The organism is Pseudomonas sp. Sample_11, from assembly GCF_004307505.1.
In the GTDB taxonomy this organism is placed as follows: domain Bacteria; phylum Pseudomonadota; class Gammaproteobacteria; order Pseudomonadales; family Pseudomonadaceae; genus Aquipseudomonas; species Aquipseudomonas atacamensis.
Genome location: NZ_RCOD01000048.1, coordinates 57672 through 114516 on the forward strand (window position 1 = coordinate 57672; position 56845 = coordinate 114516).

55 protein-coding genes, 1 other RNA gene and 2 pseudogenes (2 of these 58 only partly in view) are annotated in these 56845 nt (G+C 60.1%); 24 read left to right on the plus strand and 34 right to left on the minus strand.

The genetic code is table 11. The features are described 5' to 3' along the window. From D8U60_RS11915 to D8U60_RS11925, 3 genes and pseudogenes are all read right to left on the minus strand, one after another. Positions 1–308, minus strand: the 5' portion of a protein-coding gene (locus D8U60_RS11915; RefSeq protein ID WP_122507813.1) for a hypothetical protein. Its footprint begins 49 nt before the window's first position; the window shows 308 of its 357 coding nt (coding positions 1–308); its start codon is at positions 306–308; its stop codon lies off the left edge, out of view. Positions 309–375: 67 nt separating this feature from the next. Next, positions 376–495 (minus strand): annotated as a pseudogene (locus D8U60_RS11920) (PAAR domain-containing protein); the annotation flags it as partial. A 200-nt stretch (positions 496–695) separates the two neighbouring features. Beyond that, entirely contained in the window at positions 696–914 is a 219-nt protein-coding gene (locus D8U60_RS11925; RefSeq protein ID WP_241663538.1) for a DUF6429 family protein, read from the minus strand. A 221-nt stretch (positions 915–1135) separates the two neighbouring features. Between D8U60_RS11925 and D8U60_RS11930 the strand changes: the two genes are divergently transcribed. Beyond that, positions 1136–1465: a hypothetical protein gene (locus tag D8U60_RS11930; RefSeq protein ID WP_024014223.1), complete on the plus strand. Its 330-nt coding sequence runs from the start codon at positions 1136–1138 to the stop codon at positions 1463–1465. Positions 1466–1500: 35 nt separating this feature from the next. Here D8U60_RS11930 and D8U60_RS11935 read toward each other — a convergent pair whose 3' ends face one another. Then, positions 1501–2250 carry a hypothetical protein gene (locus D8U60_RS11935; protein ID WP_130900184.1) on the minus strand — a complete coding sequence of 250 codons (750 nt, stop codon included), beginning with the start codon at positions 2248–2250 and terminating at the stop codon, positions 1501–1503. 115 nt (positions 2251–2365) lie between these two features. Here D8U60_RS11935 and D8U60_RS11940 point away from each other — a divergent pair, with 115 nt between their 5' ends. The 5 genes from D8U60_RS11940 to D8U60_RS11960 all read left to right on the plus strand — a co-directional run bounded on the left by D8U60_RS11940 (position 2366) and on the right by D8U60_RS11960 (position 6294). Beyond that, positions 2366–2731: a hypothetical protein gene (locus D8U60_RS11940; RefSeq protein WP_130900185.1), complete on the plus strand. Its 366-nt coding sequence runs from the start codon at positions 2366–2368 to the stop codon at positions 2729–2731. Positions 2732–2831: 100 nt separating this feature from the next. Next, the gene (locus D8U60_RS11945) at positions 2832–3566 is read left to right on the plus strand and encodes a hypothetical protein (protein ID WP_130900186.1); all 735 of its coding nucleotides are present in this window, start codon (positions 2832–2834) and stop codon (positions 3564–3566) included. Positions 3567–3637: 71 nt separating this feature from the next. Continuing rightward, positions 3638–5557, plus strand: a complete 1920-nt coding sequence (locus D8U60_RS11950) for an alkaline phosphatase D family protein (RefSeq protein ID WP_130900187.1) — start codon at positions 3638–3640, stop codon at positions 5555–5557. A 231-nt stretch (positions 5558–5788) separates the two neighbouring features. Next, on the plus strand, positions 5789–6043 hold the full coding sequence (locus tag D8U60_RS11955) for a type II toxin-antitoxin system prevent-host-death family antitoxin (protein ID WP_042608352.1): 255 nt from the start codon (positions 5789–5791) through the stop codon (positions 6041–6043). Continuing rightward, positions 6040–6294, plus strand: a complete 255-nt coding sequence (locus D8U60_RS11960) for a Txe/YoeB family addiction module toxin (RefSeq protein WP_042608353.1) — start codon at positions 6040–6042, stop codon at positions 6292–6294. Before D8U60_RS11955 ends, D8U60_RS11960 begins: the two co-directional genes overlap by 4 nt. Here D8U60_RS11960 and D8U60_RS11965 read toward each other — a convergent pair. Beyond that, positions 6288–7475: an aspartate aminotransferase family protein gene (locus D8U60_RS11965; protein WP_130900188.1), complete on the minus strand. Its 1188-nt coding sequence runs from the start codon at positions 7473–7475 to the stop codon at positions 6288–6290. The genes D8U60_RS11960 and D8U60_RS11965 overlap by 7 nt on opposite strands. Positions 7476–7577: 102 nt before the next feature. Here D8U60_RS11965 and D8U60_RS11970 point away from each other — a divergent pair, with 102 nt between their 5' ends. The 3 genes from D8U60_RS11970 (at position 7578) to D8U60_RS11980 (ending at position 9776) form a co-directional block, all read left to right on the plus strand. Then, positions 7578–8498 carry a LysR family transcriptional regulator gene (locus D8U60_RS11970; protein WP_110646188.1) on the plus strand — a complete coding sequence of 307 codons (921 nt, stop codon included), beginning with the start codon at positions 7578–7580 and terminating at the stop codon, positions 8496–8498. Between the two features lie 38 nt (positions 8499–8536). Next, a complete protein-coding gene (locus D8U60_RS11975; RefSeq protein WP_130900189.1) occupies positions 8537–8941 on the plus strand; it encodes a GNAT family N-acetyltransferase in 405 nt (134 codons plus the stop codon). Positions 8942–9074: 133 nt separating this feature from the next. After that, positions 9075–9776: a hypothetical protein gene (locus tag D8U60_RS11980; RefSeq protein WP_122880693.1), complete on the plus strand. Its 702-nt coding sequence runs from the start codon at positions 9075–9077 to the stop codon at positions 9774–9776. 73 nt (positions 9777–9849) lie between these two features. On the opposite strand, the pseudogene D8U60_RS11985 reads toward D8U60_RS11980, so the two are convergent. The 8 genes and pseudogenes from D8U60_RS11985 to hmpA form a co-directional block, all read right to left on the minus strand. Continuing rightward, positions 9850–10339, minus strand: a pseudogene (locus tag D8U60_RS11985) (RidA family protein). A 236-nt stretch (positions 10340–10575) separates the two neighbouring features. Continuing rightward, on the minus strand, positions 10576–11463 hold the full coding sequence (gene cyoE / locus D8U60_RS11990; RefSeq protein WP_007916939.1) for a heme o synthase: 888 nt from the start codon (positions 11461–11463) through the stop codon (positions 10576–10578). Positions 11464–11473: 10 nt separating this feature from the next. After that, positions 11474–11809: a cytochrome o ubiquinol oxidase subunit IV gene (gene cyoD, locus D8U60_RS11995; protein WP_011335842.1), complete on the minus strand. Its 336-nt coding sequence runs from the start codon at positions 11807–11809 to the stop codon at positions 11474–11476. After that, positions 11809–12432 (minus strand): cytochrome o ubiquinol oxidase subunit III, encoded by a 624-nt coding sequence (cyoC, locus tag D8U60_RS12000; RefSeq protein WP_024014230.1) that lies wholly within the window; start codon positions 12430–12432, stop codon positions 11809–11811. The genes cyoD and cyoC overlap by 1 nt, the downstream gene beginning before the upstream one ends. Before the next feature lie 3 nt (positions 12433–12435). After that, positions 12436–14466 carry a cytochrome o ubiquinol oxidase subunit I gene (cyoB, locus tag D8U60_RS12005; RefSeq protein ID WP_016773302.1) on the minus strand — a complete coding sequence of 677 codons (2031 nt, stop codon included), beginning with the start codon at positions 14464–14466 and terminating at the stop codon, positions 12436–12438. Between the two features lie 3 nt (positions 14467–14469). After that, a complete protein-coding gene (gene cyoA / locus D8U60_RS12010) occupies positions 14470–15411 on the minus strand; it encodes a ubiquinol oxidase subunit II (RefSeq protein WP_024014231.1) in 942 nt (313 codons plus the stop codon). 827 nt (positions 15412–16238) lie between these two features. After that, complete coding sequence (locus D8U60_RS12020) at positions 16239–16748, minus strand: disulfide bond formation protein B (RefSeq protein ID WP_122507825.1); 510 nt, start codon at positions 16746–16748, stop codon at positions 16239–16241. A gap of 223 nt (positions 16749–16971) precedes the next feature. Beyond that, complete coding sequence (hmpA, locus tag D8U60_RS12025) at positions 16972–18153, minus strand: NO-inducible flavohemoprotein (protein WP_130900190.1); 1182 nt, start codon at positions 18151–18153, stop codon at positions 16972–16974. 163 nt (positions 18154–18316) lie between these two features. Between hmpA and norR the strand changes: the two genes are divergently transcribed. The 5 genes from norR to D8U60_RS12050 all read left to right on the plus strand — a co-directional run bounded on the left by norR (position 18317) and on the right by D8U60_RS12050 (position 22808). Continuing rightward, the gene (norR, locus tag D8U60_RS12030) at positions 18317–19876 is read left to right on the plus strand and encodes a nitric oxide reductase transcriptional regulator NorR (RefSeq protein ID WP_130900191.1); all 1560 of its coding nucleotides are present in this window, start codon (positions 18317–18319) and stop codon (positions 19874–19876) included. Between the two features lie 229 nt (positions 19877–20105). Next, the gene (locus D8U60_RS12035; RefSeq protein WP_130900192.1) at positions 20106–21008 is read left to right on the plus strand and encodes a chemotaxis protein; all 903 of its coding nucleotides are present in this window, start codon (positions 20106–20108) and stop codon (positions 21006–21008) included. Between the two features lie 3 nt (positions 21009–21011). Continuing rightward, the gene (locus D8U60_RS12040) at positions 21012–21494 is read left to right on the plus strand and encodes a GNAT family N-acetyltransferase (protein ID WP_130900193.1); all 483 of its coding nucleotides are present in this window, start codon (positions 21012–21014) and stop codon (positions 21492–21494) included. A 154-nt stretch (positions 21495–21648) separates the two neighbouring features. Continuing rightward, the gene (locus D8U60_RS12045) at positions 21649–21975 is read left to right on the plus strand and encodes a hypothetical protein (RefSeq protein ID WP_122699545.1); all 327 of its coding nucleotides are present in this window, start codon (positions 21649–21651) and stop codon (positions 21973–21975) included. 83 nt (positions 21976–22058) lie between these two features. Next, on the plus strand, positions 22059–22808 hold the full coding sequence (locus D8U60_RS12050; RefSeq protein WP_130900194.1) for a YkgJ family cysteine cluster protein: 750 nt from the start codon (positions 22059–22061) through the stop codon (positions 22806–22808). Between the two features lie 135 nt (positions 22809–22943). Here D8U60_RS12050 and D8U60_RS12055 read toward each other — a convergent pair whose 3' ends face one another. From D8U60_RS12055 to D8U60_RS12065, 3 genes are all read right to left on the minus strand, one after another. Beyond that, positions 22944–23183: a hypothetical protein gene (locus D8U60_RS12055; RefSeq protein WP_039761398.1), complete on the minus strand. Its 240-nt coding sequence runs from the start codon at positions 23181–23183 to the stop codon at positions 22944–22946. A 139-nt stretch (positions 23184–23322) separates the two neighbouring features. Next, complete coding sequence (locus D8U60_RS12060; protein WP_122880686.1) at positions 23323–23742, minus strand: hypothetical protein; 420 nt, start codon at positions 23740–23742, stop codon at positions 23323–23325. Continuing rightward, positions 23705–24334 carry a nucleotidyltransferase domain-containing protein gene (locus D8U60_RS12065; protein ID WP_110646179.1) on the minus strand — a complete coding sequence of 210 codons (630 nt, stop codon included), beginning with the start codon at positions 24332–24334 and terminating at the stop codon, positions 23705–23707. Before D8U60_RS12065 ends, D8U60_RS12060 begins: the two co-directional genes overlap by 38 nt. A 190-nt stretch (positions 24335–24524) precedes the next feature. Between D8U60_RS12065 and D8U60_RS12070 the strand changes: the two genes are divergently transcribed. The 7 genes from D8U60_RS12070 to D8U60_RS12105 all read left to right on the plus strand — a co-directional run bounded on the left by D8U60_RS12070 (position 24525) and on the right by D8U60_RS12105 (position 34462). Next, positions 24525–25685, plus strand: coding sequence for an efflux RND transporter periplasmic adaptor subunit (locus D8U60_RS12070; protein ID WP_130900195.1), 1161 nt, complete (start codon positions 24525–24527; stop codon positions 25683–25685). Continuing rightward, complete coding sequence (locus D8U60_RS12075) at positions 25682–28795, plus strand: multidrug efflux RND transporter permease subunit (protein WP_130900196.1); 3114 nt, start codon at positions 25682–25684, stop codon at positions 28793–28795. The genes D8U60_RS12070 and D8U60_RS12075 overlap by 4 nt, the downstream gene beginning before the upstream one ends. A gap of 7 nt (positions 28796–28802) precedes the next feature. Then, positions 28803–29480, plus strand: a complete 678-nt coding sequence (locus tag D8U60_RS12080; protein WP_110646176.1) for a heavy metal response regulator transcription factor — start codon at positions 28803–28805, stop codon at positions 29478–29480. Then, on the plus strand, positions 29470–30834 hold the full coding sequence (locus tag D8U60_RS12085) for a heavy metal sensor histidine kinase (RefSeq protein WP_130900197.1): 1365 nt from the start codon (positions 29470–29472) through the stop codon (positions 30832–30834). The genes D8U60_RS12080 and D8U60_RS12085 overlap by 11 nt, the downstream gene beginning before the upstream one ends. Positions 30835–31024: 190 nt before the next feature. Then, positions 31025–31246 carry a hypothetical protein gene (locus D8U60_RS12090; RefSeq protein WP_016773285.1) on the plus strand — a complete coding sequence of 74 codons (222 nt, stop codon included), beginning with the start codon at positions 31025–31027 and terminating at the stop codon, positions 31244–31246. A 194-nt stretch (positions 31247–31440) separates the two neighbouring features. Continuing rightward, positions 31441–32757, plus strand: coding sequence for an OprD family porin (locus D8U60_RS12095; protein WP_130900198.1), 1317 nt, complete (start codon positions 31441–31443; stop codon positions 32755–32757). A gap of 181 nt (positions 32758–32938) precedes the next feature. Continuing rightward, positions 32939–34462, plus strand: coding sequence for a sensor domain-containing diguanylate cyclase (locus D8U60_RS12105; RefSeq protein WP_130900199.1), 1524 nt, complete (start codon positions 32939–32941; stop codon positions 34460–34462). A gap of 146 nt (positions 34463–34608) precedes the next feature. On the opposite strand, the gene lpxC is transcribed toward D8U60_RS12105, so the two are convergent. The 18 genes from lpxC to rsmI all read right to left on the minus strand — a co-directional run bounded on the left by lpxC (position 34609) and on the right by rsmI (position 54199). Beyond that, a complete protein-coding gene (gene lpxC, locus D8U60_RS12110) occupies positions 34609–35520 on the minus strand; it encodes a UDP-3-O-acyl-N-acetylglucosamine deacetylase (RefSeq protein ID WP_007916984.1) in 912 nt (303 codons plus the stop codon). Between the two features lie 112 nt (positions 35521–35632). Continuing rightward, complete coding sequence (ftsZ, locus tag D8U60_RS12115; protein ID WP_016773283.1) at positions 35633–36829, minus strand: cell division protein FtsZ; 1197 nt, start codon at positions 36827–36829, stop codon at positions 35633–35635. A gap of 105 nt (positions 36830–36934) precedes the next feature. Then, positions 36935–38194 carry a cell division protein FtsA gene (ftsA, locus tag D8U60_RS12120; RefSeq protein WP_016773282.1) on the minus strand — a complete coding sequence of 420 codons (1260 nt, stop codon included), beginning with the start codon at positions 38192–38194 and terminating at the stop codon, positions 36935–36937. A gap of 15 nt (positions 38195–38209) precedes the next feature. After that, positions 38210–39076, minus strand: coding sequence for a cell division protein FtsQ/DivIB (locus D8U60_RS12125; RefSeq protein ID WP_016773281.1), 867 nt, complete (start codon positions 39074–39076; stop codon positions 38210–38212). A 4-nt stretch (positions 39077–39080) separates the two neighbouring features. Beyond that, the gene (locus D8U60_RS12130) at positions 39081–40055 is read right to left on the minus strand and encodes a D-alanine--D-alanine ligase (protein WP_122880681.1); all 975 of its coding nucleotides are present in this window, start codon (positions 40053–40055) and stop codon (positions 39081–39083) included. Then, positions 40052–41512, minus strand: a complete 1461-nt coding sequence (gene murC / locus D8U60_RS12135) for a UDP-N-acetylmuramate--L-alanine ligase (RefSeq protein WP_024014243.1) — start codon at positions 41510–41512, stop codon at positions 40052–40054. Before murC ends, D8U60_RS12130 begins: the two co-directional genes overlap by 4 nt. Continuing rightward, positions 41505–42575 carry an undecaprenyldiphospho-muramoylpentapeptide beta-N-acetylglucosaminyltransferase gene (gene murG, locus D8U60_RS12140; RefSeq protein WP_122611820.1) on the minus strand — a complete coding sequence of 357 codons (1071 nt, stop codon included), beginning with the start codon at positions 42573–42575 and terminating at the stop codon, positions 41505–41507. Before murG ends, murC begins: the two co-directional genes overlap by 8 nt. Then, complete coding sequence (gene ftsW, locus D8U60_RS12145) at positions 42565–43776, minus strand: putative lipid II flippase FtsW (RefSeq protein ID WP_172667897.1); 1212 nt, start codon at positions 43774–43776, stop codon at positions 42565–42567. Before ftsW ends, murG begins: the two co-directional genes overlap by 11 nt. A gap of 2 nt (positions 43777–43778) precedes the next feature. After that, on the minus strand, positions 43779–45125 hold the full coding sequence (gene murD / locus D8U60_RS12150) for a UDP-N-acetylmuramoyl-L-alanine--D-glutamate ligase (protein ID WP_130900200.1): 1347 nt from the start codon (positions 45123–45125) through the stop codon (positions 43779–43781). Between the two features lie 5 nt (positions 45126–45130). After that, positions 45131–46213: a phospho-N-acetylmuramoyl-pentapeptide-transferase gene (gene mraY, locus D8U60_RS12155; RefSeq protein ID WP_016773275.1), complete on the minus strand. Its 1083-nt coding sequence runs from the start codon at positions 46211–46213 to the stop codon at positions 45131–45133. Continuing rightward, complete coding sequence (murF, locus tag D8U60_RS12160; protein ID WP_122611817.1) at positions 46213–47580, minus strand: UDP-N-acetylmuramoyl-tripeptide--D-alanyl-D-alanine ligase; 1368 nt, start codon at positions 47578–47580, stop codon at positions 46213–46215. Before murF ends, mraY begins: the two co-directional genes overlap by 1 nt. Then, positions 47573–49036, minus strand: a complete 1464-nt coding sequence (locus tag D8U60_RS12165; RefSeq protein WP_016773271.1) for a UDP-N-acetylmuramoyl-L-alanyl-D-glutamate--2,6-diaminopimelate ligase — start codon at positions 49034–49036, stop codon at positions 47573–47575. Before D8U60_RS12165 ends, murF begins: the two co-directional genes overlap by 8 nt. Continuing rightward, complete coding sequence (locus D8U60_RS12170; protein ID WP_174823877.1) at positions 49036–50775, minus strand: penicillin-binding protein 2; 1740 nt, start codon at positions 50773–50775, stop codon at positions 49036–49038. The genes D8U60_RS12165 and D8U60_RS12170 overlap by 1 nt, the downstream gene beginning before the upstream one ends. After that, complete coding sequence (gene ftsL / locus D8U60_RS12175; protein WP_016773269.1) at positions 50775–51068, minus strand: cell division protein FtsL; 294 nt, start codon at positions 51066–51068, stop codon at positions 50775–50777. Before ftsL ends, D8U60_RS12170 begins: the two co-directional genes overlap by 1 nt. Continuing rightward, positions 51065–52006 carry a 16S rRNA (cytosine(1402)-N(4))-methyltransferase RsmH gene (gene rsmH / locus D8U60_RS12180; RefSeq protein ID WP_110603100.1) on the minus strand — a complete coding sequence of 314 codons (942 nt, stop codon included), beginning with the start codon at positions 52004–52006 and terminating at the stop codon, positions 51065–51067. The genes ftsL and rsmH overlap by 4 nt, the downstream gene beginning before the upstream one ends. A gap of 2 nt (positions 52007–52008) precedes the next feature. Further along, positions 52009–52464 carry a division/cell wall cluster transcriptional repressor MraZ gene (gene mraZ / locus D8U60_RS12185; RefSeq protein WP_007917012.1) on the minus strand — a complete coding sequence of 152 codons (456 nt, stop codon included), beginning with the start codon at positions 52462–52464 and terminating at the stop codon, positions 52009–52011. A gap of 402 nt (positions 52465–52866) precedes the next feature. Continuing rightward, positions 52867–53220: RNase P RNA component class A (gene rnpB / locus D8U60_RS12190), an RNA gene on the minus strand. 73 nt (positions 53221–53293) lie between these two features. Next, on the minus strand, positions 53294–54199 hold the full coding sequence (gene rsmI / locus D8U60_RS12195; RefSeq protein ID WP_016773267.1) for a 16S rRNA (cytidine(1402)-2'-O)-methyltransferase: 906 nt from the start codon (positions 54197–54199) through the stop codon (positions 53294–53296). A 177-nt stretch (positions 54200–54376) separates the two neighbouring features. On the opposite strand from rsmI, the gene D8U60_RS12200 reads away from it, so the two are divergent. The 3 genes from D8U60_RS12200 to D8U60_RS12210 form a co-directional block, all read left to right on the plus strand. Beyond that, on the plus strand, positions 54377–56188 hold the full coding sequence (locus D8U60_RS12200) for a penicillin-binding protein activator (protein WP_073473468.1): 1812 nt from the start codon (positions 54377–54379) through the stop codon (positions 56186–56188). After that, positions 56188–56550: a YraN family protein gene (locus tag D8U60_RS12205; RefSeq protein ID WP_016773265.1), complete on the plus strand. Its 363-nt coding sequence runs from the start codon at positions 56188–56190 to the stop codon at positions 56548–56550. The genes D8U60_RS12200 and D8U60_RS12205 overlap by 1 nt, the downstream gene beginning before the upstream one ends. Positions 56551–56651: 101 nt before the next feature. Continuing rightward, a protein-coding gene (locus D8U60_RS12210; protein WP_008082788.1) for a phosphoheptose isomerase crosses the window boundary here: on the plus strand, positions 56652–56845 show its 5' end (the start). Its footprint extends 400 nt past the window's final position; 194 of the gene's 594 nt are visible here — the first part of the coding sequence; the start codon lies at positions 56652–56654; its stop codon lies beyond the right edge, outside the window.

A 56845-nucleotide genomic window follows, 5' to 3' on the forward strand; every position in this document is an offset into this window, starting at 1 on the left:
AACCAACGAACCAGCACTTTATCGAACTGGCGACGAAACCAGTTTCGCTCCCTAGCTTCCAGCCTTTCCTCAATCGACTCTCTCAGTATGTCGGGGTCGAAACCCGTCCATATCGGAGGCACAGGTGCAACGAGATTGGTAAAGCACACCGGCGCGACCTCTGAATAAAGAATTGAGTAAAGGATTTCAGGGTCGACACCTCTCACCTTATTCGCCAAATAATCATATTCCACGGGAAAATCATTGAATGGCTCGGAAAGAGCGGCTCTAACTTTTGTCAGTTGTGGCTCGGTCAGAAGATGTCCCAATGTGTGAGCTCCTCTAACTCTTCATCCAGTGAACTCGCTACCGCTTCGCCTGCAATACCACCGGCAGGCGAGCTGCGGGCAAACCATCGAAAAAAACGTCAGGCGAACCTGTCGCGATTGGGTTCGTTCCGTGCCCTGGAACAGGACAGCTGGAGGGATCGCTTTTACGAGCGGCTGGGTTAGCCATGGATGACTCCTGTCAAAAAAATCCTTTTCGAGAGGTAAACCTATCACGAAATTCAGCCTGGACGGCCGCATCCGATCATTCAAAAAAGTGCTCGATCACCAGACCGCGCTACCTGTTGCTTCGGTTAACGCGGTTGGTACTTCGCTGGCGTTTTCTACCTTGCCGTCAACTCAGGTTTCAGAATGGGACGCGGCTCCTCCCTACTCCTTGACTGCAAACATCCGATCAGCAATCTCCCGCCCCCGCTCCAACCCTTCCTTCGTCAACCATATCGACTTGTTCCTGTTCACCGGATTACTGATCAAACCCTGTTCGTGCAAGCGGTTCATGATTTCGAAGTCATAGCCCTTCCACGCATTGCCGTCGTCGGAGCTATAGGCAGCCAGGAGAGCAAGGACGGCGTCGTCGATCAGTTTCATGTCGTATTCCATGATGGTCACTCCGCTGATGTTCAGTGTTTGTAATCAAAGCGTCGTATCAAAGTGGATGTCAATGCTGCGCGAGCTTGTAGGTTTTAGATGCCCGATTGCTGGTTGCCTCGACTGCGATCCCCGCCCGTATAATCACGCCCGCACGGCAAACCTCCTCTGGCGTTTCGCGCATTGGTTTCAAACCTTCCACTTCACTGACAGACATCCCCATGGAAACCTCACTGGAAACCGTCGCCCTCTTCTCCCTCAAACTTGCCTACGAAGAAGAGGGCCTGAGCCCGATCCTGCGCGATGACATGGTCATGGGCGATTACCAGAAAGACGTCTTCGAGCTACTGGTGAAACGCGGCGATGTCGAGGCCATTCAGTTCAAGATGAACGAATGCCTGAACCTGGCGCTGGATGCTTTGGGCGGGGTCGAGAAGCCGTTGGGGCGGGAGTTGCGCAAGTTGTCGTCGGAGTTGGCTCAGGCGCGGTCGGTGGAGCAGCTGGGTCAGCCGCTGCTCGCGCTGAAGGGGTATCTGCGCGACATTCTTTGAGTGGCGCGCTACAGCCATGCCGCTATCTCGTCCGATCAGCGACGAGCTTTCAGTACTCGAATATCCGTTGGAAAGCCGTCAGCGCCAACCAGTTGTTTCCAGCCCATGTATTGAAATTCGCCATTGCGATCGATGTAGTCGCCCTTCTCTGGTTGCCCTCCGCCAACTATCGCGACACGCTTCACTTCGCCACAGCCGCCATCCGACGGGCGAACGGTGTAGATCACATACGGCTTCACGTATTGCGTGGCGCGGAAGTATTGGCCGCAGATTTCGTCGACGGTGATCAGCATGGTTTTCAGCCGGGCTTCGCCGTCGGTGTCTTCGTGCAGTTTCAGGAAGGAGATGTCGCCGACGTCGCTGTAGCCGAGAGAACGGGCGCGTTGGTAGGCGGGGGAGTTCTGGTGTGCAATTCTGCCTTCCTCCACACCCCGTTGCATTTGCGCGGCGAACTCGGCTTTGCCTTGGGCCAGGGTTGCCTCGGCGTGGGCGGCGACGTTTTCGCAGTGGGCGTACTCGCTGGAGTCGAGGTGTTGCGGTAGCAGGTTGAGGCGGCGCTCGTTCATGGAGGCGAGGCTGTCTTGCAGGCCCGACGTGGCTGCATAGGCAGCGGAGACGCGACCGCTCTGGGCGTCGGAGATTGTCTCCTGCATCCGCTGGCAATTGGCGAGATAGTAATTCCAGCTGGCTTGCGGGTGTTCTTTTGCGAAGCAGAAGGCTGGGGTAATGGAGACGGCAAGGGTGAGAGCGCCGAGCAGTTGCAGCAAACGGGTTGTGGAAAACATGGGTAGTCCATTACAGAGAAGGCATGGCGGGACGCTACTATTTTGCTATCGTGCCGTCCACTCTCTACAGGCGAGCAAGTTGCCGCCTCTGTCTCGTAGCCAGGAAAGAAATCCGATGGATGCTGTGTTGTGTTTGGTAGTCATGGCTGCAATGTGGTTCTGGGTGGTGCGACAGCGCGGGCATTGGAATCTGTTGTTGGCAAACCTTGCCGGAGCGGGCAGCGCTGTGGTCGCGGGCATTGTCTTCACGCTGCTTTACGACGGGCTGTTCGGCACCACCATGACAGCGCCGGGACTGCATAATAGCCTGGTGGTGTTTATGACCAGCGCGGGCGTTTTGGCGGGTGTGTGGTTGTGGATCGCCAAGCGTCGTCAGCCGGCGCATCCGGTTGCACGTCAACTGCTCGCGGGCGCCTGTGGCGTTGCCGCAGGCATGGTCACGTTGATTTTTCTGGCGGCGAATTATTTTCCGCAACCGTAGCCGGACGGCGCGTCTATTTTGCTATCTTGCCGCGCATCGTCGGGGCTTGCTGATCGTCTCGCGCCGCGCTTGGATTGTTGAAAGGTAAGGAAAGGATCAAATGGAGTTTTTGCGTTTTCTGGCGTTCGTCGCTGTCTGGGGTTTCATGTGGCGCTGGGTGGTGAAGAACCGCGGCAGCTGGAATATTTTCTACGGCAACATCGTTGGCGCGGCGGGTGGGTTCATTGTCGGGCTGGTGATGTTGTCGATCACCTTTTCGCTGTTTCCTTCGTCGTTCGATCACGAGGCGCAGGCGCAAAACACGCCAGTCGTCGAGTCGACCTCTGTGTTGCCTGAAGCCGAGGCAGTCACGCCCGTCACCGAGCTGAAAGATGCGCCGGTTTTAACTGCCATCGAAGCGGATGACAAGCCTTCCCCCCCGGACTCCGCACTGTTGCCGAATAACGTCAGCCGAGCGCCGAAATCAATGGCGGTACAAACGGTGCTGAATCAGAGCGACTACGAGGGTCGCATGGCCCTGGCCGCGCTGAACAAGAAGTTGCGCGGCGACGCACAGGCCGACAAGTCGATGATCGCGTATGTCATGTGCAGCCCGTTTGTCACCAGCACCCTGCGTTATCCCGCTTCGGCGCGTTTTGCCGACAGCAAAGCGCTGGTCAGCCATCGCTTCAAGGATCAGGTCTACAGCTTCAGCAACAGCGTCACTGCGCGCAACATGAATGGCGACGATGTCACCTACCGTTTCGATTGCTCCGTGCAGGAATTGCCACGGGTTGATGCGACGGCTGGGGAGTGGCGTTTGCTGGCGCTGAAACTGCAAAAAGCCGACTCTTAAGGCTGATTTAAGGGATCAAGGCGCCGGCTGCGCTATCATCGCCGGCCTGTGCGCCTTGAACTTTATCCTCAATGTTTCCAACACCCGATAACCTGATCTCACTGCCTCCTGTACTGGCCGGCCCGCTGCTGCGGCGGCTGGAGCCGACGCGCGTGGTGCTGTGGCTGGTGGGCTCGCGTGAACTGACGCTGACCTTGCGCCTGCAAGGTGTAGGAGATATTCCGCTCGACTCAGAGAAATGCACGGTCATTGCCGTAGGCCGTCATGCGTTCGTGCATCTGATAGACGTTCAACTTGAATGCGCCCTGCCCTGCGACACGTTTATCGATTACGACCTGCTGATCGATGACGCCATCGGTATGGCTGAGTGGGCGCCTCACCTGCTTTACCCCGGCGCTACCTGCGCGAACCTCGTCGTGCGTTCGCGGATCGACCAATTGCTCCACGGCTCCTGCCGCAAGCCGCATCATCCGGCAACCGATGGCTTGCTCTGCGTCGATCAATTGCTGGCCGACGAAACCGATGCGCAACGACGTCCGGCGTTGCTGATGATGAGCGGTGATCAGGTCTATGCCGACGACGTCGCCGGGCCGATGCTGCGGGCGATTCATGCCTTGATCGAGCGTCTCGGTCTGTTCGATGAGCACCTTGACGGTGCCGTGGTCAGCGACAGTGCCAAGCTCTATGAGCACCCGGCCAGCTACTACCACCGTGCGGATTTGTTACCGGCGCTAGAGAGCAACGAGACCTTGCGCGAGCGATTTTTCGGTGGCGCGCGTAAGCCGATTTTCACCAGCAGCAGCGCCGACAATCACCTGGTGACGTTCGCCGAAGTCATGGCCATGTACATGCTGGTGTGGTCGCCGACGCCGTGGTCGCTGATCAATCCGAGCGCGCCGACGCTGACGCCGGAACGCCGCCAGCGCTACAACCTCGAGCAGACGCGCATCGATGCCTTCAAGGCGGGCCTGGGCAACGTCGCGCGGGCGCTGGCGCATCTGCCGAGCCTGATGATTTTCGATGATCACGACATCACCGATGACTGGAATCTTTCTGCGCAGTGGGAGGAAACCGCCTACGGCCATCCGTTCTCCAAACGCATCATCGGCAACGCGCTGATTGCTTATCTGTTGTGTCAGGGCTGGGGCAACAATCCGGATGCCTTCAAAGGAATGCTGGAGCAGACCACGCAACTGAGCGCCAGTGGCGACGACGGCTATCTGGACATGCCGGTGCAGGACGATCTGATTGATCAGTTGCTGCGTTTTCAACAGTGGCATTTCGTGCTGCCGAGCAGTCCGGCACTGGTGGTGATCGACACGCGTACGCGGCGCTGGCGTAGCGAGATGGCCCTCAAGCAGCCGTCGGGCCTGCTCGACTGGGAAGCCTTGAGCGAACTGCAACAGGAACTGCTCGATCACCCTTCGGCAATCATCGTGTCGCCGGCACCGATCTTCGGTGTGAAGCTGATTGAAACCGTGCAGAAAGTGTTCAGCTGGTGCGGTTATCCGCTGCTGGTCGACGCGGAAAACTGGATGGCCCATCGCGGCGCGGCGCAGGTGATCCTGAACATTTTCCGACACTCGCGCACACCGGGGAACTACGTGGTGCTGTCCGGCGATGTGCATTATTCCTTCGTCTACGAAGTCCTGATCCGCCACCGCAAGGCCGGCCCACGGATCTGGCAGATCACCAGCAGCGGCATCAAGAACGAATTCCCACCGATCCTGCTGGAATGGTTCGACCGCCTCAACCGCTGGCTCTACTCACCGCGCTCGCCATTGAACTGGTTCACCAAACGCCGCTTGATGCGCATCGTCCCGTATACGCCGGAACATGCCGAGGCCGGGGAACGGCTGTGGAATTCGGCGGGGATCGGACAGGTGTTTTTCAATGAACAGGGGCAGCCGAGCGAGATTGTTCAGCACAACTCGAATGGGGCGGAGAAGACGAGGATGCTGGCGCCGGAGTTTAAAGATCTGCCGGATTGAAGCAGTAACCAATTCCTACATCGGCTAGGTCATGGGATGACGAGAAAAGGGCTCCGCGACACTGAACAGGAGGGAAGAGGATTACAACCCTCTCAGAAACGTCTCGAATATTACTGAGCGATACTGATTGAAGTCGCAGTCAGCCCTGCTGCGACACAACCACTGGTAGGTGTCGCCTTGTCATCCTGTACTCATTTCTGTACGTTCTCTGCATCCAGCGAGGACTTCAATATGCAAACCATCAACTACACCACCGCCCGTGCGCATTTGGCCGAGACGATGGACCGTGTCAATGAAGATCGTGCGCCGCTATTGGTCACTCGGCAGAAAGGTGAACCCGTAGTGATGATGTCTTTGGCCGAATACAACGCATTGGAAGAAACAGCCTACTTGCTTCGCTCCCCCGCCAACGCCGAACGGCTGATGAAATCCATCGGTGAGTTGCGCGCCGGCAAAGCCAAAGTCAGGCAATTGATCGAAGAATGAAAATCGAGTTCACGCCAACAGGCTGGGAAGACTATTTGTGGTTTCAGCAAAACGACAAGGCTGGGCTCAAGCGTATCAATCTTCTGATCAAAGCAATCAAGCGCGAACCGTTTGAGGGTGTCGGTAAACCAGAGGCGCTCAAGCATAATATGAGCGGCCTCTGGTCACGCCGAGTAACGGCCGAACATCGTCTGGTGTACAGGGTTGAGGACGGCGAAATCTGCGTTATCAGTTGCCGGTATCACTATTGAACCTGAGCTGAATCAGTCATCAGAGCCCGCCCAACCCCCCTGACAATCATCCCCACCTCGCGCTCATCAATCGTCAGCGGCGGGAGCAACCTGATGGTCTTGCCACGAGTCACGTTGATCAACAAGCCGTGATCCCGTGCGGCGATCAGCGTCAGGTCGCGCACCGGTTGTTTCAGCTCGATGCCGATCATCAGGCCCTGCCCCCGGATTGCCAGCACGTTCGGGTTGTCTGCCAATTCGGCGCGCAAGCGTTCCAGCAGCCGTGCGCCCTGCACCCGCGCATTCTCCAGCAAATCTTGTTCTTCGATGATGCCCAGCACCGTGCAGCCGACCCGGCAGGCCAGTGGATTGCCGCCGAAGGTGCTGCCGTGGCTGCCCGGGGTGAACAAATCCGCCGCGCGGCCACGGGCCAGGCAGGCGCCGATCGGCACGCCATTGCCAAGGCCTTTGGCCAAAGTCATGACGTCGGGCACGATGCCTTCGTGTTGACAGGCGAACCACTGCCCGGTGCGGCCGATGCCGGTCTGGATTTCATCGAGCATCAGCAGCCACGCGTGGCGATTGCATAGGTGGCGCAGGGCCTTGAGATAACCCGGCGGTGCGACTTGTACGCCGCTTTCGCCCTGGATCGGTTCGACCAGAATCGCCACGATGCGCGCGCCGTGTTTGCGCTGTATTTGCTCCAGCGCCGGGAGATCGCCGAACGGCACTTTGACGAAATCCCCCGGCAGTTCGTTGAAGCCCAGGCGCACCGCCGGGCCATCGCTGGCAGACAGCGTGCCGAGGGTGCGGCCATGAAACGCGTTGGCCATGACCACCACCAGCGGCTGCTCGATGCCTTTGCGCCAGCCGTACAGGCGCGCCAGTTTCAGTGCCGTCTCGTTCGCTTCGGCGCCGGAGTTGTTGAAAAACGCGCGCTCCATCCCCGACAACACAGTCAGCCGCTTGGCCAGTTGTTGTTGCCAATCGATGCTGTACAGGTTGGAGGTGTGCAGCAGCAATCCCGCCTGCTCGCTGATCGCCGAGACAATGCGCGGATGCGAGTGGCCGACATTGGTCACTGCCACACCGGCAACGGCATCCAGATATTCGCGCCCCGCCTGATCCCACAGGCGCGTGCCCAGGCCCTTGGTGAAACTCAGGGCCAGGGGTTGGTAGGTGTTCATCAGGGCGGCGGTCATGACGTGAAACTCCATTGCAGGTCGGTGTTTTTGCAGTATGGTTAGCCACCTGAGCTGGATAAACCCGGAAAAACTTCAATCATTTAAAAGCCGAGCTTGATAATGGATTTGTTTCAGTCGATGGGCGTCTACGTCAAAGTGGTCGAAACCGGGAGCATGACGGCCGCCGCTGCGAAGTGCGAAATGTCGACGACGATGGTAGGCAATCATCTGCGCGCGCTGGAGCAACGGCTCGGCGTGCAACTGCTGCAACGCACCACGCGCCGCCAGCGCCTGACCGAATTCGGCAGCGTCTATTATCAGCGCTGCCTGGAAGTGCTGGGCCTGGTGGCCGACTCCGAACGCCTTGCCGAACAAGCGTCGGACGAGCCGCGCGGCTTGCTGCGTATCACTGCGCCACTGACCTTCGGCGTCGAACGACTGACCCCGGCCCTCAGCGAATACTCCCTGCTCTATCCGCAAGTGAAGCTCGACGTGGTGCTGACCAACAGCCGTCCGGATCTGCTGGAGAACGGCCTCGATGTCGCATTCCGTCTGGGCAATTTCGACCAATCCAACCTGATCGCCCGGCCCTTGATCGACTACACCCTGACCGTCTGCGCTTCCCCTGAATACATCGCGCGGCGCGGCATGCCGCACACGCCACAGGATTTGCAGCAACACGATTGCCTGTCCTTCGCCTACCCTGCTGGGGATGACTGGCAATCGGTGGAAAAACGCTGGCGTCTGAGCGGCCCGGAAGGTGAAGTCCTCGTCGACGTCAGCGGGCCGATGCTGATCAACAGCTCCGCCGGTTTGCACCAGGCGGCGCGTAACGGCATGGGCATCATGATGCTGCCCGACGCGCTGGTGGAGCAGGATCTGCGCGACGGCAAACTGGTCAGGGTAATGACGGACTACCAACCGCCGAGCAGGCCGATGCATCTGTTGTATGCGCAGGATCGCTATCGACTGCCGAAGCTGAGACGGTTTGTTGAGTTTGCGATGCGTACGTGGGGGAAACCTGACGTCGGCCGGCCGTAATCAATCACGATGGAAATTGATAAGGACTTGAATATCCCATGAACGACAGCCTTACCGTGCGCGACTTGCATCCCGGCGAAACAGAATCGGCGAGGCTGTTTCTCAGCCAGCATGGCTGGGGCCATCGCATTGGCGATGCCGAATCTTTTGCTCGCTTGATTCACAATTCGCAGCGTACAGCTGTTGCGCTCTTAGGCGAGCAAATTGTCGGTTTCGCTCGAGCAATTACCGATGAGGTCTCCAACGGCTATCTCTCTATGGTGGTGGTCGATGACCAGCAACGGCGCAAAGGAATCGGGCAGGCACTGGTGGAGTACGTCATGGGTGACAACCCGGACATCACCTGGGTGCTGCGCGCTGGACGCGAAGGCGCTGAAGCTTTTTTCGCCGGCCTGGGCTTCGAGAAGTCCGTGATTGCCATGGAACGTCAGCGCCGCAAATAGCGCACGGTGGAAAAATCCCGACCACCAGACCGTTGCTCCGTGACAACGCCGCCCCGCTCCCCTAAATTAGTCGGCCTGAAAAAGACCTCGTGCTTTCTCGCCTCAACTCAAGTTAAAAAGTAGTGAAATTTCAATGTCCGATTTCAACACCGCTCAATCCGTAGTCACCCAGTCGTCAAAAGCGGAATACGAAAACTCCATCAATCTTTCACAACACCTGCCACAAGCCAAAATCATCAGCGAGATGGTCCTCGACGCGTTCCAGTCGACCCGCGAAAGCGACCAGATCCGCGAATTGCGTGCGGCGATCCGTCAGGCGCATGACAGCTTTGATGACGACAAGGCGTACGAGCTGATGGGCGAACTCAAGCGCCTGAAAGATGCCGAGGCAGCGGACATCGCCGCGCTGGAAGACCTGAGCAGCAAGTTCTCGATCGGGCGCATTCTGTCCAGCTTCAAGGACGATCCGGCGTTTCAGGAAATCGTTTATGGTCTGGCGCTGAAAGTGCTGAATCAGACCCATCAGGCGATCAGCAATCCGAGCGGCGGCAAGAGCAAAGCTGCGAAGAAGAAAGAAGTGGAAATCTTCACCATCAGCAAGGACGGCGCCAGCGTGACTCTGCCAATGCGCACGCCGCGTTCGCGCCTGAATGTTGATCGTGAGGCACTGGAATTCCTCGGTTTCACCTTCGTCGGTGAAGGCGATGAAGCCGAGCTGGAGAGCGAAACCTTCGTCGATAACGCCGGCACGGAACAGGCGGTGAACCGCAAGAACATCATCACCGCGCTGCAGCAGCAGACGGCGTTTGACGGGTATAGCATCGCGGCGCAGTAATCTGCCAAGCGCTTGCCAAAAAGCCCCGCGCTGAGTGATCAGGCGGAGCTTTTTGTTTGAGGCGGGGATAACCTCAAGCCGAAGGATGCAACGCCGCAATCATGTCCACTTCAATCGCCGCATTCTTCGGCAACTGATAGACGCCGATGGTCGTGCGCGTATGCCGTCCGGCATCGCCCAGCACATGGCTGAACACATCCGAAGCGCCGTTAGCCACTTCGCTCAGGTCGACAAAGTCAGCAGTCGACTTCACATACACCGTGACCCGCAACAACGCGCGAATCTTGTCCAGCGAACCGACCGCATCGACGATCAGCGCCAGGCAACGCATGGCGCTGATGCTCGCCGCTGCTTGTGCATCCTTGAGGTTCAGTTCCAGCCCCACGCGACCGGGATAGAGAATCTTGCCATTGACCCGCGGCACCATCGCGCTGATGTACAGCTCGTCGTGATGACGGATCAGCGGCGCGTAATTGCCACCGGCGGTGTTCTCGCCATAGATGTCGTAGTTGAGTTCTTCGGCCAGGGCGATAAAGCTCATCGCAGGTCATCCGTTCGGTCATTGCGCCCAGCCTTTTGATCAATGCACGGGTTAGGACAGTCGAGCACCGGTGGATGGCTTGGAGCTACTACTGTCGAGGTTGGATCCGAATCTAGGTCTTTTACCGAATGGCCGCAACCGCAAACTGTGGGAGCGAGCCTGCTCGCGAATGGCAGCACCCCGAACGAGCATATTTCAGCCAACAAAAAACCCCGCACATCTCTCAACGTGCGGGGTTTTTTCTGAAGCTTGCAAACCTTACGGCGCGTACGTCAGCAACAGCTCTGCCGGCACCTTGAAGTCCAGGGACATCATGACGCTCAACGCAGTGATGGTGAAGATCGAGAACACGAACAGCTTGCGTGCCCAGACGGTGTCATCGACTGCCTTGTAGCCGGTCCAGGCCATGTACAGCCAGTACATGCCCATGGCGGCGGCGACGGCGAGGTAGCTCATGCCGGCGTAGCCGCTGAAGGTCAGCATCAAGGTCGCCACGAGGAACGCCAGGATGTAAAGCAGGATGTGCTTCTTCGCCACTTGAATGCCGCGTTTCACTGGCAGCACCGGAATCGATGCGGCCAGGTAATCATTGAAACGGAAAATCGCGATGGCGTAGGAATGCGGCATCTGCCACAGGCTGAACATCACCAGCAGGGTCAGTGCGGCCATGTCGAAGCTGTTGGTCACGGCAACGTAACCGATCACTGGCGGCATGGCCCCCGACAGACTGCCCACCAGCGTGCCGTGAACCGACTTGCGCTTGAGGTACAGGCTGTAGAAGCCGACGTAGATGATGAAGCCGATTACTGCGAACAAGGCAGCCAACGGGTTGGCCACCTTGTACAACAAGGCAACGCCGAGAACACCCAGAATGGTCGCGTAAACCAGGGCCAGTTTCAGGGAGATGAGGCCCTGGACCAGCACACGGTTCTTGGTGCGTTCCATCTTCAGGTCGATGTCGCGGTCGATGCAGTTGTTGAACACGCAACCGGAGGCCACGACCAGGGAAGTACCGATCATGGCGGCCAGAAACACCGCCAGATCGACATGCCCTTTCGAGGCCAGGAAGAACCCGCCTGCCACAGAAAGCACGTTACCGAAAATGATCCCCGGTTTGGTGATTTGGATAAAGTGCTTGAGCGACATCGGGTCTACCTCACTTCGCCATCATGTACGTGTGGATGCTGAACATGATCCACAGCGACAGGCCAACCAGCAGCACGATCACGATCGCCGTGAAGACGAACGCGATCACGTTGTTACGCTGTGCAATGGAACGGTCCAGATGCAGGAAGTAATACAGGTGAACGATCACCTGGATCACTGCGAACAGCAGAACGATTGCCAGCGTCGTCGACTTCGGCAGGGTCGGGTACATCACCAGACCGAACGGAATGACGGTCAGGATTACCGACAGGATGAAGCCGATGGCGTACGACTTGACGCTGCCGTGGCCAGCATCGTGGCTGTCATGGGAGTGTGCGTTAGCCATTACAGAGTCCCCATCAGGTAAACAACGGTGAAGACGCAGATCCAGACCACGTCCAGGAAGTGCCAGAACAGGCTCAGGCAGCTCAGACGGGTCTTGTTGGTCGACGTCAGGCCATGCTTGTTGACCTGATACATCATGATGCCCATCCAGATCAGACCGGCCGAAACGTGCAGACCGTGGGTACCGACCAGGGTGAAGAACGCCGACAGGAAGCCCGAACGGCTAGGACCGAAGCCCTCGGAGATCAGCAGGTGGAACTCGTTGATCTCCATGGCGATGAAGCCCGCGCCGAGCAGGAAGGTCATGAACAACCAGCCCAGGACCGCCTGCTTCTTGCCCTTGTACAACGCCAGCATGGCGAAGCCGTAGGTGATCGAACTGAACAACAGCAGAGCGGTTTCGCCCAGCACGTAAGGCAGTTCGAAGATCTCGTGGCCCGACGGGCCACCGGCAACGTTGTTTACCAGTACTGCGTACACCGCGAAGATCGACGCAAACAGAATGCAGTCGGTCATCAGGTAGAGCCAGAAACCGTATACGGTCATCTCGCCCGAGTCGTGGTGATGGTCATCGTGCCCATGGTCACCATGGGCGTGTCCAACATTGGTCACTAAGTTCGACATGGTTTAAGCCTGTTCCAACGAGGTTTCAACACGGGTGGCATTGGCCGGGATTTTCCCTGCCGCGACCAGACGCTTGTGCTGCTCGGCTTCGATACGCTCGATCGTTTCAACCGGAACCATATAGCCCTGGTCGTCACGTGCAGCGTGGATCACGAAGTAAACGACGGTGCCCACCAGGCTCGCGATCGCCAGCCACCAGATGTGCCAGATCATCGCGAAACCGAAGACGGTCAACAGCGCGCCCATCACCACGCCAGTGGCGGTGTTGTTCGGCATGTGGATCGGCTCGTACTTGGCCGGACGCTGGTACGCAGTACCGTTTTCCTTGGCTTCGGTGAACGGGTCGATGCAGTCAGCCTTAGGCAGCACAGCGAAGTTGTAGAACGGTGGTGGCGACGAGGTCGACCATTCCAGGGTGTGTGCATTCCACGGGTCACCGTGATCGCAAACGTTCTCTGGCTTGTTGCGGTCACGCACACTGACGTACAGCTGGATCAGTTGGCAGGCGATACCGACAGCGATCATCACCGCACCGAACATGGCAACGTACAGGTACGGTACCCACTCAGGGTTGGTGGTGGCGTTCAGACGACGGGTCATGCCCATGAAGCCCAGTGCATAGAGCGGCATGAACGCGACGAAGAAGCCCGAGATCCAGAACCAGAACGCTGCTTTACCCCAGCCTTCGTGCAGCTTGAAGCCGAACGCTTTCGGGAAGTAGAACGCGAAGCCAGCGATGTAACCGAATACCGCACCGCCGATGATCACGTTGTGGAAGTGCGCGATCACGAACAGGCTGTTATGCAGTACGAAGTCAGCACCCGGGATGGCCAGCAGTACGCCGGTCATGCCGCCGATGGCGAAGGTCACCATGAAGCCCAGAGTCCACATTACCTGGCTGGTGAAGCGCAGACGGCCCTGGTAGATGGTGAACAGCCAGTTGAACAGCTTCACACCCGTCGGGATGGAAATCAGCATCGTCGCCAGACCGAAGAAGGCGTTGACGCTTGCACCCGAACCCATGGTGAAGAAGTGGTGCAGCCAGACCATGAAGCCCAGTACCGAGATCGCGCCCGAGGCGTAGATCATCGAGTGGTGGCCGAACAGTTTCTTGCCGGTGAAGGCCGAGATCACTTCCGAGAAGATGCCGAAGGCCGGCAGGATCAGGATGTAAACCTCAGGGTGGCCCCACGCCCAGAACAGGTTGACGTACATCATCGGATTGCCACCAAGTTCATTGGTGAAAATGTGGAAATCCATGTAACGGTCAAGGGTCAGCAGTGCCAGGGTAGCGGTCAGGATCGGGAACGAAGCCACGATCAGAACGTTTGCCCAGGTGCAGGTCCAGGTGAAGATCGGCATGTCCATCAGTTTCATGCCAGGGGTACGCATTTTCAGTACGGTCGCGAGGAAGTTGACCCCGGTTAACGTCGTACCCAATCCGGATAGCTGTAGCGCCCAGATGTAGTAATCCATACCCACGCCAGGGCTGTATTGCAGACCCGACAGCGGCGGATACGCAACCCAACCGGTCTTGGCGAATTCACCGATACCCAGCGACAGGTTGATCAGCACAACGCCGGACACCAGCAGCCAGAAGCTCAGGGAGTTCAGGAACGGGAACGCAACGTCACGCGCGCCGATCTGCAGCGGCACTGCAAGGTTCATCAGGCCGGTGAAGAATGGCATCGCCATGAAGATGATCATGATCACACCGTGAGCGGTGAAGATCTGGTCATAGTGTTCAGGTGGCAGGTAGCCAGGCGAACCCTCGGTGGCCATGGCCAGCTGGGTACGCATCATGATCGCATCGGCAAAGCCGCGCAGCAGCATGACCATGGCGACGATGATGTACATCACGCCGATTTTCTTGTGGTCGACCGAAGTCAGCCACTCGGTCCACAGGTACGTCCACTTCTTGAAGTAAGTGATCGCAGCGAACAGCGCCAGACCACCGAGGGCGATCATGGCGATGGTCACCATCACGATCGGCTCGTGGAATGGGACTGCTTCCCAACTTAATTTACCAAACATCGTTTACTCCTCTGCCCCGGCAGCTGAATGCGAACCCGCGTCAATATCCGTGGCCGCCACTTCTTTCTCTTTCTTCTCGTGCTTCAGCGGCTTGCCCGGCTTCATACCTTCGTACTTGTCGACGATGATCTGGAACTGGTTCGGCGTGACCGACGAGTAGAGTTCGACTGGGTTGTTCTGGCTCGGTTTGGCCAGGGCCGCGTATTCAGCCTGATCAAGCTGTTTAGGCGACTTCTTGACTTCACTTACCCAGGCGTCGAAATCTTCCTGAGTGGTGGAGATAGCCTTGAATTTCATACCGGTGAAACCGGCACCGCTGTAGTTGGCGGAGATACCGTCCATTTCAGCGTTGCGGTCAGCGATCAGGTGCAGCTTGGTCTGCATGCCCGCCATCGCGTAGATCTGGCCGCCCAGGCCCGGGATGAAGAACGAGTTCATCACGGCGTCGGAGGTGATCTTGAAGTTGATTGGCGTGTGCGCCGGGAACACGATCTTGTTGACCGTGGCAATGCCTTGTTCCGGGTAGATGAACAGCCACTTCCAGTCCAGCGCGACGACTTCGATGGTCACCGGCTTGACGTCAGACTCGATCGGACGATACGGGTCCAGCTCGTGAGTCGAGATGTAAGTGATGTAGCCCAGGGCGATGATGATCAGCACCGGGATGGTCCATACGGCCACTTCGATCTTGGTCGAGTGCGACCACTTCGGCGTGTAGACGGCGTTCTTGTTCGAAGCGCGGTACTTCCAGGCAAACAGGAAGGTCATGACGATGACCGGCACGACGACCAACAGCATCAGCAGCGTGGCGGTGATGATCAGGTTGCGCTGTTCCAGGCCGACCTGGCCCGTTGGATTGAGCAAGGTCATGTTGCAGCCTCCCAGCAACAACGTGCCGAGCAGCGGCACTAGGCCTAGTAATCTGGGGTACCTGTTTTTACTCATCTCACGACCTCTAAAGCAGCTTGCGCAATGCAGTTGGGTTTTGATCGCCAACACTTCACCCTGCCAAGGGTTGGCATTTTCTTTGGATTGAATAAGGGCCGCCCGTCGCGCGTCTGACGCTCGACAAAACCTTGGGACAGCGTTCAGTTCTTATTCGAATTCGTGGTCAAAGGCCTTGTTACAGACCAATTCCATTTGGTGCGGAAAATTGGAAAGGCACCGACACCAGGGTGTCTCGAAAACCTCGCGGCTCGCTCGACACCCGACCTCCTGATCAGTTCCTTGATAAAGGCTGAACAGCGTCGGGAATTCAGTGCGGGCGATTGTAGATAGGTAGCGCCCTATACACCATGTCTTATCCCGAAATAATTTTTATCACTCAGAGCAACAATCCATCGCCATTTTTGCAAAAGTTGCGCAAGTTATCGAAAGCGTTTCTCAATAAAAGCGGCAAAATCTGCCAGCGTAACCGCCTCAAATCAGACAGCTCTGCACCCGATCTACAAACGCTGGAGCGGCGCAAAGCCCGATGTTCCAAGGGCTTCGCCCATCTGCCGGCGCCTGTTAAAACTGCCTGCTCTGGTACGTCCGTGCTCAAGCCCGAAAACACTAAAACTGGCCAATGTTTTTATGTAACAGGCGGCCAATCCGCCGCATCCCGAGTCCCTGCGACAGCCCCTGTGTGACAACATGTCGCACATTTGCCGCACGCTTCATTGCCGTTCGTCACGGTGTTTTCACAAACGCTCTGAAATGCAAAACGCCCCGATTTTCAGCAGCGAAAATCGGGGCGTTTTGTTTATCGGCAGCTCTGCCGAGAAGTTGACTCAGTGCAGCGCTTTTCGATTACGCGAAGTCAGCAGAGGCACCAGAATGACCACCAGCACGAAGGCCACCAGCGCCCATTGCGCCAGCGACAGACCGAGGATCGGCGGATACGGCGTCGAGCAGAAACCGTCAACCTGGAAGCCCAGCGGGAAGATCTTCGCCAGCGGCAGATCATCGACAATCGGCTGCAGCACATCGACGCCACAGCTCACCGCCGGATAGAACTGCGTATAGACGTGATGCCCGGCCACACCGGCCCCGGCGATCGCACAGATCACCACCAGCGTCTCGAACACGGTGATGCTGCGACGGCTGCGCATGCCCGCACCGATAAAGGCGAACAGTGCAATCAGCAACAATGCATAGCGCTGCAGAATGCACAGTGGGCAAGGTGCTTCGCCGAGCACGACCTGCATGTAAAGTGCGCCGCCGATCAACGCCAGGCAGATGATCCCCAGCAACACCAGATAGCGCCGCTCACGCCCCAACCGCATCGTTTCCTCGCTCATTGCCTTTCCTTTGTAAGTCCATGGTCCAGCCGGCCGGCGGCTGAAATTGTCGCAAGTCTACACCGGGGCAATAAACGATAGAGCGGTTAAGGAATGATTAACCAACATGGCTTTTGCGGCGCGCAGAAGATTCGCGAGCAGGCTCGCTCCCACAATGGATCTGCGTCGAACGCAAATCCGGTGGGAGCGAGCCTGCTCGCGAACGAGACAACTCGGTTTCAGATCACTCCAGAGCAGCAGCCGGCCCGAAGAACTCGTAACGGCTCTGCTTCTCCGGCACGCCCAACGCTTTCAGATGCCGTTTGATCACGCCCATGAACCCCTTCGGTCCCAAGAAGTAAGCATCGACATCACGCTGCGCCGGCAGCCACTGGCCGAGCAGTTCTTCGCTGAGCAGGCCAACCTTGTCCGCCGCCGGGCTGACCCCATCTTCTTCGGCGTAGCAATAGAAGCGCTTGAGTTGCGGATGACGCGCCGCCAGCCCATCGACCCAGTCACGAAATGCGTGGACGCTGCCGTTGCGCGCGCAGTGGATAAAGTGCACCGGACGTTCGGTGGCCAGCGCTGCTTCCAGCATCGCCAGCGTCGGGGTGATGCCGACGCCGCCACTGATCAGCACCAGTGGTTTGTCGCTGGCCGCCAGGGTGAATTCGCCCGACGGCGGGAACAGTTGAATGCTCGAGCCGACGTGCAGTTGATCATGCAGATAGTTGGACGCGCGACCATTCGGTTCACGCTTGACGCTGATGCGGTACTGACCGTTATTGGCCAGTGCCGACAGCGAATAGTTGCGACGGATTTCTTCGCCGTCGAGCATCAGCTTCATGCCGATGTACTGACCCGGTTCGGCCGCAAGAATCGGCCCTTTGTCTGCCGGTTCGAAGTAGAACGAGGTGATTTCGGCGCTCTCTTGCACCTTCGCCGCAACGATGAATTCACGCGCACCGCGCCAGCCGCCGACGGCGTGTTCCTTCTGGTCGTAGATCGCGGCTTCCGCGCCGATCAGGATGTCGGCCAGTTGCCCGTACGCAGCGCCCCAGGCACTCATCACCTCAGGCGTGGCGATCTCTTCGCCGAGCACTTCGGAAATGGCGCGCAGCAGGCAGGTGCCGACGATCGGGTAATGCTCCGGCAGAATCTGCAGGGCGACGTGTTTGTTGATGATCTTCGCCACCAGATCGCCCAACTGGTCGAGCTGATCGATGTGCCGGGCGTACATCAGCACGCCGTTGGCCAAGGCACGGGGCTGATCGCCACTGGCCTGATGCGCTTGGTTGAACAGCGGGCGCACTTGCGGGTATTCGGAGAGCATCATGCGGTAGAAATGCGTGATCAACGCCTCGCCGCCGCTTTCCAGCAGAGGCACGGTGGATTTGATGATGGCACGATTCTGGACGCTAAGCATAAGGTGACTCCTGCGCTTTCTTGAAAGATTGCATTAGGGATATCAGCTTTCGTGCCAACTAATTAATCATTTGAATTCAACAACTTGAAACCTGCTTAGTCATTTCGACACAAATGAACGTATAGTCATCGCGACTACACCTTGTCTCTTTGACTACATAACCATGACCGCTAAATCCCTGCTTACCGCCCTGCTGCCTCTGGTCGCCGACCTCTCCCGCGAACTGCCCGAAGGTGAGCGCTATCGGCGTTTGCTCGAGGCCATGCGCGCCTTGTTGCCCTGCGATGCCGCCGCGTTGTTGCGTCTGGATGGCGAGTCCCTGGTGCCGCTGGCGGTAGATGGCTTGAGTACCGACACCCTCGGCCGGCGCTTCAAGGTCAGCGAGCATCCGCGTTTTGAAATCCTGCTGGCCGGCGCCGGGCCGACGCGTTTTGCCGCCGACAGCGACTTGCCCGATCCTTACGACGGTTTGGTTGATGGCCTCGACGATCATCTTGAAGTTCACGACTGCCTCGGCTGTCCTTTATTCGTCGATGAAAAACTCTGGGGCCTGATCACCCTCGACGCGCTGGACCCCGAGCGTTTCGAGCCGATCGAACTCGACGCCCTGCAAGCCTTCGCCAGCCTCGCCTCGGCCACGGTCAATGCGGCCGAACGCATCGAACGTCTGGCCACCCGCGCCGAAGACGAGCATCAGCGCGCCGAGGTCTACCGTCAGGCCAGCGGTCAGCAGCACCGCGAAATGATCGGCCAGAGCAAGGCGCATAAACGTTTGGTGGAAGAAATCAATCTGGTCGGCGGCAGTGATCTGACCGTTCTGATCACCGGCGAAACCGGCGTCGGTAAAGAACTGGTCGCCCAAGCGATCCACGCCGCCTCCGCGCGCGCCGACAAACCGATCATCAGCCTCAATTGCGCCGCCCTCCCCGACACGCTGGTGGAAAGCGAACTGTTCGGCCACGTGCGCGGCGCTTTCACCGGTGCCACCAGCGATCGGCGTGGCAAGTTCGAACTGGCCAATGGCGGCACGCTGTTTCTTGATGAAGTCGGCGAACTGTCGCTGACGGTCCAGGCCAAGTTGCTGCGCGTATTGCAGAGCGGTCAATTGCAGCGCCTGGGCTCGGACAAGGAGCACCAGGTCGACGTGCGTCTGATTGCCGCGACCAACCGCGATCTGGCCGAAGAAGTGCGCAGCGGTCGCTACCGTGCCGACTTTTATCACCGTTTGAGCGTGTACCCGCTGCGGGTGCCGGCCCTGCGCGATCGCGGGCGCGACGTGTTGCTGCTCAGTGGCTTCTTTCTCGAGCAGAACCGCTCGCGCATGGGCCTCAACAGCCTGCGTTTGAACAGTGATGCTCAGGAAGCGCTGCTCGCCTATACCTGGCCGGGCAATGTCCGGGAGCTGGAGCATTTGATCGGACGCAGTGCGCTGAAGGCGCTGGGTAACTGCAAAGTGCGGCCGAAGATTCTGAGTCTGAGCGCGGCGGATCTGGATTTGCCCCGAGAGGTGGTGGATAACGTGGTTGCGCCTGCCAGTGCCGACTTGGCCAATGTGCTGCCGATAATCAGCGGGGATCTGCGCACTGCCACCGATGAGTTTCAGCGGCGCCTGATCAGTGCAGCGCTGGAGCGTCATCAGGATAACTGGGCGAGCGCGGCGCGAGAGTTGGGGGTGGATCGGGCGAATCTGGGACGGATGGCCAAGCGCTTGGGCATGAAATAACCACGCCATGTAGCTTGCTTGATGACCTGTGGCGAGGGGATTTATCCCCGTTGGACGGCGCAGCAGTCCCGTCTTTTGCGGCCGCTACGCGACCCAACGGGGATAAATCCCCTCGCCACAGATGTTTTTTGTCCAGCCGACAACTGAGCTAAAGCCCCACCTTCTGACGCCGATAACACGGCATCAAAGGTTTCTGGCGATTCCCACTCTCGCCCCACAGAAGGTTCTTATGTCCTCCACCAAAGCCCGCGCAGATTCACTTTCGCTTCTGCTGTTTACCTTGCGCAGCGGCAAGCTGATGGCGATCAACCTGCTGAAAGTCAGTGAAATCATCCCCTGCCCGCCGCTGACCAAGCTGCCGGAGTCGCACCCGCACGTCAAAGGCATCGCCTCCCTGCGCGGTGCCTCTTTGTCGGTGATCGACCTCAGCCGCGCGATCGGCGAGCGGCCTCTGGAAGATCCCAACGGTGGCTGCCTGATCGTCACCGATGTCAGCCGTTCCAAGCAGGGTCTGCATGTGCAGGCGGTGAGCAAGATCGTCCATTGCCTGACTACAGACATCAAACCGCCACCGTTCGGCTCTGGCGGCTCGCGCGCCTACATCACCGGCGTGACCTCGGTGGACGGCACGCTGGTGCAGGTGCTGGACATCGAAAAAGTCATCCACAGCATCGCCCCGGCGCAGATCGAAATGGCGCCGACCGACCTGACCATGGAAGACGCTGAAGTGCTCGGCAACGCGCGCATTCTGGTGGTCGATGACAGCCAGGTGGCGTTGCAGCAATCGGTGCACACCCTGCGCAACCTCGGCCTGCAATGCCACACCGCGCGCAGTGCCAAGGAAGCCATCGACTGCCTGCTCGACCTGCAAGGCACCGCGCAGCAGATCAATCTGATCGTCTCCGACATCGAAATGTCGGAAATGGACGGCTACGCCTTCACCCGAGCCCTGCGCGAGACCCCGGACTTTGCGCACTTGTACGTCTTGCTGCACACCTCCCTCGACAGCGCGATGAACAGTGAAAAGGCCCGGCTGGCCGGTGCCAATGCGGTGCTGACCAAGTTCTCCTCGCCGGAACTGACCCAACGTCTGATCGAAGCCGCCAAACACGTCGCGGCCAACGGGCACTGAGTCTTGGCCGAGACGTTTTGCTTTCTGCTGCGCCGCGACTTGAGTGAAGCGGTGCCGGATGCGCAGTGGCCGGACGGGATTGAGCTGTCCGTCTACCGCGAGGAACTGGCGCCAGCGGTGCACCAGTTGATGCAGCTCGGACAGCTGGAAGGTGGCGGTCGAGTGCCGTCAATGGACGACTGGCGTCAGCGCTTTGCCAGCGACCCTGAATACGATCCAGCGCTGTGTTTCGTCGCCTGCGATGCCGAGGGCGTGGTGGGCATGGCGCAGTGCTGGACCAGTGCCTATATCAAGAATTTGGTGGTGCACCCGCGAATGCAGGGCCGGGGGCTTGGACGCGCGTTGTTGCTGCATGCCTTCAGCGTCTTTCAACAGCGGCGCGAGGGGTTTGTCGATTTGCGGGTTCTGGAGGACAACCTGCGGGCGCGGCGGTTGTATGAGAGTGTCGGGATGGTTGTGGTCCGCCGGGAATTGGTGCCGGACTGATCAAAGTCAAAAGATCGCAGCCTGCGGCAGCTCCTACAGGAAACCGCATATCCATGTAGGAGCTGCCGAAGGCTGCGATCTTTTAGCGGTGCCCCAGGCAACAAAACTCTTCAGGCAGACTCAAACCTTGGCCATAACCAAGGATGCCCCAACCATGAAAGCCATCACCCTGGCGCTGCTCAGCCTCACCGCCCTCGCCTCCCAGGCCCACGCCTCCAGCCCCGACGCCTGGGCTGCCTATGACAAGACCGTACTCGCCAGCTGCACCAAGGCCAGCGGTCTGAAAAACGTCAAACCGGTCGGCACACCTGCGCAATTCGACGACCGCGTCGGTTACACCGCCGTTCTGCTGCAAGGCCAATACCCGCAAAAACACATGAAAGGCCAGCAAGGCAGCGAGCTGTGCCTGTACAACAAACAGTCGAAAACCGCGTTCGTCACCGAGTGGGATTCGATTCGCCCGACCGCCAAACCCCAGTGAATGGCGCACAACTTGCTTCGACCAGGTCCTGTGCGGTGGTTTTCCGCCACCGTTTCACACCCTGATTGAAGACAGATCGCTCAATGAATACGACGTTTTCCTGCGTAGGTTGCGGCAAATGCTGCACCGACCACCATGTCCCGCTGACGCTGGCCGAAGCCCGCATGTGGGCGGCCGATGGCGGTCAGGTGATCGTGTTGGTCGAGGCGTTTCTCGGCAATGGCCTGGGCCTGCCGCCGCAGCAGCGCGAACATGCCGAGCGCCGTTCGGCGGTGGTCCGCAGTGGCGCCACTGATGCTCACGTGGCGATCACCTTTGCCGCCTACAACGTCGGGCCCTGCCGGAATCTTGACGACGACAAGCGCTGCCGGATCTACGAGCGGCGCCCGCTGGTGTGCCGGATTTACCCGGCGGAAATCAATCCGCACATCCCGCTCAATCCAGCTGCCAAGGATTGCCCGCCAGAGTCCTGGGAGCAGGGGCCGGAGCTGATCGTGGGCGGCGAGTTGGTTGATCGGGAACTGGTTGAGCTGATCCAGCGTTCGCGTCAGGCGGATCGGGATGACATCAGACTCAAAGATGCGATCTGCGCAACGTTGGGGATTCGCACCACGGCGCTCAAGGGCGACGGGTTCACCGCGTACTTGCCGAACATGGATGCGTTTGCAGCGGTGATCGACCAGGTGAGCGCGCAACCGCTGGCGGCGCAAACCAGTGAATGGCTGTTTCATTTGTCCGGCGATGACGTGGCCGGACAGGTGCTGGCTGCGGGTGGGCTGGTGGTGACTGAAACGGCGCAGACTTATGCGTTCATTTCATTGCGCGCGGCTTGATCTGATATTTGTGCTGTAGCGGATGTCGCTTTCGCGAGCAGGCTCGCTCCCACAGGTTTGGGTTCTACACAAATCCAATAGTGGGAGCGAGCCTGCTCGCGAAGAGGCCAGCACAAGCTCCATTACCTTCCGATGTCAGCGCTTGCCCATCGACCGACGCGTCCCCGGCGGCGCCATGCCCGGGGTTTTGGTGTGGCCATTCTTCGCGCCATTCTTGTACCAAGGCTGATTCGAGCCTTTCGCCGAAGCCAGCTCGCCCGGCTTGAACGGGAACTTGAACGCCGGGATCTCGGCCTTGGTTTCGCTGGTGTCAGCCACTTCAGCCGGGACGTCGCTCACAGCGTCGTCAACCGGCGGTTGGGTCGGGGAAGTCATAAAAGCTCCGGGAACAAAAAGTCGGCCCGATCAGTGAGCCGCAAAGGCGCGCAGTATACCTGTGCGCTCTGGCTCGGCATCTGAAGATTTGCGCGATGCGCTGAATGGCTGCTTGGCACTGACACTGCGTGATGATATTTCAGTTCATGCGATGCTGAACGTCACCCAACAATTGCGAGGTGCTCTCCAGCAACTGCTCAAGAAGCGTGTCATCCTCATCCATATAGCCTTCGTATTCGGCGAGATTGCGCCGCTCATGGCACAGCGCAAACAATCGCACCTGAACCTTACTGCTTTGCGTGGTATGGATCAGACACTGGAATACCAGATAGCGCTTGTCCGATCGATAGCCACTCAAGCGAAGAGCTGTCAGCGCCAGCGCGTGAGCGGCGTTGTAGGCCAAATCGAACCGGCTGGAAAACGAGAGTGTGCAGGTGTGCGCATCCTTGAGCCTATCCAGAGCCGAGCGCATCAGCCCCTCACACTCCTTGCGGTCAGGTGGCTCCGCTTTCAGTACACCGCTACGTAGAAGATTCTCCAGACTCTCGTTGCTGCCCATCCTTGGACTCCAAAGGGTTTGCCCCTGACAGATCGATTTTTTCCTGCTGCATCACTCGCATGACAAAACTGTTCTGTGCCGCCAGCTTCCTGGCCCAGTCTTGCGGGGTGTATAGCGTCGGGTTGATGGGACGCCCCAATTGCTCCTCCAACGGCATGAGTCGCTCCATCAACTCACTGTAGTGCAGGCCTTCGCCAATCAGCATGAGATCTATGTCACTGAGTGTGTTCGCAGAGTTTTTGGCGATGGAGCCATACACGAACGCCCACGTGATCTGTTCGGCAAACGGTTCTAATGCCTGACGAAGAGGCTCGGCAAAGCCGAATGTCTTGCGCGTGATGCCCAGAAGCTCCGCGTAGATAGGACATGCGGGGTTGGCCTGGTAATGGGTCTGGTTACCCACTCGAGTCATACTGAGGATCCCGGCTCGTTGCAATCGATCAAGTTCACGCATCAGGCCGCCTTTGCCAACCTGTGCCCAGCGCACAATTTCGTTGGCGTAGAACGTCTGGTCAGGCTTGCCGAATAACAATCCCAACACTTTTTGCTGGGTGGCGGTGAACAGGGCTTCGCTTAAAGAAAGGTTTTCCACTTGGCCCGCCAAAGAGTCTCAAAAAGGGAACGATAGGTCCCTTTTAGGGACTTATCAACTCAGCGGTAATCGCAGCCAGTGCAATTAACGTCGGAAACTGACAATCCTGACAGCCAGCCGTCACCCTGCCGACCGCCTGACCGGTTTATAACTGGTCAATCTGCCCAAACTCCAGACTTCGGCGCCGCGCATGTCCATCCAGAAAAACAAAATCCTGCTGGCCACTCTCCTGATTCTGCTGGCAGCCGCCGGCCTGTGGTTCGCGCTGAAACCGGCGCCGGCCAAACTGGCTACACCGACTGCCATTCCGGTGCGGGTGGTGACGGTCAGCGCCAAAGACGTGCCGCGCTATACCAGCGGCATCGGCTCGGTGCTGTCGCTGCACAGCGTGGTGGTGCGTCCGCAGATCGACGGGATCCTGACGAAAATTCTGGTCAAGGAAGGTCAGCTGGTCAAAGCAGGCGACCTGCTCGCCACCATCGACGACCGCTCGATCCGCGCCAGCCTCGACCAGGCCCGGGCGCAGTTGGGCGAGAGTCAGGCGCAGTTGCAGGTCGCGCTGGTCAATCTCAAGCGCTACAAACTGCTCAGCGTCGACGACGGCGTATCGAAACAGACCTTCGACCAGCAGCAAGCGCTGGTCAATCAGCTCAAAGCCACCGCGCAAGGCAATCAGGCCTCGATCGATGCGGCGCAGGTGCAACTGTCCTACACGCAGATTCGCTCTCCGGTCACCGGGCGCGTCGGTATTCGTACGGTCGATGAAGGCAACTTCCTGCGCATGACCGACACCCAGGGCCTGTTCACCGTCACGCAGATCGACCCGATCGCCGTCGAGTTCTCCCTGCCGCAGCAGATGCTGCCGACCCTGCAGAGTCTGATCAGCGATCCGCAACGCGCCCCGGTCAAGGCCTACATCGGAGCCGATACTGATGGCGAAACCGGCAATCTGCTCGGCGAAGGTCAGCTGACCCTGATCGACAATCAGATCAACGCCAACACTGGCACCATCCGCGCCAAGGCTGAATTCGCCAATGCCAGCCAGAAGCTCTGGCCGGGTTTGCTGGTGACGGTAAAAATTCAGACGGCTGTGGATAAAGATGCGCTGGTGGTTCCGCCCACCGTCGTACAGCGTGGCCTCGAACAACACTTCGTTTACCGCGTGAAGGACGACAAGGTCGAGGCAGTGCCGGTACAGATGATTTATCAGGGCAGCGGCCAGGACATCATCAAAGGTGTCAACGCTGGTGACGTGCTGGTGACCGACGGCCAGTCGCGGCTCAAACCGGGCTCGAGCGTGCAAGTCATGAGCGAGCCAGCGCAAGTGGTGCAGGCGGAGCCGAAGCCATGAACTCGCACAAGGGCATCTCGACCTGGTGCATCGATCACCCGGTGGCGACGATTTTGCTGACGTTCGCTCTGGTACTGGTCGGCGTAATTGCCTTCCCGCGTTTGCCGATTGCGCCACTGCCGGAAGCGGAATTTCCTACGATCCAGGTCTCGGCACAGTTGCCCGGCGCCAGCCCCGACACCATGGCTTCCTCCGTGGCCACGCCGCTGGAGGTGCAATTCAGCGCTATCCCCGGCATGACCCAGATGACCTCCAGCAGCGCGCTGGGCTCAACTCTGCTGACCCTGCAATTTACCCTCGATAAAAGCATCGACACCGCCGCCCAGGAAGTACAGGCGGCGATCAACACCGCCGCCGGCAAGTTGCCCAAAGACATGCCGACCCTGCCAACATGGAAGAAGGTCAACCCGGCCGACAGCCCGGTGCTGATCCTCAGTGTCAGCTCGACACAGATGCCCGGCACCGAACTCAGCGATCTGGTGGAAACCCTGCTCTCGCGTCAGATCAGTCAGGTCGACGGCGTCGGCCAGATCAACATCACCGGTCAGCAACGCCCGGCGATTCGCGTACAAGCCTCGGCGGACAAACTCGCGGCCATCGGCCTGACGCTGGCCGACATTCGGCTGGCGATCCAGCAAACCAGTCTTAATCTGGCCAAAGGTGCGCTGTACGGCGAATCGAGCATCTCGACGCTGTCGACCAACGACCAGTTGTTCCACCCCGAGGACTACAGCGAGCTCATCGTTTCCTACAAGGATGGCGCCCCGGTTCACCTGCGCGATGTCGCCAAAGTCGTCAACGGTGCGGAAGATGCCTACGTGCAGGCCTGGGCCGGAGATCGCCCCGGTGTGAATCTGGTGATTTTCCGCCAGCCCGGCGCCAACATTGTTGAAACCGTCGACCGCATTCAAGCCGCCCTGCCCGGCCTCGAAGCGATGCTGCCGGCCTCGGTGCAGGTGAAAACCCTGATCGACCGCACGCAAACCATTCGCGCCTCGCTGCATGAAGTCGAGATCACTTTGCTGATCGCGATCCTGCTGGTGGTCGCGGTGATGGCGCTGTTCCTGCGGCAATTATCGGCGACGCTGATTGTTTCGGCGGTGCTCGGCGTCTCGCTGATCGCCAGTTTCGCCCTGATGTACATCCTCGGTTTCAGCCTGAACAACCTGACGCTGGTGGCGATCGTCGTCGCGGTCGGCTTCGTCGTGGACGATGCGATCGTGGTGGTGGAAAACATCCATCGCCATCTCGAGGCCGGCGATGACATGCGCGAGGCGGCGATCAAGGGGGCCGGCGAGATTGGCTTCACCGTCGTTTCGATCAGTTTCTCACTGGTGGCGGCGTTCATTCCGCTGCTGTTCATGGGCGGTGTGGTCGGGCGCCTTTTCAAGGAATTCGCCCTGACAGCGACTTCGACGATCATGATTTCCGTGGTGGTGTCGCTGACCCTGGCGCCAACCCTTGCCGCGCTGTTTATGCGTAAGCCGGTACATCACGCCAACGCCAAACCCGGTTTCAGCGAACGCCTGCTCGGCTGGTACGAAAAAGGCCTGCGCCGCGCCCTCGACCACCAGAAACTGATGATTGGTGTATTTGGCCTTTCGCTGGCGTTGGCGGTCGCCGGGTACATTTTCATTCCCAAGGGGTTCTTCCCGGTGCAGGACACCGGGTTCGTCCTCGGCACCACCGAAGCCGCTGCGGATATTTCCTACGGCGACATGGTGAAAAAACACTTGGCGATGGCCGAAATCGTCGCGGCCGATCCGGCGGTGCAGGCGTTTTCCCATTCGGTCGGGGTTTCCGGCAGCAACCAGACCATCGCCAACGGGCGCTTCTGGATCGCCCTGAAAAAACGTGGTGATCGCGATGTCGGCGCCAGCCAGTTCATCGACCGCATCCGCCCGCAACTGATGAAAGTGCCCGGCATCGTCCTGTATTTGCGCGCCGGGCAGGACATCAACCTCAGCTCCGGCCCCAGCCGTGCGCAGTACCAATACGTACTCAAGAGCAACGACGGCGCGACCCTCGCCACCTGGACCCAGCGCCTGACCGAGAAACTGCGCAGCAACCCGGCATTCCGCGACATTTCCAACGATCTGCAACTGGGCGGCAGCATCACCCACATCAGCATCGATCGCAGCGCCGCCGCGCGTTTCGGCCTGACTGCAAGCGATGTCGACGAGGCGCTGTACGATGCATTCGGCCAACGGCAGATCAATGAATTCCAGACCCAGGTCAATCAGTACAACGTGATTCTCGAGCTGGACACCAAACAGCGCGGCAAGGCCGAAAGCCTCAACTATTTCTACCTGCGCTCGCCACTGAGCGGTGAGATGGTGCCGCTGTCGGCGCTGGCAAGGTTTGACGCGCCAACCATCGGCCCGCTGTCGATTGCTCACGACGGCATGTTCCCCGCCGCCAACATGTCATTCAACCTCGCGCCCGGCGTGGCATTGGGCGATGCGGTGATTCAGCTCAACCAGGCCAAGGCCGAGATCGGCATGCCCACCGCGATCAGCGGCAATTTCCAGGGTGCGGCGCAGGCGTTCCAGAGTTCGCTGGCCAGCCAGCCGTGGCTGATTCTGGCGGCGCTGGTGGCGGTGTACATCATTCTCGGCGTGCTTTATGAAAGCTTCGTGCATCCACTGACGATCATTTCGACCCTGCCGGCGGCAGGCCTCGGCGCGGTGATCATGCTGTGGATCTGCGGCCAGGACTTTTCGATCATGGCGTTGATCGGCCTGGTGCTGCTGATCGGCATCGTCAAAAAGAACGGCATCCTGATGATCGACTTCGCGCTCGAGGCGCAGCGCCAGCGCGGTCTGCCGCCGCAGGAGGCGATTTTCGAAGCGTGCATCACCCGGTTCCGGCCGATCATCATGACCACCCTCGCCGCCCTGCTCGGTGCGTTGCCGCTGATGCTCGGCTACGGCACCGGCGCCGAATTGCGCCAACCGCTGGGGATTGCCGTAGTCGGCGGTTTGCTGGTCAGCCAGATGCTGACGCTGTTCACCACGCCGGTCATATACTTATGGCTCGAGCGGCTGTTTCACCGGCACTCACTCCCACCAGCCCCAACGCCCGCAACGGCACTGGCGACCACAGACTGAGGCGGTCATGCGCGTCCTGATTATCGAAGACGAAGAAAAAACCGCGGACTATCTGCACCGTGGCCTGACCGAACAGGGCTACACCGTCGACCTTGCCCGCGACGGTGTCGAAGGCCTGCATCTGGCGCTGGAATGCGACCACGCCGTGATCGTCCTCGACGTCATGCTGCCGGGGCTCGATGGCTTCGGCGTACTGCGCGCATTACGTGCGCGCAAGCAGACCCCGGTGATCATGCTCACCGCCCGCGAGCGCGTCGAAGATCGGATAAAGGGCCTGCGCGACGGCGCCGACGATTACCTCGGCAAACCGTTTTCCTTTCTCGAACTGGTCGCCCGCCTGCAGGCATTGACTCGCCGCAGCGGCGGCCATGAGCCGGTGCAAGTGACCATCGCCGACCTGTGGATCGACCTGATCAGCCGCAAGGCCACCCGCGCTGGCACGCGCCTGGATCTGACCGCGAAAGAGTTTTCCCTGCTCAGCGTGCTCGCCCGTCGCCAGGGCGAAATCCTTTCGAAGACCGCAATCGCCGAAATGGTCTGGGACATCAATTTCGACAGTGACGCCAACGTCGTCGAAGTCGCGATCAAACGCCTGCGCGCCAAGCTCGACGGGCCGTTCAACGAAAAGCTGCTGCACACGATCCGAGGCATGGGTTATGTGCTGGAGAGCCGTGGTGTCCAGTAACTCGATTGCCTTGCGCCTGAGCGGCATGTTCACGCTGGTGGCGCTGGTGGTGTTTCTGTTGATTGGCGGCGCGCTGTATCAGCAGGTCGACAAAGGTCTGGGTTTGTTGCCCGAAGCCGAGCTGGACGCGCGTTACAGCGTGCTCGAATCCACCGTCGGCCGTTACGGCACGCCGGAGCATTGGGTGAAGATCAACAACAAGCTCAAGCTGCTCGGGGAAGAAGACAAGCGCATCAGCTTCTGGATCAGCAGCGGTGAGCCGCGCTACGAATACGGCAACCTTACGCCGCAGATTCGTGCCGCCATCAATGGCCCGTTGGGCATGCACGATCTGCAACTGCCCGATCAACCCTACCCACTGAAAGTGCTGGTCAGTCAGTTCCCCGCCAAGGATCAGCGCCCGCCGTTGCGTTTCATGATCGGCATCGACACCGAGACGCTGCATCAGACCCAGCATCACTTGCTCATAGCCCTGATCAGTCTGGCGATTGTCGGGGTGCTGCTGGCCTCTGCATTGGGCTATTGGGTCGCAAGAATCGGTCTGAAGCCGCTGATCAAACTGTCGCAGGAAGCCCAGCGTCTGGCCCCACCACTGCGCGCCGGACGCTTGCGCCTGTCGCCGCTGCCGCCGGAACTGGAACAGTTTGTCGAGTCGTTCAACTCGACCCTGGAACGGGTCGAACTGGCCTATTCGCGGCTGGAATCGTTCAACGCCGATGTCGCCCATGAACTGCGCTCGCCGCTGACCAACCTGATCGGCCAGACCCAGGTCGCGCTAACTCGCGGGCGCTCCGCCGAACACTATTTCGAAGTGCTGCAATCGAATCTCGAAGAGCTGGAGCGGCTGCGTTCGATCATCAACGACATGCTGTTTCTGGCCAGTGCCGATCAGGGCAACAAGGCGACCAAACTGACCTCGACGTCACTGGCTGATGAGGTGGCGACGACACTGGACTATCTGGATTTCATTCTTGAAGACGCGCAGGTTGAAGTGCAGGTCAGCGGCGATGCGCAAGTGCAGATCGAGGTCGCGCATCTGCGCCGGGCGCTGATCAATTTGCTCAGCAACGCGGTGCAGCATACCGAACCGGGCCAGGTGATCGAGGTGCGCATCGAGGTTGAAGAACATCAGGTAAGCATTGGCGTAGCCAATCCCGGGACGCCGATTGCCAGCGAGCATCTGCCGAGGTTGTTCGAGCGGTTTTATCGGGTTGATGCCTCGCGTAGCAACAGCGGCAATAACCACGGGCTGGGGCTGGCCATCGTCAAGGCGATTGCGCTGATGCATGGCGGGGATGTGTTTGTGCGCAGTGACCGGGGCATGAACACCTTCGGCATTCACCTTCCCGTCTGAAAAGATCAAAAGATCGCAGCCTTCGGCAGCTCCTACAGGTGTACGCCAAGCCCTTGTAGGAGCTGCCGAAGGCTGCGATCTTTGCTTTTGCTGTAACAGTCATTTATGAAAATCGCGCTGTTTCCCAACCCCCGGCAACCTTATCTTTGCCCGCACCAAACAGCACTCGCCAAGCGAGAAGGTTTTCAAGATGTCCAACAGTATGGGTATTGCCAGCGCATTCGTTTTGTCCTCATTGATCCTGTCGCCGATGGCGATGGCTGAAGAATCGCAAGCGTTCGTGGCGCACAACGTCGCTCGCGCGCAGGCATTCGATCAGCATCAGGCCGAAGTGATGGCCAAGGCTCAAGACGCGACGCAATCCCCGCAGGCCGCTACTTCCCAGGCTCAAGCGCTCGAGAAAGACAGCTGAGTCGCACCGCGAAAGGTTTCCCTCGACGCGGTTGTTTGGCTCTTCCCGTTCAACCGTCGTCACTCCAGGCCGCTGCCATTCAGCGGCCTTTTTTCGTTGTGGTCTGAAAGCCGTCTGCTGCGTCTGTAACAACAAGAAACATCAAGCCGCTCAAGAAACAGAGCGGCCCGCTGACCCAAGGAGCCCCACCGCACGTGTTTTACCCTGTCCGCCTCACCCCGCTGTTCATTGCAATTGCCGCAACGATTGCCCCCGCTGTCCACGCCGATGAGCCTGCCCAACAGGGCTTCGTCGCAGGCTCGAGCCTCAACCTCAACGCCCGCAACTACTACATGAATCGCAACCGCTTGCAGAAGGCGGACGACAATATCGAGTGGGGTCAGGGTTTTCTCGGCGTGTTCCAGTCTGGCTACACCGAAGGCACGGTCGGCTTCGGCGTCGATGCCCATGCCATGCTCGGCTTGAAACTCGATGGCGGAGGCGGGACCGACGGTTCGAGCATCCTGCCGATCAGCGATGGCAACGGCAAAGCGCCGGGCTCGTTCTCCACCGCAGGCGGGACGTTGAAGATGCGCGCCTTCGATACCGAGTTGAAGGCCGGTGATCTGTTCCTCACCAACCCGGTCATCGCCGGCGGCGACACGCGGATGCTGCCGCAGACCTTTCGTGGCATCAGCCTGAGTAACCGCAGCTTCGACGGCTGGCTGATCGAAGGTGGCCAGGCCAGTTTCACCAAGCCGTATAACCAGAGCGGTCATACCCGCATCGGAACGTCATACGGCACCCTCGCCGACGGCGACAAAAGCCAGCACCTGAACTGGGCCGGTGTGGCCTGGAGCGGCGTTGAGGGCCTGACCAGCAGCCTTTACGCGTCCGAGCTCAAGGACATCTGGAACCAGTACTACTACGACCTCGACTACACCTGGCAACTGAACGATCTGGTCAGCCTCAACCCGGGCCTGCACTTCTATCACACGCAAGACACCGGCGATGCGCTGCTCGGCGATATCGACAACAACACCTGGAGCACGCATCTCACCGTCGGCATCGGCAACCACAGCGTCACTGCCGCGTATCAGCGGGTCAACGGCAACACGCCGTTCGACTACATCAGCCAGGGCGACAGCGTTTATCTGGACAACTCGCAGCAGTATTCGGACTTCAACGGCCCGAACGAACGCTCCTGGAAGCTCAAGTACGCTTACGACTTCACCGGTGCCGGCATCCCCGGCCTGACTTCGGCGCTGTCTTACTCACGCGGCACGGTCGACCTGACCAAAGCCGATCCGGACAGCGCAGGCTATTCGAGCTGGTACAGCGCCGATGGCCGCAACGCCAAGCATTGGGAACGCGACATCGATTTGCAGTACGTCGTACAAAGCGGCCACGCCAAGGACCTCGCGGTGCGCCTGCAATGGGCGACCAACCGTGGCGGCAACGGCTACGGCGCGATTGATTCGGATACAGATGAATACCGCGTGATCATCGACTACCCGGTCAACGTCTTCTAAGATCGCTACCAGGCTGAAGCCCAATCAACATTGAACCTATTGGTAGGAGCTGCCGAAGGCTGCGATCTTTTGATCTTGCTCTTGAAAATCAAAAGATCGCAGCCTTCGGCAGCTCCTACAGGTGTGAGCAGGCTCATAGTGCAACTACGCTTGTTAGAATCCCCCAACCCGAACCCCCATCATGATCGCCAGCCGCACGCCTTCCATCACAGGCCTTACCGGTCGCCCCGAGCGCCTGCTGATCCTCGGCAGCCTGCTGACCGTGATTGCGATGGTGTGCATCGTCACCTTCCTGCTGATCCGCGAGTACGCCAGTGCGCAGGAAGTCGCCACGCGCCGCGCCACGACCATCGCGCAATTGATCGATGCCGATGTGCTGCGCACCGTCGAGCTGTACGACCTGACGCTGCAAGGGCTGATCGCCGCCGCTCAGCGTGACGATCTGCAGAACGTCTCGCCGCAGATCCGTCATCTGGCGCTGTTCGATCGCTCTGCCACCGCGCGCTTCAAGGGCGACATCCTGCTGCTCGACAAGCATGGCGAGGTGATCGCCGACTCCTCGCGCATCGAAGCGAAACCGGGCAATTTCGCCGACCGCGATTATTTTCTCGCCCACGCATTCAACCGCGATATCGGCATGTTCATCAGCCGCCCGTTCAAGACCCGCTGCGATTGCGAAGAGGCCGATCAGTGGCGCATCAGCTTCAGCCGGCGCATCTCCTCGCAGACCGGCGAATTTCTCGGCGTGGCGGTGGCGTCGCTGAAACTCGACTACTTCGACGACCTGTTCAAAAGCCTCGACATCGGCACCGACAGCACGTTGAACATCATCAACAGCGATGGCGTGCTGCTTGCGCAGAAGCCGTATCTGCAGAGCGATTCGGTCGGCAAGAGTTTCGGCAACCGCCCCAATGTCGTGCGGATTCTCAACGATCGCGATGGCAGCGGCAGTTTCACCAGCACCTCGAGCATGGATGACCAGCGGCGGCTCTATACCTACTCGCGGGTCGGCAATCTGCCGTTGACCGTGATGGTCGCGCTGTCCAGCGAGGAAGTGTTCGGCACCTGGCGGCGCACGGCGATCCTGATCAGCGGCGCCACCGGCGTGTTGTGCCTGGGGCTGTTGTGGCTGGGGCTGTTGTGGCTGACCTGGCTGCTCGCTCGGGAACTGCGTTTGCGCCATCGCGCCGAACGCGAACTGGCGCAACTGGCTGCCACCGATGACCTGACCGGTGTGGCCAACCGGCGCATGCTCGACCAGACCCTGCGCCACGAATGGTTCCGCGCGCAGCGCTCGGGCCAGCCGCTGTCGGTGATGATGATCGATGCCGACCACTTCAAGGCCTTCAATGATCGCCATGGCCATCAGGCTGGGGATCAGGTGTTGCGTGAACTGGCCAAGGTGATCACGGCGAACGTGCGACGCCCGGCGGATTTGGTCGCGCGGTATGGCGGTGAAGAATTTTCGGTGATTCTCGCCGAGACCGACAGCGCCGGGGCGCAGCAGATCGCCGAGCAGATTCGCCAGGCTGTGGAAAACTTGCCATGGGTCGAAGGCGCTGAGCGGGCGATGACCGTGAGTATCGGCATTGCTACGTGGACATCGGCGAGCGAGATGACACTGGAGCAATTACTGTTTGCGGCGGACAAGGCGCTGTATCAAGCCAAGGAAGGCGGGCGCAATCGCGTTGTAGTGTCAGTTTAAAGTCAAAAGATCGCAGCCTTCGGCAGCTCCTACATCTGGAATGCGGTATCCCTGGAGCTGCCGAAGGCTGCGATCTTTTGCTTTTGAAAGGGCATAAAAAAAGGCCATCCGAGGATGGCCTTCAAAAAACTAGAGAGGTTTTTTACTTACACCGCCGCAACCGGGCGCATGTAAGAGATCGGTGCGGTGCTGGCGTCTTCGAACGTCACCACTTCCCAAGCGTCTGTCTGCTCAATCAATTTGCGCAGCAGCTGGTTGTTCAGTGCATGACCGGACTTGAAGCCTTTGAACTCACCAATCAGGCTGTTGCCCAGCAGGTACAGGTCGCCAATCGCATCGAGGATCTTGTGTTTGACGAATTCGTCTTCATAACGAAGACCGTCTTCGTTCAACACGCCATCAGCGTCGACCACGATCGCGTTTTCCACGCTGCCGCCGAGTGCGAGGTTGTGCTTGCGCAGGTACTCGATGTCACTCATGAAACCAAAGGTACGGGCGCGGCTGACTTCTTTTACGAACGAAGTGCTGGAAAAATCCACGCTTGCACTCTGGGTGCGGTCCCGGAATACCGGGTGATCGAAATCGATCTCGAAGCTCACCTTGAAACCTTCGAAAGGGACGAAAGTGGCGCGCTTGTCGCCGTCTTCCACTGTCACTTCACGCAGGATGCGGATGAATTTCTTGGCGGCGTCCTGTTCTTCCAGGCCAGCCGATTGAATCAGGAATACGAAGGGTCCAGCGCTGCCATCCATGATCGGGACTTCGGACGCGGAGAGCTCGACGTAGGCGTTATCGATGCCCAGGCCAGCCATGGCCGAGAGCAAGTGCTCTACCGTGTCCACTTTGACGTCGCCATTGATCAGCGTCGTCGACATAGTGGTTTCACCGACGTTTTCCGCGCGGGCAGGAATCTGCACCACAGGGTCGAGGTCAGCGCGACAAAACACAATGCCAGTGTCGACAGGCGCAGGCTTGAGAGTCAGATAGACCTTCTCACCGGAGTGCAGGCCTACACCTGTGGCACGGATAATATTTTTCAGTGTGCGTTGTTTAATCATGGCTTGGGCCGCTTCAGCGCAAATTGCGAACTGGTATCAACAAAGGCTGGCGATGATAGCAGACCATGCCTTTGCTGAACACCAATCACCTTCATAGCCCTGATACATTCCATCAATCGGCCTGACGACGCAGGAATGCCGGAATGTCCAGGTAGTCCAGGTCATCCTGCGGATTCATCTTCGCGGCAGCCGCAGCACCGGCCTGAGCCTGGTTGCGCATGACGGTCGGACGGTCCAGGTCACGGTAGTTCACCGCTGGCTGCTCCTGACGGGCCGGAGCCGGTTGTTGCACCTGCGCCGAAGCCATCGAGGTGTGAACGGTGTTGTCGATGACCTTCACAGGCTTCTCGATTTTTGCGCCCAGACCGGTGGCAACCACGGTTACGTGCAGCTCGTCGCGCATGTCCGGATCGATAACGGTACCGACCTTGACCATCGCGTGCTCGGAAGCGAAGGCTTCGATGATCGAACCCACGTCGGAGTACTCACCCAGGGACAGGTCAGGACCGGCGGTGATGTTCACCAGAATGCCGCGCGCGCCTTGCAGGTTGACGTCTTCCAGCAGCGGGTTGCGGATTGCCGCTTCGGTAGCTTCACGTGCACGGTTCGGACCGCTGGCGCAGCCAGTGCCCATCATCGCCATGCCCATTTCGCTCATCACGGTGCGCACGTCGGCGAAGTCGACGTTGATCATGCCCGGACGCTTGATGATGTCGGAGATACCGCGAACGGCACCGGCCAATACATCGTCAGCCTTGGCGAAAGCCGACAAGAGGCTTGCGTCTTTGCCGAGGATGGTCAGCAGTTTCTCGTTCGGAATGGTGATCAGCGAGTCGACGCTTTCCGAAAGCATGCGGATGCCTTCGTCGGCGATCTGCATACGCTTGCGGCCTTCGAACGGGAACGGACGGGTCACGACCGCAACGGTCAGGATGCCCATTTCCTTGGCCACTTCGGCGATGATCGGCGCTGCACCGGTACCGGTACCGCCGCCCATGCCGGTGGTGATGAACACCATGTTGGTGCCGGCCAGCACTTCAGCGATGCGCTCGCGGTCTTCCAGAGCGGCTTGACGGCCGACCTCAGGATTCGCGCCGGCACCCAGGCCTTTGGTCACGCCGGTGCCCAGTTGCAGGATGGTCCGCGCGCCGATGTTTTTCAGCGCTTGAGCATCGGTGTTGGCGCAGATGAACTCAACGCCTTCGATGTTGCTCTTGACCATGTGATTGACAGCGTTGCCGCCGCCACCGCCGACACCGATAACTTTGATTACCGGGCTTGCGGGGATGTTGTCTACGAGTTCGAACATTTTCCCTCTCCTTACATTCTCTAGTTTTTTCGCCTACTGCTGTTTGTTGCGGTGTATCTACTGCAGTTGCTTGCCGCTTGAAGCTTGTCGCTCCAGGCTGCTTTTTTAAAAATTGCCCTGAACCCACTTTTTCAGTCGGTCCAGCAGCGGCGCCTGAGGCTCTTCGCTGCTGTAGCTGTCGCGGCTGCCGATGCCGGAGAACGAAACTCCGTCGGACTGCTTCTGCAGGCCGTACATCAACAAGCCGACGCCAGTGGAATAAATCGGGTTGCGCACCACGTCATCCAGACCTTTCACGCCATGCGGCACACCAAGGCGCACCGGCATGTGGAAGATTTCTTCGGCCAGTTCAGTGGCGCCTTCCATTTTCGAAGTACCACCGGTGAGCACGATGCCCGCCGGGATCAGGTCTTCGTAGCCGCTGCGACGCAGCTCGGCCTGGATCAGGGTGAACAGTTCGTCGTAACGCGGCTCGACCACTTCGGCCAGGGCCTGACGCGACAGTTCGCGCGGTGGACGGTCGCCAACGCTCGGCACCTTGATGGTTTCGCCGGCACCGGCCAGTTTGGCCAGGGCGCAGGCGTAACGGATCTTGATCTCTTCCGCGTACTGGGTCGGAGTGCGCAACGCCATGGCGATGTCGTTGGTCACCTGATCACCGGCAATCGGGATCACCGCGGTGTGTCGGATCGCGCCTTCGGTGAAGATCGCGATGTCGGTGGTGCCGCCGCCGATGTCGACCAGGCACACGCCCAGTTCTTTCTCGTCGTCGGTCAGCACCGAGTAGGCCGAGGCCAGTTGCTCGAGAATGATGTCGTCGATTTCCAGACCGCAGCGACGCACGCATTTTTCAATGTTCTGTGCAGCGTTGACGGCGCAGGTGACCACGTGAACCTTGGCTTCCAGACGCACGCCGGACATGCCCAGCGGCTCGCGCACGCCTTCCTGGTTATCGATCACGTAATCCTGCGGCAGGGTGTGCAGCACGCGCTGGTCAGCCGGGATCGCCACGGCCTGGGCGGCGTCGAGTACACGCTCAAGGTCCGCCGAGCTGACTTCGCGATCACGGATCGCAACGATGCCGTGGGAATTCAGGCTGCGGATGTGATTGCCGGCCACGCCGACGAACGCCGAGTGAATGCGGCAGCCGGCCATCAGTTGGGCTTCTTCGATCGCGCGCTGGATCGACTGCACGGTGGATTCGATGTTGACCACCACGCCCTTCTTCAGACCGCGGGACGGATGCGTGCCGATCCCGACGATTTCCAGCTGGCCGTCGTCCGCGACCTCGCCTACCAGCGCCACCACTTTGGAGGTGCCGATATCCAGACCGACGATCATTTTGCCGCTTTGCACGTTTGCCATGGGTCCTGCCTCTTCTTAATTCTTTGCGACAGCGGGTTGGGCTGTCGTCGGCGCTACGGGTTCCCGCCAGCCAACAGCGAGGCCGTTGGCGTAGCGCAGATCGATGCGCGCAATGTTCGTAATCTGCTCTTTCAGCGTCTTGTCATAGATGGCGATGAAGCGGCGCATCTTTTCCACCAGGTTGCCGCGTCCCAGCAGCAACTCGATGCCGGGGCCGGAACTGCCGGCACCGGTGGTCAGGAACCAGCTGCCGCGTTCACGCAATTCCAGGCGTGCAATCGAAAAACCCAGCGGCCGCAGCAGTTGGCTCAGCACCTGATACTGCTGCATCACCTGCTGCTGAGCCCGTTGTGGGCCGAACAGCTGCGGCAGGTGTTCGTAGTTCGCCAGCTCTCTGGGGGTAAATGCCTGACCCTGATTGTTCAGCAGCGACTCGTCGCCCCATCGGGCCACCGGCAATTGCTCTTCGAGGCGGATCACCACCTGGTCCGGCCACACCCGGCGCACTTCGGCATGGGCGATCCATGGCATCTGTTCCAGCTCTTTGCGCATGCCGGCGAGGTCGATGGTGAAGAAGCTCGACGCCACGAACGGCGCGATTCGCTGCTGCACCGCCTGCTGGCTGATGTAACTCAGGTCGCCCTGCACCGCGACCTTGCTGATCGGCCGGTCGGCGTACGGCAGCAGACGCTGCGCGCCTTCGTAGGTGCCAAAGCCCAGCGCCACCAGCAGCACTGGCCAGAACAGGCTTTTCAGAAAGCTGAAATTGGCTTTCGGCAGGCGCGCGGACATCGGCTCTTTCGCCACCATTCGGCTGGCACCCCGCGGCACCGGCTTGCGGCCGGGTGCGGGTGGCTGATGTCTGAGATGAGCGCCTTGCATGGTCTTAACCTCGCGCCTCTGTTGCGCCTGCGTCTTCAACGCTGGCGGCCAGAATGGCCAGAACCAGTTGCTGGAAATCCAGACCGGCAGCCCGCGCCGCCATCGGCACCAGGCTGTGATCGGTCATGCCCGGTGCGGTATTGACTTCAAGGAACCAGAACTGCCCGTCGGCGTCCTGCATCACGTCCGCCCGGCCCCAACCGGCGATACCCAGCGCCTCACAGGCCTTGGCCGTGAGTTCCATGAGTTCCTGTTCCTTGGCCGCGTCCAGGCCGCACGGAATGCGGTACTGGGTATCGTTGGCGATGTACTTGGCGTCGTAGTCGTAAAATGTGTGCGGTGTACCCAGGGCGATAGGAGGCAACACCTGGTCACGCAGGGTGGCGATGGTGAACTCCGGACCTTGAATCCATTGCTCGACCAACACTTGCGAATCGTAGGTACTGGCCGCTTTCCATGCGTCGATCAACTCGGACGCAGAATTCACTTTGGCCATCCCGATACTTGAACCTTCATGCGCCGGTTTGACGATCAAAGGCAGGCCCAGTTCCGTCGCTGCGGAAATACAATCGGCTTCGCTGCACAGTACGGCGTGACGCGGCGTCGGAATCCCGAGACTGTGCCAGACCTGCTTGGTACGCAGCTTGTCCATCGCCAGTGCCGAGGCGAGGATGCCGCTGCCGGTGTAAGGGATGCCGGCGCACTCGAGCAGGCCCTGCATGCTGCCGTCTTCACCGCCGCGACCGTGGAGAATGATGAACGCGCGGTCGATCTTTTCGCTGAGCAGACGCTGCAGGAAGTCTTCGCCCACATCGATGCCGAACGCGTCGACGCCAGCGCTTTGCAGCGCATCGAGCACGGCGTTGCCGGATTTCAGCGAAACCTCACGCTCGGCACTCAGGCCGCCGAAGAGCACGGCGACGCGGCCGAAGTCTTTCGGCGCGATGGTGGAGAACAGCTTGGCGTAGGCAGCAGTCATTTCAACTTCCCCTCGACCGGCGCCGCCACGGCGCCGGCGAACAATTCACTTTTCAACAGCTTCGGCGCGAGACCGCCGATATCACCAGCGCCCTGGCACAGCAGAATGTCGCCGGCGCGCAGCAGCGGCTTGACCAGCGGTGCCAGGTCAACGCCACGCTCGATGTAGATCGGGTCGAGCTGACCGCGCTGGCGGATGCTGTTGCACAGCTTGCGGCTGTCGGCGCCCGGGATCGGCTCTTCGCCGGCCGGATAGACTTCCATCAGCAGCAGCACGTTGGCGTCGGCCAGTACATTGACGAAGTCGTCGTACAGATCACGGGTGCGGCTGTAGCGATGCGGCTGGTAGACCATCACCAGACGACGCTCCGGCCAGCCACCGCGCACGGCTTTGATCACGGCAGCGACTTCGGTCGGGTGGTGCCCGTAGTCGTCGACCAGCATCACGTTGCCGCCGTCCACCGGCAGTTCGCCGTAGACCTGGAAGCGTCGGCCAACGCCCTGGAAGCCCGACAGACCCTGAACGATGGCTTCATCGCTGACGCCTTCGTCGGTGGCGATGCAGATGGTCGCCAGCGAGTTGAGCACGTTGTGGTTGCCGGGCATGTTCACCGACACGTCCAGCGGCTCGCGATCCGGGCGCAGCACGGTGAAGAAGGTCTGCATGCCCTGCTGACGGACATTGATTGCGCGTACGTCGGCGTCTTCGCTGAAGCCGTAGGTCACGGTCGGACGTTTCACCAGCGGCAGGATTTCGCGCACCACCGGATCGTCCAGGCACATCACCGCCAAACCGTAGAACGGCAGGTTGTGGAGGAATTCGACGAAGGTTTTCTTCAGTTTGTTGAAGTCACCGTCGTAGGTCGCCATGTGGTCGGCGTCGATGTTGGTGACCACGGCCACCAGCGGCTGCAGATGCAGGAAGCTCGCATCGCTTTCGTCGGCTTCGGCGATCAGGTAACGGCTGGTGCCGAGTTGGGCATTGGTGCCCGCTGCATTCAGACGACCACCAATGACGAATGTCGGGTCCAGACCACCCGCCGCGAACACCGAAGCGATCAGGCTGGTGGTGGTGGTTTTGCCATGGGTACCGGCGACGGCGATGCCGTGGCGATAGCGCATCAGCTCGGCGAGCATTTCTGCACGCGGCACTACGGGAATGCGGCGTTCAAGGGCAGTCGCCACTTCCGGGTTGGACGTGTTCACTGCGCTCGACACCACCAGCACGTCGGCGGTAGCGGCGTTCTCGGCACGGTGACCGATGAAGATCTGCGCGCCGAAGGTTTCCAGGCGCTCGGTGACCGGCGAGGCTTTCAGGTCGGAACCGGAGACTTGATAGCCCAGGTTCAACAACACTTCAGCGATACCGCACATGCCCACGCCGCCGATGCCGACGAAGTGGATGCGACGGATGCGGCGCATTTCCGGTTGCGGCATGGCTTTCTGATTCTCAACCATGGGCCACCTCCAGACAGGTATCGACCACGCTACGGGTGGCATCGGGTTTGGCCAGTCGGCGGGCCGCTTGGGCCATTGCTTCGAGTCGTTGCGGTTGCATCAAGACCTCTGTCAGGCGCGCGGCAAGATCCGCGGCACCAGTCGTTCTTTGCGGCATCAGGAAGGCAGCGCCTTCGCGGGCCAAATAATCGGCGTTGCGGGTCTGGTGATCGTCGATCGCGTGGGGCAAAGGCACCAGCATCGAGGGCAGACCGGCGGCCGCCAGCTCACTGATGGTCAACGCGCCAGCGCGGCACACCACCAGGTCAGCCCAGCCATAGGCCTGGGCCATGTCTTTGATGAACGGCTGCACCTGCGCTTCCACACCCACGGCGCGGTAACGCTCGGCAGTCACTTCATCGTGATTTTTGCCGGCCTGATGAAACACTTCCGGGCGCAGGTCGGCAGCGACTTGGGCCAGGGCTTCAGGCAGCAATTTGTTCAACGGTTCTGCGCCCAGGCTGCCGCCAAGGATCAGCAAACGCGCTTTGCGCCCGGCCAGCGCCGGTCGCGATGTTTCGAGGAACAGCTCGCTGCGCACCGGATTACCGGTGGTACGGCGGCTGTCCGACAGAGTAAAGGTGTCGGGGAACGCTTCACACACTCGGGCGGCGAACGGCACCAGCAACCGATTGGCGGTGCCGGCGACAGCGTTCTGCTCGTGAACGATCACCGGCACGCCAGCCAGTTTCGCAGCAAGGCCACCAGGGCCGGTCACATATCCGCCAAAGCCAACCACGCACACCGGCTTCAGGCGGCGCATGATCGCCCGCGCCTGCCACACCGATTTGAGCAACATCAGCGGCGCCTTGAGCAGCGACAGCTTGCCCTTGCCGCGCAGACCGCTGGCGTTGATCCGGTGCAGTTCAAGCCCTGCCGCCGGAACCAGTTCGTTTTCGATCCCGCGTGGCGTGCCGAGCCAGTGCACGGTGTAGCCGCGCGCCTGAAACTCGCGGGCACAGGCCAGCGCCGGGAACACGTGGCCGCCGGTACCGCCGGCCATGATCAATACGTTAGCGCCCATGAGTCGGCTCCTCGGCGAAGTCGCTCTCCTGGAATTCCATCTCTTCGCTGCCCAGGTGGGTTCGACTCTCCCACTCGATGCGCAGCAACAGGCCCAGACAGGCGCAGCAGATCACCAGCGAGCTGCCGCCGTAACTGAGGAACGGCAAGGTCAGACCCTTGGTTGGCAGCAGGCCGACGTTCACACCGATGTTGATCAGGAACTGACCAATCCACAGGAACGACAAGCCGTAAGCCACGTAAGCGGCGAAGAACTGCTTGGCCTTCTCCGCCCACAGGCCGATGTACATGCCGCGAATACACACGAACACGAACAGCGCGACGGTGCACAGCGAACCGACCGCACCGAGCTCTTCGGCGAGTACCGAGAACACGAAGTCGGTATGCGCTTCCGGCAGGTAGAACTGCTTCTGCACGCTGTTGCCCAGGCCGACGCCCAGCCACTCGCCGCGACCGAAAGCGATCAAGGCCTGCGACAACTGATAGCCGGCACCGAACTGGTCGGCCCACGGATCGGCGAAGTTGGTCAGACGCGCCATTCGATACGGCTGCATCTGAATCAGCAGAACCACCGCGCCAACCGCCAGCACCACCATCAGCGAGAAGCGGAACAGCCCGACCCCGCCAAGAAACAGCATCGCCGCCGCCGCGCCCATCATGACTACGGTGGCACCAAAGTCCGGTTCCATCAGCAACAGACCGGCCATCGGCAACAGGACGATGAACGGCTTGAAGAAGCCCATCCAGCTCTCGCGTACTTCTTTCTGCCGGCGCACCAGATAACCGGCGAGGTAGATCACCACGAACACCTTGGCGATTTCCGACGGCTGCACGTTGAAGAAGCTGAAACCGATCCAGCGCATCGAACCGTTCACTTCGCGGCCGATGCCGGGGATGATCACCATCACCAGCAGGCCGAACGCACCGATCAGCATCATCCAGCCGAGGCGCTGCCAGGTGGCGATCGGGATCATCATGGTGACGATGCACGCGCCCAGGCCCAGCACCACATAGATAAGGTGGCGAATCATGTAATACAGCGGACTGCCCGACTGCGCCGCCGCCACTTCGGTGGACGCCGAGGCGATCATGATCAGCCCCAGACCCAGCAGCGCCAGGCAACCGGCGAGCATCGGGAAATCGAGGTCGATGCCACGCCCGGTGATCAGCGGCGACGGGTACGGCTTGATGATGTTTCTCAGGTTCATGCCAGTTCCTCCACAGCGCGGACGAACTGGTGACCACGGTCTTCGTAATTCTTGAACATGTCGAAACTGGCGCAGGCCGGCGACAGCAGCACCACGTCACCCGGCTGGGCAGCGGCGCGGCATTGCTCAACGGCGTCGACCAGCGAGGACGCGCGGATCAGCGGCACGGCATCGCCAATGGCTGCGCCGATCTTGTCGGAGTCGCGGCCCATCAGCACCACAGCGCGGCAGTTGGCCGCCACCGGATCGCGCAGATCGTTGAATTCGGCGCCTTTGCCGTCACCGCCGGCGATCAGAATGACCTTGCCGTCGATGTCTGCGCCCAAACCTTCGATGGCGGCCAGAGCGGCGCCAACGTTGGTGGCTTTGGAATCGTTGTAATAGGCCACGCCGTCGAGATCGCGCACCCACTGGCAACGATGCTCGAGGCCGGCAAACGTACGCAATGCAGAGAGCATGGCGTCGAACGGCAGGCCCACCGCGTGCCCCAGTGCCAATGCGGCGAGGGCGTTGGACTGGTTGTGCGCGCCGCGAATCTTCAGTTCACGCACCGGCATCAGGTTCTGGAATTCGAAGGCCAGATACTTCTCGCCGTCTTCTTCGCGAATGCCGAACGCTTTGAAATCCGGTTTGCTCAGGCCAAAGGTCCAGCATGGCTGGCCTTCGCCGATCAATGGACGGCTCAGGGCGTCCTGACGGTTGACCACAAACTGCTTCGCGCCGCGGAAGATCCGGTGCTTGGCCAGGTGATAGGCCGGCAGACCGCTGTAGCGATCCATGTGGTCTTCGCTGATGTTCAGTACGGTGGCGACTTCGGCGTTGAGCTGGTCGGTGGTTTCCAGCTGGAAACTCGACAACTCCATGACGTACAACTCGACATCGTCGCTGAGCAGATCCAGCGCCGGCGTGCCGAGGTTGCCGCCAACGGCGACGCGCTTGCCGGCCGCAGCCGCCATCTCGCCGACCAGAGTAGTGACGGTGCTTTTCGCGTTGGAACCGGTGATCGCGACGATCGGCGCCCGCGCATTACGCGCGAACAGTTCGATGTCGCCGGACATTTTCACGCCACGGGCAGCGGCGGCTTGCAGGGCCGGGGTCGCCAGCGCCAGGCCGGGGCTCACGTAGAGCTCGTCGGCACGGCAGAGGAATTCGACGTCCAGCTCGCCACAACGCACTTCCACGTGCGGATAGTCACGCTTGAGCGTGGCCAGTTCCGGTGGATTGTCCCGCGTGTCGGCCACAGCAAACGACGTGCCCCGGTTCGCCAGGAAGCGAACCAGGGACATGCCGCTCTTGCCGAGGCCGACAACGATGCGGAAGTGGTCAGAAGCGATCAGAGACACTCGTTCTACCTCAGCTTCAGGGTGGCAAGGCCGACCAGTACGAGAATCACGGTGATGATCCAGAAACGGACGATCACGCGCGGCTCGGGCCAGCCCTTGAGTTCAAAGTGGTGGTGAATCGGCGCCATGCGGAACACGCGGCGACCGGTCAGCTTAAAGGAGGCAACCTGAATGACCACTGACAGGGTTTCCATCACGAACACGCCGCCCATGATGAACAGGACGATTTCCTGACGGACGATCACCGCGATGGTGCCCAGTGCCGCGCCGAGTGCCAGGGCACCGACGTCGCCCATGAATACTTGCGCTGGATAGGTGTTGAACCAGAGAAAACCGAGGCCGGCACCGATCAGCGCGCCGCAGAACACGATCAGCTCGCCCGCGCCCGGCACGTAAGGAATCAGCAGGTATTCGGCGAATTTCACGTTACCCGACAGGTAGCAGAAAATCCCCAGGCCGCCGCCGACCATCACGGTTGGCATGATCGCCAGGCCGTCGAGGCCGTCAGTCAGGTTGACCGCGTTGCTCGAACCGACAATCACAAAGTAGGTCAGCACGATGAAACCGGCGCCCAGCGGAATGCTGTAGTCCTTGAGCATCGGCAGAATCAGCGTGGTTTCCACCGGCGTCGCGGCAGTCATATAAAGGAAGATCGCTGCGCCGAGGCCGAACACCGACTGCCAGAAATACTTCCAGCGGCTCGGCAGGCCACGGGAGTTTTTCTCGATGACTTTGCGGTAATCGTCGACCCAGCCGATGGCGCCGAACAGCAGGGTCACCAGCAGCACCACCCAAACGTAGCGGTTGCTCAGGTCAGCCCAGAGCAAGGTGCTGACGCCGATCGACGACAGAATCAGCGCGCCACCCATGGTCGGCGTACCGGATTTGGACAGGTGCGATTGCGGGCCGTCGTTACGTACCGATTGGCCGATCTGACGGTTCTGCAGAGTACGGATCATCCACGGGCCATAGCACAGCGACAAGACCAGCGCGGTCAGTACACCGAGAATCCCGCGCAGGGTCAGGTACTGGAAGACCGCGAAGCCTTTGTAGAACTGTTGCAGATACTCCGCTAGCAGCAGCAGCATTAATGTTTCTCCAGACTGGACCCGCACAGAGCCGCAACGATGTTTTCCATCGCTGCGCTGCGCGAACCCTTGATCAAAATGGTGGTGTTTGTGTCCTGCTCGGCGGCGAGGGCCTGGATCAGCTCGGCCTGGGTGCCGAAGTGCTGCGCCTGCTCACCGAAAGCGTTTACCGCGTGGACCATGTTCGGCCCGACCGCGTAAAGCGCGGAAACCTTGCCTCGGGCGTACTCGCCCACGTCGCGGTGCCCCTGCTCCGCCCAGTCGCCCAACTCGCCGATATCTCCGAGCACCAGGACGGTGCGGCCGGAAAAGCCGGCGAGTATATCAACGGCCGCACACATCGAGGTGGGGTTTGCGTTGTAGGTGTCATCGATCACGCGCATGCCGTTTTTCGCCAGCTGCGCGACGGTGCGTCCCTTGACCGGTTGCACCGCGCCCAGCCCGGTGGCGATGCCGAACAGCGACACGCCCAAGGCGTGAGCAGCAGCGGCGGCAGCCAGGGCATTGGCGACGTTATGGGTACCGAGCAGGTTCAGTTGCACGCGCTCACTGCCTTCAGGGGTGTGCAGATTGAACGCCGGGCAACCACGGGCATCAGTGGCCAGATCGCTGGCGTGGAAATTCGCCTCGCTGTTGCTGAGAGCGAAGGTCAGCACCTGACGACCGGCAGCGCGGGTCTTCCAGATACCGAAAGCCTTGTCATCGAGGTTGAGCACGGCGATGCCATCGGCAGCCAGGCCTTCGATGATTTCACCTTTGGCTTCGACGATTTTTTCCGGACCGCCGAACTCACCGACGTGAGCGGTGCCGGCGTTGTTCAGGATCGCCACGTGCGGCTTGGTCAGGCCGACGGTGTAAGCGATTTCACCGAGACGCGAAGCGCCCAGTTCGATCACGGCGGAGGTGTGCTCCGGCGCCAGTTCGATCAGGGTCAGCGGTACGCCGAGGTCGTTGTTCAGATTGCCACGGGTCGCCAGCACCGGACCGCGCGTGCGCAGGATGCTCGCGAGCATTTCCTTGACCGTGGTCTTGCCGCTGGAACCGGTCACCGCTGCCACGGGCTGAGTGAACGCAGCACGGTTCAACGCGCCGAGTTGGCCCAGCGCCTGACGGGTGTCCTTGACCAGCAATTGCGGCAGCGCGCTGTCGGCGACTTCGCGCTCGACCAGTGCCGCCACGGCGCCTTTGCCGGCAACATCGTTCAGATAATCATGACCGTCGAAACGCGGGCCGGTCAGGGCGATGAACAACTGACCAGGCTGGATCGCACGGCTGTCGATACTGACGCCGTCGAAACTCGCGTCAGCGCCGATCAAACGGGCTTCGAGGGCATTGGTCAGTGCGCTGAGTGTCAGGGCCTTAAGCATGGGCCACCTCCCACGCGGTCAGGGCATGATCGGCCTCGACCAGATCGGAAAAGGCATGGCGCACGCCGTTGATTTCCTGATAGTCCTCGTGACCTTTGCCGGCGAGCACAATCACGTCGTCAGCGGTTGCGCCGGCAATCAATTGCGCAATGGCCTGACCGCGACCGGCGACGAAGGTGACCTTATCCACAGCGGTAAAACCGGCACGGATGTCGTCGAAAATCACCGCAGGATCTTCGGTGCGCGGGTTGTCGTCGGTGACCAGCACCTGGTCGGCGAGACGCTCGACCACTTCGGCCATCAACGGACGTTTGCCACGATCGCGATCCCCGCCGCAGCCGAACAGGCACAGCAGTTGGCCTTTGACGTGCGGGCGCAGTGCGGTGAGAACTTTTTCCAGTGCATCGGGAGTGTGGGCGTAATCGACCACCACCAGCGGCTGCGTGCCGCCACCCAGACGCTGCATGCGACCGGCCGGGCCTTCGAGCTTTGGCAGCACTTTGAGAATTTCGTCGAGGGCGTAATCCAGGCCAAGCAAGGCGCCGACTGCCGCCAGCACGTTGCTCAGGTTGAAACGCCCGAGCAGCGTGCTGCGCAGGTGGTGCTCGCCTTGCGGCGTTACCAGCGTGGCGCGTACGCCGTGGTCGTCGAACTGCGCTTCGCGGCAAAACAGGTAGGCGCTGCTGTCGAGCAGGCTGTAGGTGATCAAACGCGACTCGCGCTTTTCCGCCGCCAGTTGCCGGCCGAAATCGTCGTCGAGGTTGACCACGCGGCACTTCAGGTCATTCCAGGCGAACAGCCGGGCCTTGGCCTCGGCGTACGCCTGCATGGTGCCGTGATAATCCAGGTGATCGCGGGACAGGTTGGTCATCACCGCCACGTCGAAGGCCAGCGCGGTGACCCGGCCCTGATCCAGACCGTGGGACGACACTTCCATGGCCACGGCTTTCGCGCCGGCCTTTTTCAGGTCACCGAGGGTCGCTTGCACGGCAATCGGGTTCGGCGTGGTGTGCAGGCCGCTTTCCAGCGCGCCGTAGAAACCGGAACCCAGCGTACCGACGATGCCGCAATGCTGGCCGAGCAGATCCAGCGCCTGCGCGACCAATTGGGTCACGCTGGTCTTGCCATTGGTGCCAGTGACGCCGATCAGGTTCAGGTGGTGACTCGGCTCACCGTAAAAACGCCCGGCAATGTCCGACAGCTGCGCCGCCAGACCTTTGACCGGAATCAGCGGCACGTCAGTGATCGGCAGCACGGTGGCGCCTTCGACTTCATAAGCCACGGCAGCCGCGCCGCGTTGCAAGGCATCGGCGATATGCGCACGGCCATCGAAACGGCCGCCGGGCACGGCGAGAAACAAGTCGCCGGCGCGCACGTTGCGGCTGTCCAGCGCCAGTTCACGGATCAACAGATCGTGGCCGGCGTGGGGGAATATCTTGTTCAGACTTAATGACATCAGCCGCGCCCTCCATTGGCTTTCAGCGGAACGACCGGGGTGGCGTTGGCCTGTTGCGTAGTCGGCAGGTTGTCCGGGGTCACGTTCATCAGGCGCAGGGTGCCGGACATCACGCGGCTGAACACCGGCGCCGACACCAGACCACCGAAGTAACCGGCCTTGGTTGGCTCATCGATCACCACAACAATGGCGTAACGCGGATCGCTCATCGGGCCGAAGCCGGCGAACAGCGAACGGTAGGAGTTTTCTGCGTAGCCCTTGGTGCCGACCGAGGTCTTACGCGCGGTACCCGACTTGCCGCCGACGTGATAAGCCGGCACCTGCGCACGGAACACGCCGCGCGGCGCTTCGATTACCTGCTGCAACATGCCCTGCATGGTTTTCGCCACGGCTTCCGGCAGCACTTGGGTGGTCTGCGGCATCTTGTCGGTTTTGATCAGGGTCAGCGGCGCGAGGCGGCCGTTGTTGGCCAGCGCCGAGAACGCGTGCACCAGCTGGATCGCGGTCACGGAAATACCGTAGCCGTAAGACAAGGTTGCAGTTTCAGCCTTGCGCCATTCGCGGTAGTTCGGCAGATTGCCGACACGTTCGCCGGGGAAGCCCAGGCCGGTGTCCTGACCGAGGCCGACTTTCTGTGCGAGACGGAAAATCGTTTCGCCGCCGATATCGAAGGCGACTTTACTCATGCCGACGTTACTCGAATTGATCAGGATGCCGGTCAGATCGAGCACCGGCCCTTCGGTCTTCGACACGTCTTTGATGGTGTATTTGCCGATCTGCAACGAGCCCGGATACACCTCGACGGTGTCGCTCGGTTTCCAGCGGCCGGTTTCGATCGCCGCGCTCATGGAAATGGCTTTCATGGTCGAACCCGGTTCGAACACGTCGATCATGGCGCGGTTGCGCATCATCGCCGGTTGCAGGTTGCGACGGTTGTTCGGGTTGTAGGTCGGCTGGTTGACCATGGCCAGGATCTCGCCGGTCTTCACGTCCATGATCACCAGACTGCCGGCCTTGGCGCCGTTCTCGATGATCGCGTTACGCAGCTCGCGGTTGGCCAGGTATTGCAGACGCAGATCAATCGACAACGCCAAGGGCTTGCCGGCCTTGGCGTTCTTGGTGACCTGAACATCCTTGATCAGCCGGCCACGGCGATCCTTGATGACTTGTCGTTTGCCCGGCACCCCGGCCAGCCATTCGTCATAGGCCAGCTCAACGCCTTCGCGACCGTGATCGTCGATGTCAGTAAAGCCGACCATGTGCGCGGTGACTTCACCGGCCGGGTAGAAGCGGCGGAACTCTTCGATGCCATAGACGCCGGGCACTTTCAGATCGAGCACAGCCTGGCCCTGCTCGGGGGTCAGCCCGCGCACCAGGTAAATGAATTCTTTGTTGGCCTGGGCTTCGAGGCGCTCGCTCAGCGCTTTCGGGTTCTGGCCCAACGCGGCGGCAAGTGCCGGCCACTTCTCTTTGGCCGATTGCATTTCCTTGGCGTTGGCCCACAGCGTGGTCACTGGCGTACTGACGGCCAGAGGCTCGCCGTTACGGTCGGTGATCAGGCCACGGTGCGCCGGAATCGGAATGTGCCGCAGGCTGCGCGCGTCGCCCTGGCCTTTGAGGAAGTCACGGTCGACCACTTGCAGGTCGATGATCCGCCAGCAGATCGCCGCGACCATCAGGCCGAGCAGCGCCACCATCAGGCGGAAGCGCCATGGGAACAGTGCGCCTTCGAGTTTCATCATGGCGCCACCATCTTCACGTCAGCCGCGCCAGGGATGTGCATTTTCAGTTGTTCAGTGGCCAGCACTTCGATGCGGCTGTGCGCGGTCCAGGTGCTCTGCTCGAGAATCAGCCGCCCCCACTCGGCCTGCGCCTTGTCGCGCACGCTGAGTTCGTTATAAAGGGTGTTGAGCAACTGCCGGTTCCAGTGCGCGCTGTACGACACGGCAATGGCCGAAAACAGCACGCCGATAAACAGCAGCAGCATCAGAAAGCTGCCGCCGGGCAGTGGTTTGGCGAAAAGCTTGCTCACCGCAACTTCTCCGCGACACGCATGACGGCGCTACGGGAACGTGGGTTGGCTTTGAGTTCGGCGTCGGAGGCCGTCTGCGCTTTGCCGTGGATTTTGATTTTCGGTTCGAAGGCGACGTGGCGAACCGGCAGGTTGCGCGGCAGGTTGTCGGCCTCGCCTTTCACCAGCTTGCGCATGAACAGTTTGACGATGCGGTCTTCCAGCGAGTGGAAGCTGATGACCACCAGACGGCCGCCAACTTCCAGCGCTTCCAGCGCGGCGTCGAGGCCGGCTTCCAGATCGCCGAGTTCGTTATTGACGTGAATGCGCAAACCCTGGAATGCGCGGGTGGCCGGATTCTTGCCCTTTTCCCACGCCGGGTTGGCGACTTTCAGCACTTCGGCCAGATCGGCGGTGCGCTCGAACGGCTTGATGTCACGACGCTCGGCGACGGCACGGGCCATACGCCCGGAGAAACGTTCTTCGCCGTATTCCTTGAACACCCGGGCGATTTCTTCCACCGGCGCGGTGTTGACGAATTCGGCAGCGCTGATGCCACGGGACGGATCCATGCGCATGTCCAGCGGCCCGTCATTGAGGAAACTGAAGCCGCGCTCGGCGTCATCGAGCTGCGGCGACGACACGCCGAGGTCGAGCAGAATGCCGCTGACCTTGCCGGTCAGGCCTTGCTCGGCAACCACCGAACCGAGCTCGGCAAAGCTGCGCTGCACAACGACAAAGCGGCCGTCTTCGGCCGCTAGCGTTTGCCCGGTGGCAATCGCTTGAGGATCCTTGTCGAATCCGATGAGTCGACCGTCCGGCCCGAGCTGGCTGAGGATCAACCGACTGTGCCCGCCGCGCCCGAACGTGCCATCCAGATAGCAGCCATCAGGACGTACGGCGAGAGCCTCGACGGCTTCGTCAAGCAGTACGGTGATGTGGTTAAAGCCGCTATCAATAGTCACAGGATCAAATCACGCAGTTCATCAGGCATCGCGCCCGGTTGTTGAATAGCAGCAAGGTCAGCGGCAGATACCGCGTTCCATGCATCCTCGTCCCACAATTGGAACTTGTTCAGTTGGCCGACCAGCATCGCGCGCTTATCGAGCTTGGCGTATTCGCGCAAACGCGGTGGAACCAGGAAACGACCACTGCCATCGAGTTCGAGGTCGACGGCATTACCAATCAATAAACGTTGCAGGCGACGGTTCTCTTCGCGAAGCGAAGGGAGTGCGCGCAACTTGGTTTCAATAATTTCCCACTCATCGAGCGGATAGACACACAGGCATGGATCAACGGCATCAATGGTCACGATCAATTGGCCGGAACTGCGCGAATCGAGCTCGTCACGGTACCGGCTCGGCATGGCGAGACGGCCCTTTGCATCGAGACTGATAGCGTTAGCTCCGCGAAACACGTCAGCGTTTCTCCAATTTTTATCGTTTTGAGCTCAAAAAACCCACTTCATGCCACTTTCCGCCACTTGCGCACACTATAGGAATGCGCCCACCACACCGTCAAGGCGCGGATTAAAGGAAAAGCCTTACAGAACGGAGATTTAGCGACGTAAAAGGAGGCTCAACGAGAATCTGACGTGAAGTTTCGACCAATAACTTGATGCAGCACTGAAAGCTGCGCTCGAAAGTTAAAGTAGTTTGTTAAGAGTAAGATTTTTTCGGTATTACAAAGGCGCTTCGGCTGTTGATTGAAGCAGGGTGGGAAAAGGCTATTACCGCGTTTGCCGCTGCCGGAGTTTCAGACCAGGCCGGCTGATATTACACAGCCGCGTCTTTTTTGTTTCAAGCAGGGAAAGAAAAAGGTGGAGAGTCGATCTGTAAGCCGGGTTCTGTCTTGAACAGTCATTCGTCTACGATGGCCATCACTGGACATCTTTAGCAACCTACCCGGTCCCAGCGCGGGCCACGCCTTGGGACCCTATTTGGTCTTGCTCCAAGTGGGGTTTACCTAGCCACGAACTGTTGCCAGACGTGCGGTGCGCTCTTACCGCACCTTTTCACCCTTACCGGCGCTTGCGCGCTTAGGCGGTTATTTTCTGTGGCACTTTCCGTAGGCTCACGCCTCCCAGGCATTACCTGGCACTTCGCCCTATGGAGCCCGGACTTTCCTCCCCCCCCTAATTTTCATAGAGGGCAGCGACTGTCCGATCGACTCTCCGCCGCGAAGGTTAACGGCAGAGCGCCGGAAGAACAAGCGCTAAAACCCTCCAGACCGCCATGGGCGACGGCTTACACGCCTTTCTGTTTATCCAGCGCCACCTGATACAGCACGTTTTTGCGCTCGCCGGTGATTTGCGCTGCCAGTGCGGCGGCGCGCTTGAGCGGCATTTCCTCCAATAGCAGATCGAGGATGCGCATGGCTTCGCTGCTGACCGCGTCCTCCGACTCCGGCGCCGTCCAGCCGGCCACCAGCACCACGCACTCGCCGCGCTGCTGATTGCTGTCGGACTCGACGAACGCACGCAACTCGCTGAGCGGCAGGCCTTTGAGGGTTTCGAAGGTTTTGGTGATTTCCCGCGCCAGCAGAGCCTGACGCTCGCCGCCAAACACTGCTTCCATATCCTGCAGGCATTCGAGAATGCGATGCGGCGCTTCATAGAAAATCAATGTGCGCGGCTCTTCTTTAACCGCTTCCAGACGCGCCTTGCGTCCGACCGACTTGGCCGGCAGAAAGCCTTCGAAGATAAAACGGTCGGACGGCAAGCCCGCCGCCGACAGCGCCGCGATCAACGCGCAGGCACCCGGCACCGGCACCACGTTGATGCCGGCCGCACGGGCCTGACGCACCAGGTGATAACCCGGATCGGAGATAAGCGGCGTGCCGGCATCGGAGATCAGCGCGACGTTGTCGCCCGCCAGCAACCGCGTAATAAAGCGGCTACCCTCATCCCGCTCGTTGTGTTCGTGACATGCGGCCAGCGGCGTACCGATACCGAAGTGCTGCATCAGGCGCGCCGAATGCCGCGTGTCTTCCGCTGCAATCAGGGCCACTTCACGAAGGATCTTCAAGGCCCGGGCGCTGATGTCGTCCAGGTTGCCGATGGGCGTCGCCACCACATAAAGCGAGCCAGCAGCGGAATTCAAAGGACCTGGAGCAGTCAAAGCGCACACCTCGTGATCGGTAAAAGCGGCCATTGTAGCGCGTCATGAGGCTTGCGATGCGCTCCGGCCGAGTGCGGTTTTTCGCCCGGTTGTGCGCTGCCGCAACATTTACTCCAGCTAAATTGACCGATTCACGCCAGTAACATCGCGCCCCGGCCAGTGCTTGGGTACAATTCCACGCTAATTTGATCGAGTATCAGGAACACTTACATGATCGCTTGCCTGCGGCTGTTCACTGCCCTCTGCCTCGCTGCCTTGTTGGCCGCGTGTGCCAGCTCCCCTTCCTCCAGCCTTGGCGAACTTCCACGGACTCCGGACGCCAGCATCGAGCAACTGCTCGAACAGGCCGCCCAGGCTAAAACCCCGGAACAAGCCGCCCTGCTGCGCCTGAGCGCGGCGGACCAGGCTTACCGCCAAGGCAATGCCGGCCAGTCCGCGCAAATCCTGCAACAAGTGCCGGTGGAGCAACTCAAGCCAGGCCAGCAGATTTTCGCCAATACGCTGTCCGCCGAACTGGCCATGACGCGCAATCAGCCGAAAGCTGCGCTGACCGCCCTGAGCCATCCGAGCTTCCAGAAGCTCGGGGAAATGCCGGAAGAGCAGCAAGTGCGCACTGGCACTGTTCACGCCCGCGCCCTTGAAGCCGATGGCCAGACGCTGGCCGCTGCCCGTGAGCGTGTGTTCATTGCACCGATGCTGGAAGGCGAAGCGGCGAGCAAGAATCACGAAGCGATCTGGACCCTGATCGCTTCGCTGCCAACCGATCAATTGCAACCGAACAACACCGACGATCTCGGCGGTTGGATGGCACTGGCGCAAGCGGTGAAAACCGCAGGCACGCTGGAACAGCAACAAGCCGCGATCGACAACTGGCGTGCGCAGAATCCAAAGCACCCGGCGGCGATCAACCTGCCGCTGCCGCTGACCAAACTCAAGGAACTGGCCAGCCAGCCACTGAGCAAAATCGCCCTGCTGCTGCCACAGGACGGCCAGTTGGCGTCGGTCGGCAAAGCGCTGCGTGAAGGCTTCATGGCCGCGCATTATCAGGCGCAACAGGCCGGCCAGAACCCACCTGCCATCGAGTTCTACGACAGCTCGAAGCTGACCTCGATGGACGAGTTCTATCGCAAGGCCCAGGCTGACGGCGTGCAACTGGTAGTCGGCCCGCTGGAAAAACCACTGGTCAAGCAACTGAGCACTCGCCCGCAACTGCCAATCACCACCCTGGCGCTGAACTACAGCGAAGGCGAACAAGGTCCGGCGCAGTTGTTCCAGTTCGGTCTGGCAGCTGAAGACGAAGCTCGCGAAGTCTCCCGTCGCGCCCGCGCCGATGGCCTGCATCGCGCCGCGATCATGGTGCCGAAGGGCGAATGGGGCGATCGCGTCCTGCGTGCCTTCAGCCAGGACTGGCAAGCCAATGGCGGCAGCATCGTTGCCACCGAACGTGTCGATCAGCCGGTGCAACTGGCCCAGCAGATCGCCGACATGTTCCAGCTGCGTCAGAGCGAAGCTCGCGCCAAGAGCCTGCAGAATGTTGCCGGCACCAACGTCGCCGCCCAGCCTTCGCGTCGCCAGGACATCGAATTCATCTTCTTGGCCGCCACGCCGCAACAGGCCCAGCAGATCAAGCCGACCCTGAACTTCCAGTACGCCGGTGACGTGCCGGTCTACGCGACTTCCCACGTGTACAGCGCCAGCGGCGACGTCAACCAGTACAACGACATGAACGGCATTCGCTTCTGCGAAACCCCATGGCTGCTGGAAACCAGCGATCCGCTGCGCCAGCAAGTAGCTGCGCAATGGCCGCAAGCCAATGGCAGCCTCGGTCGCCTGTACGCCATGGGCGCCGACGCCTATCGCCTGGCACCGCGCCTTGGCCAACTCAAGGCCCTGCCGGACAGCCGCATCGAAGGTCAGTCGGGCAGCCTCGGCATGACCCAGACCCAACGCGTAGTGCGCCAGTTGCCATGGGCACAGTTCGTCAGCGGTCAGGTGCAGCGCCTGCCGGACACACCGCGCTGATGCCCGACAGGTCACGCTCGCAAAGCGGCAAGGATGCCGAGCGCCAAGCGCTCGAACATCTGCAACAACAAGGTCTGCGCCTGTTGGCGCAGAACTGGTTATGCAAACGCGGCGAGCTTGATCTGGTCATGCTTGATGGCGATACAGTAGTATTCGTTGAAGTTCGCTACAGAAAAAACACTCAATGGGGTGGCGCGCTCGCCAGTATCGACGAGCGCAAGCAGCAGAAACTGATCTTTGCAGCACAGTATTTTCTTCAGCGCGAGTCGCGTTGGGCCAATTCCCCCTGCCGCTTCGATGTGGTGGCGATCGACAGCCACCCGAATCAGCTGAACTGGTTGCAGAATGCTTTCGACAGTTGATCGCCTGCACCCTGCCCTGTTTTCGTCCGACACATTTTGCTCTTTGCTTTGCCGGCTGCACATTCACGTGCCGAACAGCCGCGCCACTTAAGGTCACACAGATGGACATGCAATCCCGAATTCGCCAGCTTTTCCAGGCCAGTATCGACACCAAGCAACAGGCGATGGACGTACTTGCACCGCACATCGAGCAAGCCAGCCAGATCATGGTCAACGCCCTGCTCAACGAAGGCAAAATGCTCTCGTGCGGCAACGGTGGTTCGGCCGGCGATGCCCAGCATTTTTCTTCGGAGCT

Excerpts from the sequence above, each read along its gene's own strand:
- D8U60_RS11925 (WP_241663538.1), bottom strand. The coding sequence starts at position 914 with ATGAAACTGATCGACGACGCCGTCCTTGCTCTCCTGGCTGCCTATAGC.
- D8U60_RS11930 (WP_024014223.1), top strand. The coding sequence starts at position 1,136 with ATGGAAACCTCACTGGAAACCGTCGCCCTCTTCTCCCTCAAACTTGCC.
- D8U60_RS11935 (WP_130900184.1), bottom strand. The coding sequence starts at position 2,250 with ATGTTTTCCACAACCCGTTTGCTGCAACTGCTCGGCGCTCTCACCCTT.
- D8U60_RS11940 (WP_130900185.1), top strand. The coding sequence starts at position 2,366 with ATGGATGCTGTGTTGTGTTTGGTAGTCATGGCTGCAATGTGGTTCTGG.
- D8U60_RS11945 (WP_130900186.1), top strand. The coding sequence starts at position 2,832 with ATGGAGTTTTTGCGTTTTCTGGCGTTCGTCGCTGTCTGGGGTTTCATG.
- D8U60_RS11950 (WP_130900187.1), top strand. The coding sequence starts at position 3,638 with ATGTTTCCAACACCCGATAACCTGATCTCACTGCCTCCTGTACTGGCC.
- D8U60_RS11955 (WP_042608352.1), top strand. The coding sequence starts at position 5,789 with ATGCAAACCATCAACTACACCACCGCCCGTGCGCATTTGGCCGAGACG.
- D8U60_RS11960 (WP_042608353.1), top strand. The coding sequence starts at position 6,040 with ATGAAAATCGAGTTCACGCCAACAGGCTGGGAAGACTATTTGTGGTTT.
- D8U60_RS11965 (WP_130900188.1), bottom strand. The coding sequence starts at position 7,475 with ATGACCGCCGCCCTGATGAACACCTACCAACCCCTGGCCCTGAGTTTC.
- D8U60_RS11970 (WP_110646188.1), top strand. The coding sequence starts at position 7,578 with ATGGATTTGTTTCAGTCGATGGGCGTCTACGTCAAAGTGGTCGAAACC.
- D8U60_RS11975 (WP_130900189.1), top strand. The coding sequence starts at position 8,537 with ATGAACGACAGCCTTACCGTGCGCGACTTGCATCCCGGCGAAACAGAA.
- D8U60_RS11980 (WP_122880693.1), top strand. The coding sequence starts at position 9,075 with ATGTCCGATTTCAACACCGCTCAATCCGTAGTCACCCAGTCGTCAAAA.
- cyoE (WP_007916939.1), bottom strand. The coding sequence starts at position 11,463 with ATGTCGCTCAAGCACTTTATCCAAATCACCAAACCGGGGATCATTTTC.
- cyoD (WP_011335842.1), bottom strand. The coding sequence starts at position 11,809 with ATGGCTAACGCACACTCCCATGACAGCCACGATGCTGGCCACGGCAGC.
- cyoC (WP_024014230.1), bottom strand. The coding sequence starts at position 12,432 with ATGTCGAACTTAGTGACCAATGTTGGACACGCCCATGGTGACCATGGG.
- cyoB (WP_016773302.1), bottom strand. The coding sequence starts at position 14,466 with ATGTTTGGTAAATTAAGTTGGGAAGCAGTCCCATTCCACGAGCCGATC.
- cyoA (WP_024014231.1), bottom strand. The coding sequence starts at position 15,411 with ATGAGTAAAAACAGGTACCCCAGATTACTAGGCCTAGTGCCGCTGCTC.
- D8U60_RS12020 (WP_122507825.1), bottom strand. The coding sequence starts at position 16,748 with ATGAGCGAGGAAACGATGCGGTTGGGGCGTGAGCGGCGCTATCTGGTG.
- hmpA (WP_130900190.1), bottom strand. The coding sequence starts at position 18,153 with ATGCTTAGCGTCCAGAATCGTGCCATCATCAAATCCACCGTGCCTCTG.
- norR (WP_130900191.1), top strand. The coding sequence starts at position 18,317 with ATGACCGCTAAATCCCTGCTTACCGCCCTGCTGCCTCTGGTCGCCGAC.
- D8U60_RS12035 (WP_130900192.1), top strand. The coding sequence starts at position 20,106 with ATGTCCTCCACCAAAGCCCGCGCAGATTCACTTTCGCTTCTGCTGTTT.
- D8U60_RS12045 (WP_122699545.1), top strand. The coding sequence starts at position 21,649 with ATGAAAGCCATCACCCTGGCGCTGCTCAGCCTCACCGCCCTCGCCTCC.
- D8U60_RS12050 (WP_130900194.1), top strand. The coding sequence starts at position 22,059 with ATGAATACGACGTTTTCCTGCGTAGGTTGCGGCAAATGCTGCACCGAC.
- D8U60_RS12055 (WP_039761398.1), bottom strand. The coding sequence starts at position 23,183 with ATGACTTCCCCGACCCAACCGCCGGTTGACGACGCTGTGAGCGACGTC.
- D8U60_RS12060 (WP_122880686.1), bottom strand. The coding sequence starts at position 23,742 with ATGGGCAGCAACGAGAGTCTGGAGAATCTTCTACGTAGCGGTGTACTG.
- D8U60_RS12070 (WP_130900195.1), top strand. The coding sequence starts at position 24,525 with ATGTCCATCCAGAAAAACAAAATCCTGCTGGCCACTCTCCTGATTCTG.
- D8U60_RS12075 (WP_130900196.1), top strand. The coding sequence starts at position 25,682 with ATGAACTCGCACAAGGGCATCTCGACCTGGTGCATCGATCACCCGGTG.
- D8U60_RS12080 (WP_110646176.1), top strand. The coding sequence starts at position 28,803 with ATGCGCGTCCTGATTATCGAAGACGAAGAAAAAACCGCGGACTATCTG.
- D8U60_RS12090 (WP_016773285.1), top strand. The coding sequence starts at position 31,025 with ATGTCCAACAGTATGGGTATTGCCAGCGCATTCGTTTTGTCCTCATTG.
- D8U60_RS12105 (WP_130900199.1), top strand. The coding sequence starts at position 32,939 with ATGATCGCCAGCCGCACGCCTTCCATCACAGGCCTTACCGGTCGCCCC.
- lpxC (WP_007916984.1), bottom strand. The coding sequence starts at position 35,520 with ATGATTAAACAACGCACACTGAAAAATATTATCCGTGCCACAGGTGTA.
- ftsZ (WP_016773283.1), bottom strand. The coding sequence starts at position 36,829 with ATGTTCGAACTCGTAGACAACATCCCCGCAAGCCCGGTAATCAAAGTT.
- ftsA (WP_016773282.1), bottom strand. The coding sequence starts at position 38,194 with ATGGCAAACGTGCAAAGCGGCAAAATGATCGTCGGTCTGGATATCGGC.
- D8U60_RS12125 (WP_016773281.1), bottom strand. The coding sequence starts at position 39,076 with ATGCAAGGCGCTCATCTCAGACATCAGCCACCCGCACCCGGCCGCAAG.
- D8U60_RS12130 (WP_122880681.1), bottom strand. The coding sequence starts at position 40,055 with ATGACTGCTGCCTACGCCAAGCTGTTCTCCACCATCGCGCCGAAAGAC.
- murC (WP_024014243.1), bottom strand. The coding sequence starts at position 41,512 with ATGGTTGAGAATCAGAAAGCCATGCCGCAACCGGAAATGCGCCGCATC.
- murG (WP_122611820.1), bottom strand. The coding sequence starts at position 42,575 with ATGGGCGCTAACGTATTGATCATGGCCGGCGGTACCGGCGGCCACGTG.
- mraY (WP_016773275.1), bottom strand. The coding sequence starts at position 46,213 with ATGCTGCTGCTGCTAGCGGAGTATCTGCAACAGTTCTACAAAGGCTTC.
- murF (WP_122611817.1), bottom strand. The coding sequence starts at position 47,580 with ATGCTTAAGGCCCTGACACTCAGCGCACTGACCAATGCCCTCGAAGCC.
- D8U60_RS12165 (WP_016773271.1), bottom strand. The coding sequence starts at position 49,036 with ATGTCATTAAGTCTGAACAAGATATTCCCCCACGCCGGCCACGATCTG.
- D8U60_RS12170 (WP_174823877.1), bottom strand. The coding sequence starts at position 50,775 with ATGAAACTCGAAGGCGCACTGTTCCCATGGCGCTTCCGCCTGATGGTG.
- rsmI (WP_016773267.1), bottom strand. The coding sequence starts at position 54,199 with ATGGCCGCTTTTACCGATCACGAGGTGTGCGCTTTGACTGCTCCAGGT.
- D8U60_RS12200 (WP_073473468.1), top strand. The coding sequence starts at position 54,377 with ATGATCGCTTGCCTGCGGCTGTTCACTGCCCTCTGCCTCGCTGCCTTG.
- D8U60_RS12205 (WP_016773265.1), top strand. The coding sequence starts at position 56,188 with ATGCCCGACAGGTCACGCTCGCAAAGCGGCAAGGATGCCGAGCGCCAA.